This window comes from Rhizobium sp. S163, assembly GCF_030380805.1.
Lineage (GTDB): Bacteria > Pseudomonadota > Alphaproteobacteria > Rhizobiales > Rhizobiaceae > Rhizobium.
Genome location: NZ_JAUDSA010000003.1, coordinates 1,000,761 through 1,058,431, shown reverse-complemented (window position 1 = coordinate 1,058,431; position 57,671 = coordinate 1,000,761). Strand labels below are relative to the sequence as shown.

Annotated in this window: 46 protein-coding genes (2 of these 46 cut by a window edge); 29 read left to right on the top strand and 17 right to left on the bottom strand. The window is 59.5% G+C overall.

Annotation, left to right across the window (positions count from 1 at the left end; all coding sequences use genetic code 11):
- A protein-coding gene (locus QTL96_RS05430) for a zinc-dependent alcohol dehydrogenase family protein (RefSeq protein ID WP_289726974.1) crosses the window boundary here: on the bottom strand, positions 1-487 show its 5' portion. Its footprint begins 542 nt before the window's first position; 487 of the gene's 1,029 nt are visible here — the first part of the coding sequence; the start codon lies at positions 485-487; the stop codon falls past the left edge of the window.
- Positions 488-661: 174 nt separating this feature from the next.
- Between QTL96_RS05430 and QTL96_RS05425 the strand changes: the two genes are divergently transcribed.
- From QTL96_RS05425 to QTL96_RS05410, 4 genes are all read left to right on the top strand, one after another.
- Complete coding sequence (locus tag QTL96_RS05425) at positions 662-1,579, top strand: neutral zinc metallopeptidase (RefSeq protein WP_289726973.1); 918 nt, start codon at positions 662-664, stop codon at positions 1,577-1,579.
- A gap of 105 nt (positions 1,580-1,684) precedes the next feature.
- The gene (locus QTL96_RS05420; RefSeq protein ID WP_289726972.1) at positions 1,685-2,593 is read left to right on the top strand and encodes a LysR family transcriptional regulator; all 909 of its coding nucleotides are present in this window, start codon (positions 1,685-1,687) and stop codon (positions 2,591-2,593) included.
- A 156-nt stretch (positions 2,594-2,749) separates the two neighbouring features.
- Positions 2,750-3,997, top strand: coding sequence for a TCR/Tet family MFS transporter (locus QTL96_RS05415; protein ID WP_289726971.1), 1,248 nt, complete (start codon positions 2,750-2,752; stop codon positions 3,995-3,997).
- Positions 3,998-4,137: 140 nt separating this feature from the next.
- On the top strand, positions 4,138-5,526 hold the full coding sequence (locus QTL96_RS05410; RefSeq protein WP_289726970.1) for an MATE family efflux transporter: 1,389 nt from the start codon (positions 4,138-4,140) through the stop codon (positions 5,524-5,526).
- Between the two features lie 12 nt (positions 5,527-5,538).
- On the opposite strand, the gene QTL96_RS05405 is transcribed toward QTL96_RS05410, so the two are convergent.
- Positions 5,539-6,579 carry an acyltransferase gene (locus QTL96_RS05405; RefSeq protein ID WP_289726969.1) on the bottom strand — a complete coding sequence of 347 codons (1,041 nt, stop codon included), beginning with the start codon at positions 6,577-6,579 and terminating at the stop codon, positions 5,539-5,541.
- Positions 6,580-6,746: 167 nt separating this feature from the next.
- On the bottom strand, positions 6,747-7,952 hold the full coding sequence (gene carA / locus QTL96_RS05400) for a glutamine-hydrolyzing carbamoyl-phosphate synthase small subunit (protein WP_113010481.1): 1,206 nt from the start codon (positions 7,950-7,952) through the stop codon (positions 6,747-6,749).
- Between the two features lie 273 nt (positions 7,953-8,225).
- Between carA and QTL96_RS05395 the strand changes: the two genes are divergently transcribed.
- Positions 8,226-8,678, top strand: coding sequence for a GatB/YqeY domain-containing protein (locus QTL96_RS05395; protein ID WP_026282805.1), 453 nt, complete (start codon positions 8,226-8,228; stop codon positions 8,676-8,678).
- A gap of 4 nt (positions 8,679-8,682) precedes the next feature.
- On the opposite strand, the gene QTL96_RS05390 is transcribed toward QTL96_RS05395, so the two are convergent.
- Positions 8,683-9,561, bottom strand: coding sequence for a hypothetical protein (locus QTL96_RS05390; RefSeq protein WP_289726968.1), 879 nt, complete (start codon positions 9,559-9,561; stop codon positions 8,683-8,685).
- A gap of 652 nt (positions 9,562-10,213) precedes the next feature.
- Here QTL96_RS05390 and dnaG point away from each other — a divergent pair.
- Both dnaG and QTL96_RS05380 read left to right on the top strand, forming a co-directional pair.
- Complete coding sequence (gene dnaG, locus QTL96_RS05385; RefSeq protein ID WP_289726967.1) at positions 10,214-12,217, top strand: DNA primase; 2,004 nt, start codon at positions 10,214-10,216, stop codon at positions 12,215-12,217.
- The gene (locus QTL96_RS05380; protein WP_289726966.1) at positions 12,217-12,747 is read left to right on the top strand and encodes a DEAD/DEAH box helicase; all 531 of its coding nucleotides are present in this window, start codon (positions 12,217-12,219) and stop codon (positions 12,745-12,747) included. Before dnaG ends, QTL96_RS05380 begins: the two co-directional genes overlap by 1 nt.
- Positions 12,748-13,145: 398 nt before the next feature.
- Here QTL96_RS05380 and QTL96_RS05375 read toward each other — a convergent pair whose 3' ends face one another.
- Positions 13,146-13,511 carry a helix-turn-helix transcriptional regulator gene (locus QTL96_RS05375; protein ID WP_111562829.1) on the bottom strand — a complete coding sequence of 122 codons (366 nt, stop codon included), beginning with the start codon at positions 13,509-13,511 and terminating at the stop codon, positions 13,146-13,148.
- A 207-nt stretch (positions 13,512-13,718) separates the two neighbouring features.
- On the opposite strand from QTL96_RS05375, the gene QTL96_RS05370 reads away from it, so the two are divergent.
- From QTL96_RS05370 to QTL96_RS05355, 4 genes are all read left to right on the top strand, one after another.
- Complete coding sequence (locus QTL96_RS05370; protein WP_111562828.1) at positions 13,719-15,578, top strand: AAA family ATPase; 1,860 nt, start codon at positions 13,719-13,721, stop codon at positions 15,576-15,578.
- Between the two features lie 33 nt (positions 15,579-15,611).
- Positions 15,612-15,890 carry a hypothetical protein gene (locus QTL96_RS05365; RefSeq protein ID WP_289726965.1) on the top strand — a complete coding sequence of 93 codons (279 nt, stop codon included), beginning with the start codon at positions 15,612-15,614 and terminating at the stop codon, positions 15,888-15,890.
- Between the two features lie 563 nt (positions 15,891-16,453).
- On the top strand, positions 16,454-16,963 hold the full coding sequence (locus tag QTL96_RS05360; protein ID WP_111562826.1) for a hypothetical protein: 510 nt from the start codon (positions 16,454-16,456) through the stop codon (positions 16,961-16,963).
- 528 nt (positions 16,964-17,491) lie between these two features.
- The gene (locus QTL96_RS05355) at positions 17,492-17,800 is read left to right on the top strand and encodes a hypothetical protein (RefSeq protein WP_111563007.1); all 309 of its coding nucleotides are present in this window, start codon (positions 17,492-17,494) and stop codon (positions 17,798-17,800) included.
- A 181-nt stretch (positions 17,801-17,981) separates the two neighbouring features.
- On the opposite strand, the gene QTL96_RS05350 is transcribed toward QTL96_RS05355, so the two are convergent.
- From QTL96_RS05350 to QTL96_RS05330, 5 genes are all read right to left on the bottom strand, one after another.
- Entirely contained in the window at positions 17,982-18,137 is a 156-nt protein-coding gene (locus QTL96_RS05350; RefSeq protein ID WP_111562825.1) for an entericidin, read from the bottom strand.
- 184 nt (positions 18,138-18,321) lie between these two features.
- Positions 18,322-18,591, bottom strand: a complete 270-nt coding sequence (locus QTL96_RS05345) for a hypothetical protein (protein WP_289726964.1) — start codon at positions 18,589-18,591, stop codon at positions 18,322-18,324.
- 793 nt (positions 18,592-19,384) lie between these two features.
- Positions 19,385-20,482: a sialidase family protein gene (locus QTL96_RS05340; protein ID WP_289726963.1), complete on the bottom strand. Its 1,098-nt coding sequence runs from the start codon at positions 20,480-20,482 to the stop codon at positions 19,385-19,387.
- Positions 20,479-20,739 carry a SemiSWEET transporter gene (locus tag QTL96_RS05335; RefSeq protein WP_111562822.1) on the bottom strand — a complete coding sequence of 87 codons (261 nt, stop codon included), beginning with the start codon at positions 20,737-20,739 and terminating at the stop codon, positions 20,479-20,481. The genes QTL96_RS05340 and QTL96_RS05335 overlap by 4 nt, the downstream gene beginning before the upstream one ends.
- A gap of 182 nt (positions 20,740-20,921) precedes the next feature.
- Positions 20,922-21,359: a helix-turn-helix domain-containing protein gene (locus tag QTL96_RS05330; RefSeq protein ID WP_111562821.1), complete on the bottom strand. Its 438-nt coding sequence runs from the start codon at positions 21,357-21,359 to the stop codon at positions 20,922-20,924.
- A 289-nt stretch (positions 21,360-21,648) separates the two neighbouring features.
- On the opposite strand from QTL96_RS05330, the gene QTL96_RS05325 reads away from it, so the two are divergent.
- Complete coding sequence (locus QTL96_RS05325; RefSeq protein WP_111562820.1) at positions 21,649-21,906, top strand: GlsB/YeaQ/YmgE family stress response membrane protein; 258 nt, start codon at positions 21,649-21,651, stop codon at positions 21,904-21,906.
- Positions 21,907-22,078: 172 nt separating this feature from the next.
- On the opposite strand, the gene QTL96_RS05320 is transcribed toward QTL96_RS05325, so the two are convergent.
- Entirely contained in the window at positions 22,079-23,359 is a 1,281-nt protein-coding gene (locus QTL96_RS05320; RefSeq protein ID WP_354669116.1) for a cation:proton antiporter, read from the bottom strand.
- A gap of 396 nt (positions 23,360-23,755) precedes the next feature.
- Entirely contained in the window at positions 23,756-24,361 is a 606-nt protein-coding gene (locus QTL96_RS05315; protein WP_289726961.1) for an alpha/beta hydrolase, read from the bottom strand.
- A gap of 246 nt (positions 24,362-24,607) precedes the next feature.
- Between QTL96_RS05315 and QTL96_RS05310 the strand changes: the two genes are divergently transcribed.
- The 6 genes from QTL96_RS05310 (at position 24,608) to QTL96_RS05285 (ending at position 36,263) form a co-directional block, all read left to right on the top strand.
- Positions 24,608-25,483 carry an SDR family oxidoreductase gene (locus tag QTL96_RS05310; RefSeq protein ID WP_289726960.1) on the top strand — a complete coding sequence of 292 codons (876 nt, stop codon included), beginning with the start codon at positions 24,608-24,610 and terminating at the stop codon, positions 25,481-25,483.
- 40 nt (positions 25,484-25,523) lie between these two features.
- Entirely contained in the window at positions 25,524-26,687 is a 1,164-nt protein-coding gene (locus QTL96_RS05305; RefSeq protein WP_289726959.1) for a zinc-dependent alcohol dehydrogenase, read from the top strand.
- Positions 26,688-27,198: 511 nt separating this feature from the next.
- A complete protein-coding gene (locus tag QTL96_RS05300) occupies positions 27,199-31,182 on the top strand; it encodes a PAS domain S-box protein (protein ID WP_289726958.1) in 3,984 nt (1,327 codons plus the stop codon).
- Positions 31,183-31,348: 166 nt separating this feature from the next.
- The gene (locus QTL96_RS05295) at positions 31,349-31,819 is read left to right on the top strand and encodes an NUDIX hydrolase (RefSeq protein ID WP_111562816.1); all 471 of its coding nucleotides are present in this window, start codon (positions 31,349-31,351) and stop codon (positions 31,817-31,819) included.
- 2,026 nt (positions 31,820-33,845) lie between these two features.
- Positions 33,846-35,609, top strand: coding sequence for a molybdopterin-dependent oxidoreductase (locus QTL96_RS05290; RefSeq protein ID WP_289726957.1), 1,764 nt, complete (start codon positions 33,846-33,848; stop codon positions 35,607-35,609).
- A 429-nt stretch (positions 35,610-36,038) separates the two neighbouring features.
- A complete protein-coding gene (locus QTL96_RS05285) occupies positions 36,039-36,263 on the top strand; it encodes a hypothetical protein (RefSeq protein WP_111562814.1) in 225 nt (74 codons plus the stop codon).
- Between the two features lie 130 nt (positions 36,264-36,393).
- Here QTL96_RS05285 and QTL96_RS05280 read toward each other — a convergent pair whose 3' ends face one another.
- A complete protein-coding gene (locus QTL96_RS05280) occupies positions 36,394-37,860 on the bottom strand; it encodes an HWE histidine kinase domain-containing protein (protein ID WP_289726956.1) in 1,467 nt (488 codons plus the stop codon).
- A 602-nt stretch (positions 37,861-38,462) separates the two neighbouring features.
- Between QTL96_RS05280 and QTL96_RS05275 the strand changes: the two genes are divergently transcribed.
- From QTL96_RS05275 to QTL96_RS05230, 10 genes are all read left to right on the top strand, one after another.
- Entirely contained in the window at positions 38,463-38,969 is a 507-nt protein-coding gene (locus QTL96_RS05275; RefSeq protein ID WP_289726955.1) for a 2Fe-2S iron-sulfur cluster-binding protein, read from the top strand.
- A complete protein-coding gene (locus QTL96_RS05270; protein ID WP_289726954.1) occupies positions 38,966-39,952 on the top strand; it encodes a xanthine dehydrogenase family protein subunit M in 987 nt (328 codons plus the stop codon). The genes QTL96_RS05275 and QTL96_RS05270 overlap by 4 nt, the downstream gene beginning before the upstream one ends.
- Positions 39,953-40,002: 50 nt before the next feature.
- On the top strand, positions 40,003-42,282 hold the full coding sequence (locus QTL96_RS05265) for a xanthine dehydrogenase family protein molybdopterin-binding subunit (RefSeq protein WP_289727178.1): 2,280 nt from the start codon (positions 40,003-40,005) through the stop codon (positions 42,280-42,282).
- Positions 42,283-42,370: 88 nt separating this feature from the next.
- Positions 42,371-44,029: an alpha-glucosidase gene (locus QTL96_RS05260; RefSeq protein WP_289726953.1), complete on the top strand. Its 1,659-nt coding sequence runs from the start codon at positions 42,371-42,373 to the stop codon at positions 44,027-44,029.
- An 85-nt stretch (positions 44,030-44,114) separates the two neighbouring features.
- Positions 44,115-46,103 carry a malto-oligosyltrehalose trehalohydrolase gene (gene treZ, locus QTL96_RS05255; protein WP_289726952.1) on the top strand — a complete coding sequence of 663 codons (1,989 nt, stop codon included), beginning with the start codon at positions 44,115-44,117 and terminating at the stop codon, positions 46,101-46,103.
- 160 nt (positions 46,104-46,263) lie between these two features.
- On the top strand, positions 46,264-47,895 hold the full coding sequence (locus tag QTL96_RS05250) for an HWE histidine kinase domain-containing protein (RefSeq protein WP_289726951.1): 1,632 nt from the start codon (positions 46,264-46,266) through the stop codon (positions 47,893-47,895).
- Between the two features lie 46 nt (positions 47,896-47,941).
- Positions 47,942-48,298: a response regulator gene (locus QTL96_RS05245; protein WP_289726950.1), complete on the top strand. Its 357-nt coding sequence runs from the start codon at positions 47,942-47,944 to the stop codon at positions 48,296-48,298.
- A gap of 178 nt (positions 48,299-48,476) precedes the next feature.
- A complete protein-coding gene (locus QTL96_RS05240) occupies positions 48,477-48,881 on the top strand; it encodes a low affinity iron permease family protein (protein WP_289726949.1) in 405 nt (134 codons plus the stop codon).
- Positions 48,882-49,131: 250 nt separating this feature from the next.
- Positions 49,132-51,543, top strand: a complete 2,412-nt coding sequence (locus QTL96_RS05235) for a membrane-bound PQQ-dependent dehydrogenase, glucose/quinate/shikimate family (protein WP_289726948.1) — start codon at positions 49,132-49,134, stop codon at positions 51,541-51,543.
- Positions 51,544-51,805: 262 nt separating this feature from the next.
- On the top strand, positions 51,806-52,753 hold the full coding sequence (locus QTL96_RS05230; protein WP_289726947.1) for a glycosyl hydrolase 53 family protein: 948 nt from the start codon (positions 51,806-51,808) through the stop codon (positions 52,751-52,753).
- A 188-nt stretch (positions 52,754-52,941) separates the two neighbouring features.
- Here QTL96_RS05230 and glf read toward each other — a convergent pair whose 3' ends face one another.
- Positions 52,942-54,090, bottom strand: a complete 1,149-nt coding sequence (glf, locus tag QTL96_RS05225; protein ID WP_289726946.1) for a UDP-galactopyranose mutase — start codon at positions 54,088-54,090, stop codon at positions 52,942-52,944.
- Positions 54,091-54,896: 806 nt separating this feature from the next.
- Positions 54,897-55,651, bottom strand: a protein-coding gene (locus tag QTL96_RS05220) for an IS5 family transposase (protein ID WP_289726945.1) whose coding sequence is annotated in 2 segments (ribosomal slippage) — positions 54,897-55,318 and positions 55,318-55,651 — 756 coding nt in all. Because the reading frame shifts where the segments join, the coding sequence is not laid out codon by codon here.
- 121 nt (positions 55,652-55,772) lie between these two features.
- Between QTL96_RS05220 and QTL96_RS05215 the strand changes: the two genes are divergently transcribed.
- Complete coding sequence (locus QTL96_RS05215; protein ID WP_289726944.1) at positions 55,773-56,987, top strand: IS701 family transposase; 1,215 nt, start codon at positions 55,773-55,775, stop codon at positions 56,985-56,987.
- A 275-nt stretch (positions 56,988-57,262) separates the two neighbouring features.
- On the opposite strand, the gene QTL96_RS05210 is transcribed toward QTL96_RS05215, so the two are convergent.
- Together QTL96_RS05210 and QTL96_RS05205 are read right to left on the bottom strand one after the other, a co-directional pair.
- Positions 57,263-57,559, bottom strand: coding sequence for a hypothetical protein (locus tag QTL96_RS05210; RefSeq protein ID WP_289726943.1), 297 nt, complete (start codon positions 57,557-57,559; stop codon positions 57,263-57,265).
- Positions 57,556-57,671, bottom strand: partial view of an SOS response-associated peptidase gene (locus tag QTL96_RS05205; RefSeq protein ID WP_289726942.1) — the final stretch only. Its footprint extends 559 nt past the window's final position; the window shows 116 of its 675 coding nt (coding positions 560-675); the start codon falls outside the window, past its right edge — the gene reads right to left on this strand; its stop codon occupies positions 57,556-57,558. The genes QTL96_RS05210 and QTL96_RS05205 overlap by 4 nt, the downstream gene beginning before the upstream one ends.

Genomic DNA, 57,671 nt, shown 5'->3' with positions numbered 1-57,671 from the left:
CAGACGAGCCGGTCCTGATCTCGGCCAGATCGACGCCGTGCAGGCAGCAGGCGAGTGGTTCGCAGAAGGCGCCGTGGAGGGGATCGAGGTCATCGGGTAGCGCAAACGCCTGTTTTTGCGGGACGATCACATACTCCGCGAAGCCGCCGTCGCGGCTGATGCCGATTGCCTGGAGGTTGCGGCAAAGATTGACGCGGCCGCGCTGGCACTGCTCGCATTGGCCGCAAGAGATGTTCGGGTCGCCGGTGATGCGCATGCCCTTCCGAAAACCGCTGACGGCGGGGCCGATCTCCTCGATGATGCCGGTGAATTCGTGACCGAGCGTAACGGGTGGTCTGGATGGGAATTCGCCGTGAAGCAGGTGCCTTTCGGTACCGCATATGCCGCAGGCCTCGACGCGGACAAGCAGCTCGCCCGGACCGGGGCTGGGCTTTTCCACCTCAATGAACGAGAGTTTCCCGATTGCTTCCAGCCGCACTGCCTTCATGCCCAGTTCTCCTCCGATATCTCCCTCGTGCAGAAGGGGCGAAAGCAAGGCGCGCGTCAAGCGCCTGTCGTGGCCACGAAGGGCGGATAGGCGTGGTTGAAATCGGCTGGAATTTCCCATTCCCCCGGATATATAAGAGATGAGAGAGCAAGCAGTCTCTGCGGGGAGATCATCATGGAATGGAAAGGCCGGCGTCAGTCCGACAATATCGAGGATCGTCGCGGTGATCCTTCCATGGGTGGATTGGGACGAGGGGGCGGCTTCAGCTTTCCCTCCGGCGGCGGCATGGGCCGGCGCGGTGGCGGGCTCAGCATCGGCACCATCATCTTCCTCGTCGTGATCTATCTGATCTTCAAGGCCATGGGCATCGACCTCCTGCAGGTGATGGATGGCGGCATGTCCAGCGGCCCGGGCTATGAGCAGAGCCAGTCCGGCGGCAGCCAGACCCCCGCCAACGACGAGATGACCGCCTTCGTGCGCACAGTGCTCGCCGAGACCGAGGATACGTGGCAGGGCATCTTCCAATCGATGGGCCGTCAATACGAGGATCCAAAGCTGGTGCTGTTCTCTGGGCAGACGCAGTCGGGTTGCGGCTTTGCCTCGGCCGCGACGGGACCGTTCTACTGCCCGCAGGACCGGAAGGTCTATCTCGACACCGCATTCTTCAACGAGCTCAGCCGCAAGTTCGGTGCATCGGGCGATTTCGCCGAGGCCTATGTCGTCTCGCACGAAGTCGGCCATCATGTGCAGAACCTGCTCGGCATCCTGCCCAAGTTCAACGAAGCGCGTCAGCGCATGAGCGAGGCCGATGCCAACAAGATGTCGGTACGTGTCGAGCTGCAAGCTGATTGTTTCGCCGGCATCTGGGGCAAGTTTACCCAGCAGAAGGGTATTCTCGAAGCAGGCGACCTCGAGGAGGCGCTGAATGCCGCGCAACAGATCGGCGACGATACGCTGCAGAAGCGCAGCCAGGGCTATGTCGTGCCGGAGAGCTTCAACCACGGCACCTCGGCGCAGCGCGTGAAATGGTTCAAGCGCGGCTTCGACACCGGCCAGATGCAGGCCTGCGATACCTTCTCCGGCCCGGTCTGACGGTTGCAGGTCCCGACGCCGGGACTGCATTCACCAGCTTTCGTCTCGTGCGCCCCTGTGCGATAGTTCTGCTCAATTTGAGCCGATCGTGCGGGAAAATGCACAATGGATGATCTTCCACTTAGCGACCTCGATGCCTTCACGGCAATCGCCAGGGAGAGAAGCTTTCGCGCGGCGGCGCGCAAGCGGGGCGTTTCGGCCTCGTCACTCAGCGACTCCCTTAGAAGGTTGGAGGAGCGGCTGGGCGTTCGGCTTCTCAACCGGACGACGCGCAGCGTGACGCCGACGGAAGCCGGGCAGCGGCTTCTCGAACGACTGGCACCCGCGCTGGGGGAGGTCGCGTCGGCTCTCGGGCAACTCGACAGCTTCCGTGAGGGACCATCCGGAACGCTCAGGCTTAACGTGCCGACGATCGCGGCGCGCTCCTTCCTGTCCGATATCATCAACCGATTTCTGAAGGCCTATCCGAAGGTGCGCATCGAGGTGATCGGCGAGGACAGTTTCATAGATGTGCTCGGTGCCGGCTATGATGCGGGCATTCGCTATGACGAGCGGCTGGAGCGCGACATGATCGCCGTGCCGATCGGCCCGCGCCGGCAGCGCTATGTGACGGCCGCGTCGCCCGATTATCTCAAGCGTCGCGGCATGCCGAAGCATCCCCGCGATCTCATCGACCACGATTGCATCATCCACCGGTTCCTGAGCGGGACGAGCGCGACGCCGTGGGAATTCGACCGGGATGGTGAGACGCTGATGATCACGCCGACGGGGCAGGTGTCGGCCAATGCTATCGAGATCGAAGTGGGAGCCGCCGTTGCAGGCCTCGGCGTCATGCGCACCTTCGAAGAGGTGGTGATGCCCGAGGTCGAGGCAGGGCGACTGGAGCTCATTCTGGAGGAGTGGGTGACCGAATTCTCCGGACCCTTCCTCTATTACGCCAGCCGTCGCCATATGCCGGCGGCGCTACGCGCCTTCGTCGACTTCATCAAGACGGAACCACAAAAACAGCGCTAGGTGCGCGCTTTGTTCCGGTTCGCCATCAACGGAAGTCGTGAGCCTATCAAAACAATTGAAATGTTCACGTATTGTTTCGCTCTTTTGCCTGCGGTATGTAGAACGGGCGGCGATGAGATCGTCTTTCCAGAAAACAAACAGCTGTAGAGACCTCGCATGCTCGACCCAAAATTCGTCCGCCGCGGCCTTTTCCTCGTCTTCATGATCCTGTTTCTCGACGTGATCGGGATCGCGATCATCATGCCGGTGCTGCCCGTCTATCTTGAGCAGCTCACAGGCGGTTCGGTCAGCGATGCGGCGCTCGATGGCGGCTGGTTGCTCGTCGTCTATGCCGGCATGCAGTTCCTGTTCGCGCCGTTGCTCGGCAATCTGAGCGATCGCTTCGGGAGAAGGCCGGTGCTGTTGCTCTCGGTTTTGACCTTCGCCATCGACAATCTGATCTGCGCGGTGGCGACCAGTTTCTGGATGCTGTTCATCGGGCGCATGCTGGCGGGGTTGAGCGGCGGCAGCTTCGCGACTTGCTCGGCCTATATCGCCGACATCAGCAATGAAGAGAACCGCGCCAAGAATTTCGGCCTCATCGGCATCGCCTTCGGCGTCGGCTTTACTGTCGGCCCCGTCATCGGTGGATTTCTCGGCGAGTTCGGGCCGCGCGTGCCGTTTTATGGCGCGGCTGCGGTCTCGTTCCTCAATTTCGTCGCGGCCTGCTTCCTGCTGCCCGAGACGCTCGATGCGAAAAACCGGCGCCATTTCGAATGGAAGCGGGCCAACCCGCTGGGCGCGTTGAAGCAGATGCGAAACTATCCCGGCATCGGTTGGATCGCCGCCGTCATGTTCCTGTTCTGGCTGGCGCATGCGGTCTATCCGGCCGTCTGGTCGTTCGTCACCAGCTATCGCTACAATTGGAGCGAGGGCGAGATCGGGCTTTCGCTCGGTATTTACGGGATCGGGGCCGCCGTCGTCATGGCGCTGGTGCTGCCCAGGATCGTGCCCGTTCTCGGTGAATGGAAGACAGCGGTGGTCGGGCTCTGTTTCTCGGTGGTGGGCCTCACGGGCTATGCATTCGCCTGGGAGGGATGGGTGGTCTATGCGGTCATCGTGCTGACCGTGATGGAAAACATCGCCGATCCGCCGCTTCGCAGCATCGCGGCCGGCAAGGTGCCGCCCTCGGCGCAAGGCGAGCTGCAGGGGGCGTTAACGAGCCTTTCCAGCATCACGACGATCATTGGCCCGCTGATCTTCACGCAGATGTTCGGCTATTTCACCAAGCCGGATGCGCCGGTCACCTTCGCGGGCGCGCCGTTCTTGATGGCGGCGTTCTTCATCCTGATCGCCACGCTGGTGTTTCTCTTCAGGGTACGGGTCTCCAAGACCGGCAAGGCGCTCGGTCAGGCAGCCGAGTGATCGATCAGAATCGATGATGTGATGATGAATATTTCATCACCTGCATGTTTTTGGGTGTCGTTTCCTTGGGATTTCGGCTAGAGCCTTGGTCATATTGTCGCGCTTTGCGCCCATTTTGCATCAAGTCACAGGACACCGTCATGGATACGCCGATCGACGCGCGAAAGCTGGCGCCGACAACCGATAACCGTTGGAGCGCGCATATCCGCGCGACGCTGGCGCTCGGCGTGCCGCTGATCGGTGCGCAGCTGGCCCAACTCGGCATCAACACCACCGACGTGATGATCGTCGGGCGGCTGGGCGCCGAGCATCTGGCGGCCATGGTGCTGGCCGGCCAGTTCCTGTTCACGATCCTCGTCTTCGGCTCCGGTTTCTCGATCGCCGTCATTCCGATGGTGGCGCAGGCCTATGGCCGTGGCGACGTCGTCAGCGTGCGCCGGTCGCTGCGCATGGGCCTGTGGGTGGTTATCGCTTTCTGGGTGCTGATGCTGCCGGCCTTCTTCAAATCGGAGCAGATATTGCTCGCCGCTGGGCAAAAGCCCGAGGTGGCGGCGCTGGCGCATAGCTATATCGTCATCGGCCAGTTCGCGGTGCTGCCGGGGCTGCTCTACAACGTGCTGCGCTCGCTGGTGAGTGCTATCGGCAAGGCCGCCGTCATTCTCAACGTCACGATCGCCATGCTGGTGCTGAACGCGGTCTTTGCCTACGTGCTCGTGCTCGGCCATTTCGGCCTGCCGGCCATGGGGTTGCGCGGTGCGGCGATCGTGTCGGTGCTGGTGCAGACGGCGGGCTTCTTCTTCATTCTGGCTTACGTCCAGAGCCGGCCGGAAACCCGGCGTTACGAAATCCTGGTTCGCTTCTGGCGGCCGGACTGGAAGGCCTTCTTCGAGGTCGTGCGTCTGGGGTTGCCGATCAGCGTCACCATTCTTGCCGAAGTCAGCCTGTTCACCATGGCGTCGCTGTTGATGGGCCGGATCGGCACCATCGAGCTTGCAGCGCACGGCATCGCGCTGCAGTGGGCATCGATCGCCTTCATGATCCCGCTCGGCCTTTCGCAGGCGGCGACCGTCCGGGTCGGCGTCGCGCACGGGCAGGGAGATCGCGTGGCGCTGGTGCGCGCGGCCGTGTCCGTATCCGTGCTCGCCTGTGTCATTTCGGCTATCGGCGGGTTGCTGTTTGCGATCATGCCCGGTTTCTTCGCGGGCTGGTTCCTCGACACCCACTCGGCCGAGGCGCCGCAGGTGCTTGCCTATGCCGGACCGCTGATCGTGATCGCCGGGCTGTTCCAGCTGGTCGATGGTCTGCAGGCGATCGCCAACGGCCTGCTGCGCGGGCTGAAGGATGCACGCGTGCCGATGATCCTGGCGCTGATCGCCTATTGGCCGATCGGCTTCTTCCTGGCCTGGGCGCTGGCGTTTCCGCTGGGGCTCGGCGGCATCGGCATCTGGCTCGGCTTTCTGATCGGATTGTTCACGGCCGCGCTTATGCTGTGCGCGCGGTTCTACATCCTGATGCGGCGCGAGGTTTAAACCTGGCGTCGCTTAACTGCGGGTGTTCGGCTGCGGATTGGCGAAGACCTTCGACCCGCGTTGATGCCAGAGCGATACCAGCGCCCGGCGGGCCGGGGTCTCGATGCATTCGTAGCTGATCCAGGCGATCAGCAGGGCCGCGACGAGGGCCATTGGGACGACTACATAAAGCGGCATTGTTGACGACAGGGCGTTGCCCATCAGGAACATCACCGGCACGTGGAAGAGATAGAGCGAGAAGCTGATCTTGCCGAGAAAGCGCATCGGTGCGGCGGCGAAGACGGCTGCTGAAATCCGATGCTCCTGCGCCACCAATAGAACCGCGAGCGCGCCGGCGAAGGCGGGCGCCAGTCCCCAGGCGTTGTCAGCATTGGGAAACAGGTGGTTCGATATCAGGATGAAGAAGGGCAGCGTCAGCGCCAATATGCCCGTGGTGATGCCATCCAACCGATCTTTCAGCCGCGATTGGAGCCGGCCGACGGTGGCGCCGAGAAGGAAGAACGCGAGCTTCGAGACCAGCAGGATGCCGGGACCGGGGAAGCCGTCTAGCGCGTCGAGCGCCAAAAGGCCTGCAAGCAGGACGCCGATTGCCTGGTATCGCCTGGTGTCGCTGAAGAAAAGCCAGATCACCGGGAAGAGAAGGTAGAACTGGATTTCCGGCGGGACCGACCACAGGACGCCGGTTGAGCCCAGGAGCAGGACATGGCGCAGGATTTCCTTGCCGCCGTGGATCGGGTTGATGAAATCGAAGCCCGGAATGCTCGACAGAACCGCGACGACAAGCACTGCCACCAGATAGACCGGATAGATGCGCGAGAAGCGGCTGACCAGGAAGTCGGCTACTGCCTTGCGGCTGATCGGCCGGTCACCATAGAGATAGGCCATCAGGAAGCCGCTGAGAGCAAAGAAGATCGCCACCGCCCGGCCGCCGACACCTGTTATCATGAAGGGCGCGAGCGAGGGGAAGATCAGATCGAGGTGCGAGAAGACCACTGCCGCGGCGGCCATGCCGCGCAAGCCGTCGAGACTGGCTATGTGCTTCTTTTCCTGCATCGATGGCACCTTCGGCCGGCGTTGCGCGCGCCTGGGTGCGGATCATGAAATGCCGGCCTTAAATTGCTGTTAACAAATGACGGCAAGACCATGCCCAAAGCAGACATGAAAAGAGCGGCGCCGTGGTTTTCGGCGCCGCTCTCTTTAATTGATCTCTGTCTATTCGCTCAGCGTTCGGCCAGTGCCGCTTCGCCCTTCTTTTCGCGCACCATGTTGATGAAGCGGCGGAAGAGGTAGTGGCTGTCCTGCGGGCCGGGGGAGGCTTCCGGGTGGTGCTGGACGGAGAAGATCTGCTTGCCTGAAACGCGCAGGCCGCAGTTCGTGCCGTCGAAGAGCGAAACGTGAGTCTCCTCAACACCTTCGGGCAGCGACTTCGTGTCGACCGCGAAGCCGTGGTTCATCGAGACGATCTCGACCTTGCCCGTCGTGTGGTCCTTGACCGGATGGTTGGCGCCGTGGTGGCCTTGGTGCATCTTTTCGGTCTTGGCGCCGAGCGCCAGGCCCAGCATCTGGTGGCCGAGGCAGATGCCGAAGAGCGGAATATCCGTTTTGATCAGCGACTGGATGACCGGAACGGCGTATTCGCCGGTTGCGGCCGGATCGCCCGGGCCGTTTGACAGGAAGATGCCGTCGGGCTGCATGGCAAGCACTTCCTCGGCGCTCGTCGTTGCCGGCATCACGGTGACTTTGCAATCGAGGCCGGCAAACAGGCGCAGGATGTTGCGCTTGACGCCGTAGTCGAGGCAGACGACGTGGTACTTGGCGTCCTCGGCTTTCAGTTCGCCGTAGCCTTCGTTCCAGACCCACGGGGTCTGCGACCACTGCGAGGACTGGCCGGAGGAGGCGATCTTGGCGAGGTCGAGGCCTTCGAGGCCGCTCCAGGCCTTGGCTTCTGCCTTCAACGTGTCGATGTCGAAGACGCCGTTCGGATCGTGGGCGATGACGGCGTTCGGCGCGCCGTTTTCACGGATCCAGGCGGTGAGCGCGCGGGTATCGATGCCGCAAAGACCGATGACGCCACGGGCCTTCAGCCAGGCGTCGAGGTGCTTGGCGGCGCGGTAGTTGGACGGGTCGGTCATGTCGGCCTTGAAGATGACGCCGACCGCGCCGTGGCGTGCTGCTGGCGTCAGGTCTTCGATGTCTTCTTCATTGGTGCCGATGTTGCCGATATGCGGGAAGGTGAAGGTGACGATCTGGCCGAGGTAGGAGGGATCGGTCATGATCTCTTCGTAGCCTGTTAGCGCGGTGTTGAAGACCACTTCGGCCTGGACCTTGCCGGTCGCACCGATGCCCTTGCCTTCGATCACTGTGCCATCCGCCAGAACGAGCAGGGCGGTCGGCTTTTCGGTTGTCCAGGGTGCTGTCGCGGTCATCTTCATCCCGTTTCCGGCCGCCAGACGTCCTTGGGCAACGTTGGCCGGCCATTTTGGTTCGCAAGCGTGTACGCGCGGCAAGGCGCGCGCTCTCAGGCCTGATCACGAATTTTGGTGCAGGTGGCGGTAAATAGCCACGCTATTTCCTGAGGTCAATCTTTGTACCGCAGATTCTAAGGGTTTTCTGCCGCTTTATGTCGCGCGTTTCGCAATTTATTTGATCCCACGCATTCGTCTGGTTTATGAAGCGGCATTCAAACAGGAGTGTTTATGATGTTGCGCGATCAACTCGCCGCCGCCCTCAAGGATGCGATGAAATCCAAGAATGCCGAGCGTCTTTCGACCGTTCGCCTGATCCAGGCCGCGATCAAGGACCGTGATATCGCCAATCGCGGCGCCGGCAAGGAAGAGGCCAGCGACGACGAAATCCTGCAGATCCTGGCCAAGATGGTGAAGCAGCGCGACGAATCGGCGAAGATCTACGACGAGAACGCCCGCCCGGAGCTCGCCGCCAAGGAGCGCGCCGAAATCAAAGTCGTGCAGGACTTCATGCCGAAGCAGCTCTCCGATTCGGATGTGCGCGCCAACATCGCGGCGATCATCGCCGAGACGGGTGCTGCCGGTCCGAAGGACATGGGCAAGGTGATGGCGGTGCTCAAGGAGCGCTATGCCGGCCAGATGGATTTCTCCAAGGCGTCGGGTGCCGTCAAGGAACTCTTGAACTGATCGATCAAGCTAGGCGCGCGGTCTTCGGGACCGCGGGCCCCAGCACGCTTGCGGCTGCGGCGTCGATGACGGCGAATTTCGCGGCCTGATAGCCCCAATATTCCCGCACGAACTTCATAGACATCCAGGTCTCGCCCTTGAACGAGGCCTCCGACCAGCCGATGCTGCCCATCTCGGCTGCCTGCGACAGCAGTCGCTTCAGATGCGTGTTGGATATCATGAACTGGTCGCGGATCTCCTTCAGCGACAGCCTGCCGATCGCGACGCGCTCCATCGACGTGTCGAAAGAGGTTATCCGCGTCATGAGCAGATCCATGACGAGGCCGCCGGAATTCGCCCAGTTGAAGAGATTGTAGGTGGTGCCGGGATCGCGCACCGCGTCGCTGTCGATGATGCCCTTGGCGATCAACGGCTGCATGCGGGCAAACACCATCGGATCCTTCATCGCCGCCTCGAGACGATGGCCGCCATCGAGGTTGTCGAGGATCATCAGGTGGGCGGCGAGCCATTTGTGGAAGTGTTCCATCGCCGTTTCGGTCGGCTCCAGCAGGCGCGTGCGCTTGTCGGATGGGCTTTCGACCGGGCGCAGGAAGCGATAGGCGAGCATTTCCTGCATGAAGGCGGCCGCCGTGTTGCGGCTGGCGATCTTCTTTTCGATGGCGAATGAAATGAAACGGCCGGAGTAGAGGCCGCCCTTGGGATCGTCGGGGTAGCCGAAATAAAGCGCGAATCCGAGTTGCGCCATCAACCAGCGTTGCTGGGCGGCGAATATCGACGCGATGCGCGGGCTTTCGCGGTAGATCGCGAGCATTTCGCGCGCGAATTCCAGAACCAACGCGAAAAATGCGTCACTCTCTAAAAATTCTTCAACCTTATGTGGCATGCTTGGCAACCATCCGAAGTTGCCGCCTTCATTGGACTTGCGACCAACGACTGTCAATCAATTGCTGGTGGAATCTGCCTGTGATAGGCAGTCACAATCCACAATATGAAACGTTAGGTAGAAATTAAAGAAGGCAGGAACTGGGGGCGTTCCTGCCTTCTTGCTCTTTGCTCCGGCTGACGACGCAGGACCTGGGTCCTCATCAGCGGGTATTTGCAAAGGCACCCTTGCAAGGCGGCGCCGGGGGTAGGGATGGTGCCTTGCGAGGGGATCGCTTTGTTGAGACTGACGTTATTGCGATGCGGCATCGGATTCAAATTACAAAAAAATAATAATTGGCGGGAATCGCCGCCTTAAAGCGAACACCAGTTGGGGTGTCCAGCTCGCAATCGGATTCGAGTCTCGGCCGTAAGGTCCTGTTTTATCTACCCGGAGCGAGCGCGTCATATCGCGGTTGGTGTCGTTTACGATGTACGGCAAGCTCTTGGCGCTTCGTGAATGCCTTCGACAGTCACGCTTTGTTGAAAGTTTCAGATACCCGCGTTGCCGGGTGCAGGTCATTGAAGCAACCTGTGTATAGCGTGGCTATCGGCCAAAGTTCATGGCATGCGCCCGGGAACTTGCTTATATGGAGGATAGCCAAGAGGTAGAAATGCGCTTTTCAAACTCCTTTCTCGACGAGATACGCGACCGCGTCCTGATTTCGGACGTGATCGGTCGCCGTGTGAGCTGGGACAAGCGCAAGACCAACGTCTCGCGCGCCGATTATTGGGCGTGCTGCCCGTTCCACGGCGAGAAGTCGCCGAGCTTCCACTGCGAGGACCGCAAGGGCCGCTACCATTGCTTCGGCTGTGGCGTGACCGGTGACCATTTCCGCTTCCTCACCGAACTCGAGGGCTTGAGCTTTCCCGAGGCGGTGCAGACGATCGCCGATATGGCCGGCGTGGCGATGCCCGTCGCCGATCCCGCCATGGAGAAGCGCGAGAAGGAGCGGACCACGCTTCTCGACGTGATGGAGATGGCGACACAGTTCTTCCAGGACCAGCTGCAGACGGCGAACGGCGCCCGCGCGCGCGCCTATCTGCGCGACCGCGGACTGACGGGGCGCACGATCGAGACCTTCCGTCTCGGCTTTGCGCCCGATAGCCGCAATGCGCTGAAGGAGCATCTGGCGGGCAAGGGGGCGTCGAAAGAGCAGATCGAGGCCTGCGGGCTGGTCGTGCACGGGCCGGAGATCCCGGTGTCTTACGATCGCTTCCGCGACCGCATCATGTTTCCGATCCTGTCTTCGCGCGAGAAGGTGATCGCCTTCGGTGGCCGCGCCATGTCGCCGGACGCGCCGGCCAAGTATCTCAATTCCAACGAGACGGAGCTCTTCCACAAGGGCAACGTGCTCTACAATTTCGCCCGCGCGCGGCGCTCGACGCAGGGCGCCAATGGCGAAGGCACGATCATTGCCGTTGAAGGCTATATGGACGTGATCGCGCTCCATCAGGCGGGCGTCGAGAACGCGGTGGCGCCGCTCGGCACGGCGCTGACCGAAAACCAGCTGGAGCTCCTCTGGAAGATGACGCCGCAGCCGGTGCTCTGCTTCGACGGCGACGGCGCCGGTATCCGCGCCGCCAACCGCGCGGCCGATCTGGCGCTGCCGCACATCAAGCCCGGCCGCACCGTGCGCTTCGCGCTTCTGCCTGACGGCAAGGACCCCGACGATCTCGTGCGCAACGAGGGGCGAGCGCCGTTCGACAAGGTTATGAGCCAGGCCAAACCGCTGGCCGAAATGATTTGGGCCCGCGAGTTGAAGACCGGCTCGTTCGAGACTCCGGAGGCGAAGGCCGAGCTCGAGGCGCGGCTGAGGCAGCTGGTGGCCGTGATCGCCGATGAGGATGTGCGCCGGCACTACCAGCAGGACATGCGCGACCGGCTGAACGGCTTCTTCCGGCCGCAGTTCCAGAACCGCGACGGCGGCGAGCGTCGCAATTTCGATCGCGGCGGTTTTGAGCGTGGCGGTGGGCAGGGGCGGGGACGCGGAAACGACGGCCCGCGCGGCGCGCGTGTTTCCGGCGGCGGCATTTCGGATCGGCTGGCCCGCTCCGGGCTGGTGCGCGGCCACCAGGAAACGCCGGCGCTGCGCGAGAGCGTCTTGGCGCTCACCGTCGTCAACCACCCGGCGCTGATGCAGGACGAATATGACGAGATCGCCTCGATCGATTACGACAGCCGCGAGCTGCAGCGGCTCTGGTCGGGCATGCTCGGGGCTGCGGCGGCTGTCGCCGGTCCGCATCTGACGCGCGATTATCTGATCGAGCGCCTGGAAGAGCAGGGCTTCGGCGGGCTGATCCAGACGCTGGAGCAGCAGATCCGCAATGCGCGGCTATGGATCGCCACCGAGCAGGCGGCGATGGAGGATGCGCGCGAAGGCTATCGTCAGGCGCTTGCCTTCCACAAGCGGTCCAAGGCGCTGCGCTGGCAGAAGATCGAGCTGGAAAAAGAGATCGCCGAGGCCACCGAAAGCGGCAACGAAGAGGTGATCGACCAGCTGATGCGGGCGCTACAGGAGGTTCATTTCGAGGGACTGCGGCTTGAGAACCAGGAAGCGATCATCGATGGCTTCGGCGTGCTCTCCGGCCGCGTCAAAGGGGCTGCGAGCCATTGATGGACGCGGCGGATACACGGTTTTCGGCGGGTGACGCGCTGTTTGGCGCAGAGCGCACGCCGCTTGGCATTCTCAACCACGTCTACGGCTATCCGGCCTTTCGCGGCAAGCAGCAGGCGGTCGTGGAGCATGTGGTCGATGGCGGCGATGCGCTGGTGCTGTTTCCGACGGGTGCCGGCAAATCGCTTTGCTTCCAGATCCCCGCGCTCTGCCGCGATGGCGTCGGCATCGTCGTTTCGCCGCTGATCGCGCTGATGCGCGACCAAGTGGAGGCGATGAAGCAGCTCGGCATCCGCGCAGCCGCGCTCAACTCGTCGCTGACGCGCGAGGAATATGTCGAGGTTCGCCGGGCGATCTCGTCGGGCAATCTCGACCTGCTTTACGTGACGCCGGAACGCATCCTGATGGAGGGGTTCCGCGATATCATCGGCAATTCCAGGATCGCCTTGTTCGCTATTGATGAAGCGCACTGTTTTGACGGATCGCCACGTCGCGCCAAAAAACAAGAGCTATCGCAGGTAGCAAACTAACTCGATCTAGCAGCCCCACGGTCAGCAGTGATCGAGCACGATATCCCTTCCATCAAGGTGCTTAACCCTTCTGGAAATATCCTCGGGGGTTTGGGGGCAGACAGCCCCCATTCTGAAAAAGAAAAAAATGCGAAGGGATGGTCGGCCGTTGACGCGCGGCGGATGCGCGCTGTTCAACGTCAAATCAGGACACTAAACTTAACCCTTCACGGTCATCGGCATCCCTGCCTGCACCGTAATTTCATAGTATCAATAATTTCTCTTATGTCAATGATTTTATTTGGGATTTTACGTCTATCACCTATGTTGACCCAGCGGATTCCGGTCACGCTCTTGAAGCAGGGCGCATCCCTCTCGGTGACGTAGGCTGCTCTAATAGCGGTAGACGTGAGAGCGCATCACTGCTCTTCCAATTTCGAAGGGGGAACCGGATGTTGAGCGGCGGTCTTTTTGTCGGCTTCTGGCGCCTTAGGCTCGGCGATTGCCTTAGCGCGCCGGGTCACCTTGTTCAGTCTCAGGATTTTACCCGCCGTGTTATGGTTGAAGAGACCCCAACCCCTCTTGCCCGCAGGCGCCACGAACTCGATCCCGCTCTTCTCGTAGAAATGCTGAAGAAGGACAACATACTGGGGTAGGTCGCGAACCCCGCGCTCGACCCTCTGGATCGTCGCTCTCGAAATTCCGGCATGCTTCTCCACCTCTTCCTGACTAAAGCCTAGGAACTCTCTTGCGACCTTTAGGATTTCTGGCGGTGCGATCAGCATAAGGATTCAATGCCATGTATCCACAGGTGCCGCAAACCGACGGACAAATATGTTGACGCCGAGCCATCTTAGGCGTCCATTAGACGCCTAAAGCATCTAATGGAGTTGTAAGAATGCTGAATCCTTCGAGAGACGTCTCGGTCGTCGGCCGAAATTTGCGAATCAGTGCCGCGGGGACAGGGCGCGTAAAGGCTGGGGCAGTCTGACATGTACCATCGCCTGGATAGCAAGGTCTTTGCCGAAACCTGCAACAACGCGGCGCGGTTCCTGATGCTCTGCGCGCTCCGACAAGCGCTCCGTGGAACCGAGCAGTTCAAGAACGATGCGAAGGGCATCATCATCTGCATAGTGGACAAGGAGTGGATCTGGCATGCCAAGTCCGCGGCGACTCTCCTTATGACCGGAGGAAGGGAGCGTTCGTACTATGACGACTTCCGCCGTCCGGTGCACATCATCGGGGAGACGCAACGGCGTACGACGCATAAGGGCGCCGAAGACTCCGCGGTCTTCCGGCCGGAGCATCAGGCCATCTATCTTGCAACATCGCTTGATGGGGTCAGGGCTGCGCTTCAGCTAGCGGCCGACGTCATTGTCAACATTTCACCGCCAACTGCGAGACACATCGTCGCCGCACGCAAGGTGCTGGGCGTCGGCGATGTCGACCTCCAGCTTGCCACGGCTATCGCAGAGCAACCGGCGGAAATCGTCATCGGTCTAACAGCTCGTCATTCGCTGAAGGAACTCGACATCGCCTCCTTGGTCAAACCGACCACAGGGCCTGACCGCTTGCCGAAGCTTTCGACGCTACCCGGATACGGTCCGGCCCGCCACTGGGTCGATGCGATCAAGCAGGACGTGAACGATTGGCGAGAAGACAGGATTCCATGGTCGGATGTCGATAGGGGCATCCTTCTCATGGGGCCGCCGGGTACGGGCAAGACGCTCTTCGGCACGGCGCTGGCAAACGAGCTAGGATTCGACCTCGTCAAGACGTCGGTTGGCGAATGGCAAGGAACGAACAGAGGGTACCTCGGCGACATGCTCTCGGCGATGTCCCGATCGTTTGCAGACGCCACGTCGCGCCGGGGCGCCGTACTGCTAGTAGACGAACTCGATGCGATCGGCGATCGCTCCACGATGAGGGGCGATCAAGCCTACTACGAGGGCAACGTCATCGGCAGGTTTCTCGACCTGACCACCCACGCGCTGGAGCAGCCGGGAACCATCATTGTCGGAGCGACGAACTACGCGCACCTGATAGATGGTGCCGTGCTGCGTTCCGGCCGTCTCGAAAAGCACGTGTACCTTGAACTGCCCGAGGACGAAGAGCGTGCGGAGATCTTTGCCTACCACCTCAATCAGGCCGTCGCCCCGAAAGATCTTCGCGAAATCACCGACAAGCTGGCGCTTGCGACCCCTGCCGATCTTGAAAAGCTGGCAAGAGCCGCAAAACGGGCGGCAAGGATTCGAAAAGGCGACATCGCGATCTCGGACATCAAAGCCATCCTTCCCGCACAGGTACCGCTACCGGAAACCGTCGTCCATCGCATCTGCGTTCATGAGACCGGGCACGCTTTGATGGCGATGGCGTCCGGGGTTGCAGACGTGATCAGTATCAGGGTCGAATCCCACATGGTTGAGGGCCAGCCCATCCAGGATGGAGGCCGGCTGCATTACAAGATGCACAACGAGGCGCTCCCGACCGAAAAGGATCTGTTGGCGAGGATCAGGATCATGCTGGGCGGCACCGCGGCCGAAGAGGTCGTATTCGGCACCCGGTCGATCGGGGCAGGGGGCGCCATCGGTAGCGATCTCGATCAGGCCACCAGGCTGGCTTACCGCCTGGTCGGCAGCTATGGGCTAGGCAAATGGCTTCGATATCAAGTCGGTGCGAACCGAGTTGACGAATCCTTTGTGCCGTCGCCTGAACTCCGCGCCGAGGTCGACGGGATCCTGGCTCGCGAGTATCGAGCGGCCAAGGAACTGCTCACCAAGGAGAAAACCCGCCTGCTGCGGCTGTCGGCCGAACTTGTCGTCGATCGCCATCTTCGTATCGAGAAGCGCTAACGCGACAATAAAGGATTCGAGCCGGGTGGCGACATGGAATTTACCGTCTATGGGCACGAGATCATTTCCGGCTCCGACATCGGTATGCATTTCTCCGCGACGCTCGAGGAGGCGAGGATCGCGGTCGCGGGATATCGAGAGGCAATGACGCAGATCGATCCGACGGGCGAATCCCTCGGCCGGCTGGGTATTCACGAACTGGTTGTCAGGACGCCAGACGTTGAAACGATGATCGTCCTCCTCAACTCCCCCTATTCGCTCCTTTCTTCCTGCCTGACCAGCAGGAGGCTCGTGGAGACTTTCGGGTGTTGAGGCGGGAGCTGTTGTGGCCACCGAGCCGTCACTGGCTACGAGGTTGGTCGATCTGCGTTATGTTTTGCAGAGACATAGCTGCTTCGGGGCTCTCCGCGGCCTAGCTGCCGGCGTCAACCAGTGCTGCGCGCGGCGATCAATTCTTATGGATTCGACGCCGACACGGTTATCAACTGAGCAGCAACCTCCCATAGGGATTCGTCGCGAGGAGAACTGCGGTGGATACCGACAAGCGATGGCACTCACCCGAAGAGACGCAAAGGATCTTGAACGCGTTTCACCGCGGCAAAAAGCCGGTCCGCAGCATGTTGTCGACCGGTCACGGTCGATGGCTATACTCAGAAAGAAAGTGCTCGGGACTCCCTGATGCTTGGCGGTACGGACGAAGGCTGAGGCAAGCGTGCTCATGCCTTTGTAAGCGTGAATTCTTAGGGTCATCAGATAAGAGGCTTATTATCCATCGCTGACCGACGTCGCGCGCATGACCTAAGATTTCAAAATCTGTTTGACGACTGAGCGGATCGACGCCAGCCTTTTCTTAGCGATGGGCAAAAGGTTAGGTGATGAAGCACAAGGAATTTCAGGAAAGTGTGATCCGGAACTATCTAGGAAGGTTGCTCGACGCAGGAAGTGGCCAGCGTTTCAACGCCGAAAATGCCTTGATGACCCATGGCGTCTTGATGGACATTGTTGGCGAGAGACCGGCTTCGATCGTCCTTGGTGAGCGACGGCACTGTTACTCCAACTCCGTCCGCGCCCTCGTTTGCCAGGGGCCGGATTCGGCCGACGAACTCTTCTACTGCGAAGGGTACGCGATGGAAAAAGGCGGGGTCTGGCTCCCGATCCAGCATGCCTGGTTGGTCGACGGCGCGGGTAGAGTGATCGATCCGACTTGGCATGATGCAAGCGAACATGTGTATTTCGGTGTAAGTTTCAGAACGTCTTTCGTGCTCGAAATGCTCGAACTAGCGGGCATGGAGCCTGGGCTGCTGAATTCGCCTGTTTTGATGCGACGTCACTTTGGCACGCCTCAGCTCTTCGCGGCCGCTCTGGGCGAAAGCCTGGCATCTTGAAGATTTCACTCGAGCCCCACCTCGTAGAACGGTCGTGACGCTTGAAGCAAGTAGCCGCAGACGCCTGCGAACCCTTGCATGTTGATAAGGATGCTGTCCCTAGCCTTCAGCTCGCACTAGGTTGAACTTGGCGGCATCGCGACCCAATGCCGAGTTTTTGCTGGCCGTTATCCAAAGGGACTGCACGCAGCGATGACACACCGAACTTTGGCCGACGCGCTTCGACGACGCCACTCGACGGAGTTGCCGGTTGGCCGCAGAGTCGGAAGACCACGGTCCACGCCATGCTTGTATCCGGTCAAGCGACGATGCTGGCTTGTAGACCTGGAAATTCTATTTCTTGCAATGATGGATACGCGCCCATGAATGGCGGCTGGCATCCGGCGGGGTTCGCCCAATCTTTCCGAGGGCAAAAACTACATCGGGGAGTTCATGTCTTTTCTTTCTTGTGATGCGTCGTGCTCCGGGAACAAGGAGCGCAGTCTTTGGTTAATCGAGAGCCGCACCAAATGCACAAAGGAGAAGACAATGCGCTTAAAACTCTTCGCTACTGCGATTATGGCAGTCGGCCTCGCTGGTTCTGCTTTTGCCCAGTCCAATCCAGCTCCGGCAGGGTCGACGATCGACAAGAACCAATCTGACACAGGCGGTGGCGCGAACGCTGACATGAAGAAGCCCATGGCTACACATTCTGCCAAGGCTGGAAGCAAGATGAAAACGGACAAGTCCAAGTGTTCGGATCCTGCAAGCAGCGCAGGCAACGGCAAGCTTCAGACCCAAGGTGGGAAGAGCAATGCCACGCCCGAGGACGAGGCTTGCGCGGCGCACAATAACTAGCCCGTAAGGTATTGATCGATCCCATCGCGCCGATTCTACTGCGATGGGATCGTCCTCAAAGTCTCTCAACTGACGGTGCCCGTTCGAAGATAACTTCAACCTACATAGCGGGGGCTTTGGACCTCGGCCTGAAGCTCGCCCGTTCGGCTTTCGCCTGATCAGACGGAGATAACCCAAGGCATCAGTTTGAGGCGGCCCGGTTGACGCGATGACCGGCACTTTGAGTAGCGTCTACCGTATTTGCGGTGTCCTTGCCCATCCCCCGGATAGTGTTGCCGCATGCCGTAAGCGAGAGCGTCAATATGGTCGCGGCAAGAATTGTAGAAATGGCTTTCATGGGAACCTCCGGTTTCGTTACGAATGCCGACTAAACGCCGGCGAACCTCTTAAGTTCCGAGCTGACTGGCAGCCATATCCCGTCACTCGAAGGCGGCTTCCGGGCTGGTAACGATCTGCCGAACGAGACGAAGCTACGGCTGCTGGAGCTCAGAAAATTACTCGTCACCGAACGCGCGCGATTCCTACAATGACGACGACGGAACGACGCCCAAGGTCGGCATCAAGGATCCGTCATGGGACGGTTCTACTTCCTCGTTCGCGAGTGCCGCGCGAACTTCATCCTCTTCCCAACCAGCGTCTATTGCGGAAGACACGAGTTCCTGCTGTCTTTCCGTATCGGAAGCTCGGGAGGTCTCGTTCAGGTGTTTACGAGCGGTTTCAAGACACTGCTTGAGGTCTTCAGTTCGGGCGGCATCGCCGATCGAATGGCTTGGGGAAGCAACATATGTCATATTGGGCTCTCCGGTTTTGCAGTTTAATCTAACTGTAAGCATTAAGTTCCAGACCAGTATTGCCACCATCCTCATCCAGGCTTGACCACGTCAAGAATGGCAATACAGCCAGCCGGTTGGTGCCCGGCTTGGAACCGTCAAACAAAGGTACAAGCTCCTACCGCGCGGGCAGATGTGGTGTACTTCCGCACTGAAGTGGGAAAAGGATCTGAGGATTTGCCACGCTATGATGGCGACTGATGAGTACGCTCGTCACATGACATGGGGATGAGTGTCCGGTATGTATGAAAGCCCGCCATGAGCGTCACTGCTCACGGCGGGCAATTGCCGGACCGGCGTTCATGTCAACGCCACGAAAACGAGAAGCCGATCCAGCACCGGCCACGCTACTGCGCGAAGTGCAGAGACCGCCTACACCTTTCGCACAGGGTCCGCTTCTGTTCGGAAGATGTTCGTGTCCTGTCTCACACACCCATTTGGAAGTGACGGGTGCTTGTGGACAAGCGGCGCGCCGGGGAAGGATCGGTGACACGCATGCGCAAGTGGTCAACCCGTCGGCACTCGGATTGCTCTGAGAGACGGAGTGATCGGTCGGGATCGACGGCAAGCGATTATCTTTGCAGTTCTTCAACAGGAGGGAGCTCGGAGGGTTCCTGCGACCAGCACTCATCTTTCCTTCCTATCTCCCTCCAGAGTAGGAAGCTACGGGAGATCGCGCCGTTCTGAGGCAGTTCGTCGTCTGTCAAGGGCCAGGCCAATCTCCCGACGGAGCTGACGATTTGCCCCGGTTTTGCTAAGCCACGCTGATAATCGACGCCGCGATGAACCGCTCCCGCCCGAAGTTGTAGTAGTACACGGCGAGGAGACGCCCGTCGCGTAGGACTACAGAGCGGGGATAGCCGATATCAGGGAGTTTGGCATCTCGTCGGATGTCGATGCTCTCCGACCAGTCCCTCCCTCCGTTCGAGCTTGTAACCATCCGTATGCCGGGGCTGTCGCCGCGATAGCCGTAGACGATGGCAAGGCGCTTCCCTTCAAGGAGTGCAAGGCTGCCTGGATTGCCCCCAATCCCCGTATCTGCGACGGGGATGCCCGCCGCCTGCCACGTGGCGCCTTCGTTTTCGGATCGAAAGGCCTCTAGCCAACCTGGTCGATCAACGCCTTTCCCCCGGCGTACGACGCTGAGGATGCTTCCGTCAGGAAGACGAACGCTCGACGGCATGATGGCGTAGCCATCGCCATCGAAGGGGAGGACGCTCTTTCGGCGGAACGACAACCCGCCGTCTGTGGTTTCGGCGCATAGGCAACAGCCTTCGGTTCCGTCTTCCTTTGACGCAGTCATCATGAACAGCGCATGGCGTCCGGACAGCGGGACGACATCGGTTCGTGACGCGAGACCTTCGACGTCCAGTCCGGTGAAGTTGAATGGTCCTTCCCATCCACGGCCTCGATTCCTCGTCACGTAGAACCAGCTTCGGGCTCTTCCGTCGAGACCGGTTCGGGCCACCATGACCGCGACCTCGGGATCTTTGAAATCGATCGGCATCGAAAGCGGCTCAATCTCGCCGTCCGAAATCTGCCCGCCTGATCGGAGCTCCATGGCTACATGCTCGTCGGCGGAGAGACTTCCGCCTCCCGGAATGAAACCGGCGAAAGGCTCTACCGACCAAGTCTGGCCGCCGTCCGCGCTCCTTGCCTGAAGCGGTCGGAAATGATGGCCCTTGTCGCGGGCGTGAAGCGCGCCTTGTTCACCAAGCCTTCCGTCTGCAAACACTACAACAACCTCGTCTTCCCAGACCCACAGACCATAGTTGGCCGGCCACGCAGAGAAATGACCAGGACGTCGGAAAACTTCCTGATGACCCGCTACGTGCGTAGCGAGCCCGGTCATTTGCTAAGTCCTCTCAGCTTGGCACCGAGGATGAAGGCTGACAGGAAAAAGCATATGATGTTTGCTAGTATGATCGGAAGCTCGCCCCTCATGATCCCGAAGGCGGTCCACAACGCAAAACCCGTGACAGTCAAAACGTACATCCGGGTGGATATAGCTTCGGTGTCTTTGGTGCGGATCACCTTCAAAGCCTGGGGAAGGAAGCTCACGACGGAGCAGATGGAGGCGCAGTAGCCAATGAGTGAAACGAAATCCATGGGTCTCCTCGAGATCTCTCCATGAACTTCGATTTCAGCACGATGTTCCAGCAGAGACCGACGGCGACGCTAGGATCTGCCAACGACGGGTCTGCCAGTCGAGGGACCCGCAGGCGCATTTGTCACTCGGTCGAGTCGATAATACATCGCGGTGGCCGACCTTCGAATCCATTGCCGCAGCGCTAGTCGTTTTCCTTCGATTCAATATCCAGAATAGCCGCGAAAGCGTTCTGAACACGCTTCGGTGCTCTGGCCAGTTGCTCGACCAGATGCAGACCCTGCTTGGAAGATAAAAAGAGCAGCACTTCGGCGGATAACGGCGCGGCTTGGGGAACAGGTTCGCCGATGAATTCGTAGTCCAGGCCTTCAAAGAAGTAAGAGGACGGAAGGTTCAGGAAGTTCATGACGGCGAACATGGAAGAGGCGCTGACCCGGTTGGTGCCTCGCTCATATTTCTGAACCTGCTGAAACGTCACGCCCAGCGCGTCGCCTAATTGGGATTGCGAAAGGCCTTTGAGCTTTCGCGCAAGGGCGAGGCGCTTTCCCACGTGAATATCCACTGGGTGTGGCTGCCCTGGCGACTTGCTGAGTCGCGACTGGTCTCCATTTTTTTCTACCATGCTTAAAACTTCTGGTTAGGAATTCGGTTTCGCACAATGCGAAGATGCGTCATATATGATAACCTGCATATGCTGTTCAGCATGATTAGGCAATCCTCTCCCGCGAAGACCCGTTACGAACGGCAGTCCTCCTCCTGAATGGGCCGTACGTTCGCCCGAAGAATGCAGCGTCCTCATTTCATCGCGAGTGCCCGGTTTGTGGAAGGAACCATTCGTCGCCGCGAGTGTTTCGCCGCTGACTGTCCGTCGTTTCGTTCAGGCAGCAATCAACTCAGCTAAGGGGACTAACATGGAAAATGCAGGCATCGGCTGGATCGCAGCCATAATCATCGGTGGGATCGCCGGCTGGCTCGCCGAGATGTTCATGAAGTCAAACATGGGCGTCTTGATGAACATCATCCTTGGTATTGTAGGTGCGATCGTTGCAAACTTCCTTCTCTCGCTTTTCGGCGTCGTCCTGGGAGGCTGGCTGGGTTATCTGATCGCCGGCTTCATCGGAGCCTGCGTACTGATAGCGCTCGCGCGCATGATACGCCGGACCGCTTGAACCAATGACGACGGCGCTCCGGCGCGCCGTCGTCCTCCCTCGGCGTCAGTCTGATCGAGTTAAATAGTCCCACCGTTCCTGAAGTGTTCGGTTAACGTTGACCCCGCTGCCCGCGGCGTTTGTCCTCAGAGCCTATTACTCGCTCCCGCCCACGCACCTACAATGCCAAGATTCATAGGTTCGGTTGGTCCTTCATCGACCTCATGCTGTCAACGCCGCGCCGGCGGTCGATCCATCTCATCACCGGCGTCACTGCGATCCCGTGTAGGATGACCGACGCCAAAATGATCACCAGTACGGTAGCCCATACCGTCTGCATGCCGTCGAACTGGGCTTTCGATGAGGCGTAGGCGAGGTAGTAGATCGAACCCAACCCCCGTATTCCGAAGACCGACACGATCGCCCTTTCTGCCGCAGGGCGCCGGCAGCCCAGCAAACTGATCCACGCTGCCAATGGCCGGGCAAGTCCCAGCGTTGCGACTGTCACAATTGCGACACGCCAGTCGACGTGCTGAACAAGCGAGCCTTCGGCGACGATCGAGCCGAAGCAGACGAGGAGCACCATCATCAGCATCCGCTCGATCTGCTCGCCGAAGTCGTGCAGCTCACCGTGGAAGCTGCTCCGTCGTTCGACGCTGCGGAGCGTCAACGCAGTGACGAAAACCGCCACGAAGCCGTATCCATGGGCCAGTTCGGTGAGCCCGTAGGACACGCATGTGAATCCCAGCGCCGCCAATCCGTCGCCCGTCTTCGCGATAGATCCGCCTTTTGGAATTTTAAAGGTCAGATATCCAAGCGCCCGGCCGACGAGCCAGCCTACGCCGACGCCCGCCACAAGCTTCCACCCGACGTCGAAAAGCAGCCAGGAACCCAGCCAGTCCGTCGTTTGGCCCCCGCTGCCCGCGATGGCAATTGCCGCCATTACGAAGGGAAAGCTCAACCCGTCGTTAAGCCCGGCTTCGGACGTCAGCGCGAATCGGATGTCATCCTCCTCACCGGTCTGTGGTGGTCCGACCTGCACGTCGGCCGCCAGGACGGGATCGGTGGGCGCAAGCGCGGCGCCGAGGAGAAGGGCGGATCCCGCGCCGAGACCGAGGACGCTCCACCCGAGGAGGGCGATCGCCGCAATCGTAAGAGGCATGGCGATCCCGAGTAGTCTCCAGGTGATCATCCATCTCGACCAGCCGAGTGGCCGGTCGATCTTCAGGCCCGCGCCCATCAGAGCGACGATGATTACGAACTCCGTCAGGTGTTCGGCCCACTTCATGTTCTCGAGGGGATTGAACTGAGGCAGCGGCGTGAATGGAGACCAGGCGAGCGCCATCCCGATGGCTATGCAGCATATCGGCAACGAGAGGGGAACTCGTTTGAGCGCCATGGGGAGCCACGCCGTCAAGAGCACGATGGCACCGAAGATCAGGAGCGTGACGACGTAGGTGTTCAACTCGTTCACTTCTCCCTCAACTGCTCTCCGGTCCGATCGCACCGGACCTGCGGGGCCTTCGCTTTTGTGAATGCGGCTTCGTGAAGCCTCCGACGGCCGCAGGAAAACGTCCGTTTTCCGTTGCTGTTCCGTTATGGAGATGACGCGAGGAAAACGGCAAGCTCCCGTGCGACGGTTTCCGGATCCTCGCGTTGCGGAAAATGACCCACGTTCTGAAGAACGATCCTGTCGAAGGGACCCGTAAATTTCTTGTAGAGGTCTTCTGAGAGCTCGGGCGGATTGACGCCGTCGTCCATGCCCTGGAAATAGACCGTTGGTAGAGAAAGCGAGTGCGTCTCTTTGATGCGATCTTCGAGCCAGACGCTATCCGGATCAGGCTCGGCTTCGGCCCACCGGACCCGGTAGCTATGCAGGGCGACCGCTACCCAGTCCGGATTGTCGAAAGACTTCGCGACAGCGTTGAATGTCGCCTCGTCGAACCAGCCGTCTGGGCTCCAGTTCTCCCACTGGATGCGAGCAAAACCATGCGGATCTTTCGCGATTGCTTCCGCGCCGCGTTTGGTAGCCATGAACCAATGGTACCAGTAGCGGCGCCTGCCTGAAGGGCGGCGTCTTGAGGCCGCCCATGCGGGGCAGCGAAGCAAGCAGCGCCATCCGATCGACCCGGCTCGGCCATCCCATGGCGAGCGCCTCGGCGATGTTCGATCCCCAGTCGTGGCCGACGACGGAAAATCGATCTATGCCGAGACCGTCCATGAGGGATATCGCGTCCATCGCGAGGACGGCGCCGTTCGCCGTGCGTAAAGCCTTCTCGTTCCTGAATACCGTCGGGCCGAAGCCACGCAGGTAGGGCGCGATCAGGCGAAGGTTTCGATCCTGGAGCCGGGACGATACCGCGTTCCATGTCGTCGCGTCGTCCGGCCAGCCATGCAAAAGGAGAACGGGATGGCCGTGTTGCGCGCCGGTCTCGTCGAAGGTGATGTGCAGGTCGGGCGTGTCGAGATGCGGCATGGGAAAAATCCTTGTTCGACGCTGGAAACACGGTCCGCTCTCCCCTCCGTTAACGGAACAACGAGCTGCCAGCGAAGTTGGTGATCTGGGCAACATCGCCCCAGATTCCAAGGGGGCTTCATGATTGTTCGCTCACCATTCCCGATTAGCCGACGAGCCGTCTTAGCGGCGGCGAGCGCGACGCTTGCAAGCTCCGTTTTCCCGGCCGCCGCCTGGCCGGCTTCGAACAAGCAGGAGAATACGAAGATGGACAATCCGACGACGAAGTACCCGAAGCCGCCGTTCCAGAAGCAGAGCCAGCCCTTTCCTGGCCTTGCCGGCAGGATGGACCCAAAGCCTGATCACGGTGAGATCTCCTACAAGGGCTCTGGTCGCCTTGCGGGGCGCAAGGCTCTGATCACCGGGGGCGATTCCGGAATGGGCCGCGCAGCAGCGATCGCCTACGCGCGCGAAGGCGCAGACGTCGCTATCAACTATTTGCCCGACGAAGAGCCGGACGCGAAGGAAGTCATCGCACTCATTGAGAAGGAAGGACGCAAGGGCGTCGCGCTTCCCGGCGACCTTCGCGACGCAGCCTTCTGCGAGAAGCTCGTTGACGACGCCGCGAAGTTGCTCGGTGGCCTCGACATCCTCGTCAACAATGCCGGACGGCAGCAACAGGCACAGTCGATCGACGACATCACCTACGAAGCGTTCGACGCGACGATGAAGACAAACATCTACGCGACTTTCCTGCTGACCAAGGCGGCCCTCAAGCATATGCAGCCCGGTTCCGTCATTATCCAGACGACTTCGGTGCAGGCCTACGATCCCTCCGAAAACCTCGTCGACTACGCCATGACAAAGGCGGCGGTGATGAGCTTCACCAAGTCAATGGCAAAGCAGCTCGGGCCGAAGGGCATTCGCGTCAATGGCGTCGCGCCGGGTCCGATCTGGACGCCGCTTCAGGTCAGCGGCGGCGCGACCATGGAGAAGCTCGAGAAGTTTGGTGGCGACACGCCATTGGGGCGTCCCGGTCAGCCGGCGGAACTGGCTTCGATCTACGTGCAGCTTGCAGATCCGCAGGCCAGCTATTCGACAGGACAGGTCTACGGGGCCGCAGGCGGCGGCGGCCAGCCGTAAGCGTCGATCTCTTCATCACAAACCGTTAAGGAGACACAAAATGAAAGCTCTGACCTGGCATGGAAGCGGCGACATCCGCTGCGAAGAGGTCGACGACCCGATCATTCAGCACGAACGCGACGCGATCATCAAGGTGACGAGCTGTGCGATCTGCGGCTCCGACCTCCATCTCTATGGCGGATTCGTGCCGGGGATGCATGCGGGCGACGTCATGGGCCACGAGACCATGGGCGAGGTCGTCGAACTCGGCCGCGGCAACTCGAAGCTCAAAGTCGGCGACCGCGTTGTCGTCCCATTCACGATTTCCTGCGGCGAATGCCGCCAGTGCAAGTGGGGGCAGTTTTCGCTCTGCGAGCGTTCAAACCCCAATGGCGCGGAACAGGCCAAGCAGGTCGGCTACCCGACTGCCGGTCTATTCGGGTACTCCGAACTTTATGGACGCTTTCCGGGCGGCCAGGCGCAATATCTGCGCGTGCCCTATGCCGACGTCGGCCCGATCAAGGTCCCGGACGGACTTTCGGACGAGCAGGTGCTCTTCCTGTCGGACATCTTCCCCACGGGCTACATGGCGGCGGAGAACTGCGACATCAAGCAGGGCCAGACGGTCGCCGTCTTTGGCTGCGGCCCGGTCGGCCTCTTCGCCATCAAGTCCGCCTTCCTGCTCGGTGCCGAACGCGTCATCGCAATCGACACGGTTCCTGAACGCCTTGCGCTGGCGCGGGGGGCGGGCGCCGAGACGCTGGATTACACCGACGAGGATCTCCAGCAGCGAATCCTCGAAATGACGGGCGGGCAGGGTCCCGACGCTGTGATCGAAGCCGTGGGCATGGAAAGCCACGGGGCCGGCGGCGTCATGGAGACGGTGCAGACGAAGCTCACTTCGACCGAACGTCCATACGCCCTCAGCCAGGCGATCATGGCGTGCCGTCCGGGCGGCGTGGTATCGCTGCCAGGCGTGTTCATCGGACCGGCCGTCCCTGCGCCGCTGGGCGCGTTCGTCGGCAAGGGCCTCACGCTGAAAACCGGGCAGACCCACGTTCAGCGTTACCTGAAGCCCCTCATGGACCTTATTGAGGAGGGCGCCATAGACCCGTCCTTCCTGATCACCCACCGGATCGGCCTGGAAGAAGGACCGGAAGCGTACAAAACATTCCGGGACAAGCAGGACGGCTGCGTGAAAGTGGTCATCCGTCCGAACGGCTAAAACCTTCGGCACATCGTCGGAAGTCACTCCGCCGATGTGCCACGACGCGCTGACTACAAAATTGGAGTTTGTTGCTCCCGACCCGCCGACCGCCGGCGTTCGCCGAGGGAGGTGCCTGGTCGGTGTCGACACCCGCCATCGTCGACCGATCCGGATACTCCCCGGTACGGCCATCCTTCGGAGCCAGCCTCACAAAAAGATCAATCTGTCGGCTTTGAACATGTCGATGGTGCGCGGCGTGGGGCCGTGGTCGAATCCCTGGAATGGGCCTCTCAATCCCTCTAAAGCAAACGAAAGGAGGTCGAGATAGTTTGCACCCGGCAACTCCGGGGATTCGCCGGTACACGGGAAGAATGCAAAAGAAGCCAGACACGGGTCCAAAATGGATCGACGCTTTGCCTCCGTTGTGCGATTGAACGTGCGAGAATAAATTTAACTCGCAGCATCACGCCACTTTCCTGACTGACGCTGCCTCCTACATAGGCTGCGAAACCAACCGCAGCGGCCCGAAATGACATCCGACATACTCGACATTTTCTCAGATGGTGGGACACTTGCCACTCTGATCCGTAATTTCGACTGGAGCGCGACACCGCTTGGTCACCCTTCTGAGTGGCCAGAGGCCGTTAACGTGACAACGACCACGATCCTCCGGTCGGCGGTCCCGATCGTCACCTTGTGGGGCGAGGACGGCGTCATGATCTACAACGACGCATACTCGGCGTTCGCCGGCGGCCGCCACCCGTCGCTGCTTGGTTCCAAGGTTCGAGAGGGCTGGCCCGAGGTTGCGGACTTCCACGACCACGTCATGAAGGTCTGTCTCGCCGGCGGATCGTTGTCGTATAAGGATCAGGAGCTTACGCTTCATAGGGACGGTCGCCCCGAGCAGGTCTTCATGAACCTGGACTACTCGCCAGTGACAGGCGCGGACGGCCTTCCATGCGGCGTGATGGCGATCGTCGTGGAGACGACTGAGAAGGTGAGAGCGGAGCGCTGGCTGCAGGGAGAGCAGGAACGGCTGCGATCGATGTTCGAGCAGGCGCCTGGGTTCGTTGCAATGCTCAGCGGGCCGGACCACGTCTTCGAACTCACCAACGCTGCTTACCGACAGTTGATCGGGCATCGAGACGTCGTCGGACTACCGGTACGCGACGCGTTGCCGGACTTGCGCGGGCAAGGGTTTTTCGAACTTTTGGACGAGGTTTACCGCACGGGCAAGCCCTTCGAAGGAAAGGCGCTCCCAGTCGATTTTCAGCTTTCTCCCGATGCTTCGGCCGAGCGCAAGCATGTCGATCTCGTCTATCAGCCGATCAGCAACGAGCAAGGCAACGTAATCGGCATCTTCGCGCAGGGAAGCGACGTCACGGACCGCGTACAGGCTGAAGCCGCCCTTCGAGCGAGCGAACTGCAAAGCCGCCAGATCCTCGACGGCGCCGTCGATTACGCGATCCTGGCGCTGGATCTGAACGGTCGAATCTTACGATGGAATGCGGGCGCCCGGAATATCTTCGGATGGACGGAAGCGGAAATGATCGGCGTGCACTGGGAGATGTTGTTTACGCCGGAGGACAGGGCGTCTGACAAGGCTTGTGACGCCATGCGAGCAGCCCTTGAGCACGGCAACGCGCACCACGAGAGATGGCATCTCCGCAAGAGCGGCGATCGCTTCTGGGCCGAGGGCGAGATCGGCGCGATCATCGGTGAAAATGGAGAGCCGGTTGGATTGGTCAAGGTCCTGCGGGACAAGACCCCGGAACACGTCGCCGCAGAGGCTGTCACTGAAGCGGAGGCCCGGCTACGGCGGGCGCAGGAGGCGGGAGGCGTCGGCGTCTTTTCCCTAGACCTCGAAACGAACATTCTGACCCCGACACCTGAGTTCCGGAAGATTTACGGACTGTCGGATGCGGGCGACGTGCCGATCGCCCTTATAGAGGAGCTCGTGTTCGAAGAGGACCGGGACATCGGTTCAAACGAACGGACCAGAGCGAACGGAGAATCGCCGCTGAACGTCGAGTATCGCATCCGCCGGGCCGACGACGGCCGAAAGCGTGTAGTCGCACGCAAGGGTGAGTTCGAGTATGACGCACAAGGCAGGCCGATCCGCTTCGTCGGTGTCGTCCAGGACGTGACCGAGAGGCGCCGCGCCCAGCGCGAGCTACGCGAGAGCGAGGCGCGCTTCCGCGCGCTCGCCCAGGCTATTCCAAATCAGGTCTGGACAGCCAGACCTAATGGTATGCTCGATTGGTTCAACGAGCGGGTCTACGAGTATTCTGGGCGAAAGGCGGGCGAACTCGACGGTGAAGGCTGGGTCGCGATCGTCCACCCCGACGACGTCGCTTCGGCCGCACAGCAATGGAGGGAAGCGCTTCAGGCGGGACAGCCGTACGAGAAAGAGTTCCGGCTACGTCGGGCCGACGGACGTCATCGATGGCACCTCGCTCGAGCGGTGCCCATTGCTGACGACGAGGGCGGTGTAGTTCGGTGGATCGGCACGAATACCGATATCGAGGAGCAACGCGAAACTCGCGCCAAGCTCGAAGCGCTCAACCTTACGCTTGAGGAGCGCGTAGCAGAACGCACCGCGGATCGCGACCGAATGTGGCGACTATCGACCGACATCATGTTGGTTGCCGACTTCGACGCGAGGGTGACTGCGGTGAATCCCGCATGGCGAAAAGTGTTCCAATGGGAGGAGAATGAACTTCTCGGCCGGTCGTTCATCGATCTGGTCCATCCGGACGACAAGGACTCGACCCTGGCCGAGGTGGGTAAGCTGGCTGAAGGCGCGACCACCTTTTTCTTCGAGAACCGCTACAGAGCAAAAGATGGCAGCTACAGGACCATTTCCTGGACCGCCGTTCCCGACGACGGATTCATTCACGCGGTCGGTCGCGACGTCACCGAAGAACGCGCGGCGGCAGCCGCGCTGCGCAGGACCGAGATCGCCCTCCAACAAGCCCAAAAGATGGAAGCCATCGGCAACCTGACGGGAGGCGTAGCTCATGACTTCAACAACCTGCTGCAGGTCGTTGGCGGAAACCTTCAGCTCTTGTCGAAAGACGTCGCGGGCAATGAGAAAGCCGAGAGACGGATTGCAAACGCGCTGTCTGGTGTCGACCGCGGTTCGAAGCTCGCATCGCAACTTCTCGCATTCGGCCGACGGCAAGCGCTCGATCCTCGCGTGGTCAACGTCGGCCGGCTGATCCGGGGCATGGACGAGATGATCCGGCGCACGATTGGCGAGGGCGTAGAAGTAGAGACGGTCGTGTCCGGCGGCCTGTGGAACACCCTCGTCGATCCGATGCAGATCGAAAACGCGGTTCTCAACCTCGCCATCAACGCCCGTGACGCGATGGAAGGTTTTGGAAAACTTACGATTGAGGCCGGAAACACCTATATCGACGACGCCTACGCGCGTCAGCACGACGAGGTCGAGCCAGGTCAGTACGTTGCACTCTCGGTATCGGACACCGGAAGCGGTATGCCGCCCGAAGTAATCTCCAAGGTCTTCGAGCCATTCTTTTCAACCAAGCCGGAAGGCAAAGGAACCGGCCTTGGTCTGTCGATGGTCTACGGGTTTGTCAAGCAGACTGGTGGGCACGTTAAGATCTACAGCGAGGTCGGTCACGGCACCACAGTGAAGATGTATCTGCCGCGATCAGTGCAGCAGGAGGATATCGAGATCGGCCAGACGGATGTGGAAATTGAAGGTGGGCGGGAGACCATTCTTGTCGCCGAGGACGATGAGGCCGTCCGCACCACCGTCGTCGAACTGCTGCAGGAACTCGGATACCGCGTGCTCAAGGCACCCGACGCGTCGGCGGCACTCGCAATCATCGAAAGCGGCGTCCACATCGATATGCTGTTCACGGACGTTGTCATGCCAGGCCCGTTGAAAAGCAGTGAGATGGCGCGCCAGGCAAGGGAGAGGTTGCCGTCGCTGGCTGTCCTCTTCACGTCGGGATACACGCAGAACTCGATTGTTCACGGCGGACGCCTGGATCCAGGCGTCCAGCTTCTATCGAAACCCTATTCCCGCGAGGCGCTAGCACTCAAGGTTCGCCACGTGCTTAACAACGTGGCGCAAAAGAGACTTGCCACGGAGCGAACGCACACAGAGACGCCTGCGAGTCCGACGACCGCAGAAAGAGGGAACCGGGTACTCCTTGTCGAAGACGAGATGCTCATACGAATGTCGGAAGCCGACATGCTTGAAGATCTTGGATACGAAGTAGTGGAAGCCGGTTCCGCTGAGGACGCGCTACCCATTCTCGAGCAGCGGCAGGTCGATATAGTTATTTCCGACCTTGGGCTTCCTGGCATGAGCGGCGAGGACTTCTGTCGCGAAGTGCGACGACGTTGGCCGGCTATAGCAATCATCTTCGCCACGGGTATGGACCGGGGCCCCGTGTTGGAAGGCCCCGCCAAGACTGCCTTGTTGAGGAAGCCGCATGGAGTAGCGGAGCTGAAGCGTGCGCTGGAGGCGGTCGTCTGAGATTGGAAGGCGGCGCGAATGCCGCCGATTTTCGCTTCAGCAGCGCGGCGCAGGAGAAGCAACTCTCTGCAAAATCAGATCTGAGAGGGGCCTTCATCGGGCACAAACTCTTGAGCAAACGCAGCAGCCTACTTGCCACGACTTTTCCTCGCCACATCTACCGTTGATGTCAGAGACTGATAAACGCGATCGTTCGAGGCTCAGAGACGGGGATTATCCCAAACCCGCTCCTGTGGAACAGTTCGGTGCGCTCTGCCTCCGTAGCGGCGCCGGCGGTACCGAAATCCTGCTTATCACTACCCGACAGACCAAGCGTTGGACCATTCCAAAGGGATGGCCAATCAGGGGCATGAAGCCGCATAGGGTAGCGGAATGCGAAGCATGGGAAGAAGCCGGCGTCGAAGGCCGCGCGAGACGGAGATCTGTTGGCAGCTTTACGTACATGAAGACGCTCGACGACGGCGTCCGGGTGCCCGCGACGGTCGACGTTCACCTACTCGACGTAAGGCGTTGCAATCGAATTTTCCCGGAACGCAAGGAGCGAACCCTCGCTTGGTTGGCGCCGGGCAAAGCCGCCCGTCTGGTCGCAGAACCTGAATTGCAGAAAATTCTGCGGAAGCTCGACTTGGCTCGCTAGGAAACCAACCTGTCTCCCAGCCCCGCTCCGAAAGCTGCTTCGACGGTGAGGAAACGACGTTCGACGTGGTTGGCCATATGTTCAACGATTGCAATCGCTTCAGAACGTCCGTCTGCCACAACGCCGCGACGGTTTATTCGCTGAGGGCGTCGCAACCGAATGCTCTTGAAAGGTGGCGCGCGAATGGCTTCAAATGCGCGTGACGAGGCGAGATAGCCGAAAGACCCCCCACCATGAAAGTGGCCCCGCCGGAGCGGGGCCCAAGTGGTGCTGCATCCTGGTAAAGGAGGCTGCACTACTCTGTAGCATCTATCAGGTCGCGTGTTTAGTGGAGGTTTCAATTCTGCCATGGTGGAGTCTCCGACGTGTTCCTGCTCTTCAACCGCGTAGGCCGATTGGTCGAGCAATCTTGCGGAGCCTACTTGGACCGGACATTCGGCTGGATCTGTGATAATTGTGTCTGGCACGCGACGGCTTCTATGTGGAGGACATGATGTTCCAGGCATTTTGGGAGACAGAGCAACCGCTCGGTCCGGATGAGGTCATAATGATAAACCGTATCGTTAATGATTTCTGTCACGACCGAAAATTGGAACGCGACTCCGAGGAGGCTCGTCGGGCAGCCGGGGAGCTGCTTAAGTGGTTTCGGACAGGCGTAACTGAGAGCACAAGGCTCCGCGAGTTGCTGTATTCGAGGGATTGACGACCCTTCAGCGTCGCGTTCGATGCATCGCCTGTCGATGTCCGTGACGCCCGAGAAGGAAGTTCGGGGTCTTGACGACTGAGTATCACAGCGTCGCTAATGCGCTCGCCATTCCGATACGGAACTAATTGATTCAAACGGTGTTTTCCCCTCGTAGTTACGGAATGCAGATGGAAACGTCGGCGAAACACGATCGCGACGCAGTATCGGGCAGCAGACCTAGATGCTACAGGCAACCCGATGGCCGCTCGATGGCGACATGACTGTCGCCGGGCGTCCGGGAGAAGGGCGCTGCGCCATGACGGTTTGAGCGCCCCTGTTTTTCCGCTTCTCAAAAGACCTGCGGCGACATCCGATCGCGCAGGAGATAGCGGGAAGAAAGAATATGAATATTGATGGCGCTCTCACTGCGGGTCGGGTTACCTAAGACACAAGATAACTTAGAACGCCGTAGACGGTCGCTTTTTTTGCTCCATCTGCGGCCGGGGAACTTCAGGATGCAGAGCGAGAGGACATCCGGCTTACACAATCAGCGGCGGGTCATTGTTCTCGGGGAGTAGCGGAGTCTTCCAAGCTCTCATGGACTCAAGACTTCCGTTCGCTCCGCGATACGCGATCGAGAGTGGGCGGCGGAGGGTGGGTAGCATGGAGAGCGGGACCCTCCGCCTAGCGCTATGGTAAACTCAAACTGAATCCACAACGATGCCTCTCAACAAGGATCCGCGACGATTGTTCCACCGATGCGGCCGACATGTCTTATCGACGGCAATACGGCCGCTGAGCTGTCGAGGGCCGCGCTTGGGGCGCCTGCATTCGAGGACTAATTCATCCTCGAACTCTTGTTCCCAATGGATATGGCTTTTGCACGGGGCCACCAGCAGATCGATGCGGAGAGAAAGATTCGAACCCCTCGTCTTGATCGAATGAAGCGGAGGCTGCCTACGGCAGACAAAATCACCGACGAATCCCTCGCCCAGGCGCATCGTCGAAGGTCGCAGCAGCCCGAGGCCAGAGACGCCGCTGCCCCGTCGAATTAGCGTCATAGTGGGGGAAAGAAGGGGGCCCCTCGACAGGATCGATGTGCGAAAGCAAGTGCCGCAGCAATTCGGGCGCACATGGACAGCCCTGGCGCCGGTGCGCCTGTCTGATCCCACGTCGGTAGGCGCGCTTCAGCACGTAACCGTCATGTCGCTGAAGTCTCATAAGCAGTGAGGATCTCGCTCGCGGTAGCTTCCACGAGGCCCCTGAACCCTCTGGTCGGAAAAGCGAAGGTTGTACGACCTTTATCGCTGCGCTAGGGTTTCGATTTACGGATTAACGCTGGTGGATGCTGCCGAAAAGGGTGGGGCCAACATGGACGAACCTACAGAGCACCGTTCTGTCGATGGGTTTCGCGCCGATCTCCGATCCGCAGATGATCGCGTCCGGCTCAACCATTGGCTACCCCCACGAAAGGGCGTCCTTCCGCATATCCGAATTGGCGCGCGCTGGTTCAACGTCATGTGGTTCCTGCCAATCGCCGCGATCGTCCTCATCGTAACGGTAGCCGGATCTCAGGCGCTTCGTGAACTACCATCTGTTCATGCCTTCATCGAACTTCATCCAGGGATTGCCCAGTCGGCCCCCTCTGTTGAGAGTGGGTTTCCTTGGTGGCTGCGGCTCCAGCACTTCACGAACATGTTCTTCATGATGTTTATTATCCGGGCGGGCATCCAAATTCTTGCTGACCATCCCCGTCTCTATTGGCATCGGGACTGTACGCCCGGCACCGAATGGTTCCGTTTCCAGAAAGATGTGCCGACCGACCGGATCTGGACGGCCAAGGACGACGCGGTTACGCTCCCCGGCTGGCTCGGCATTCCGGGCCTGCGCCATACGCTCGGCCTGTCACGGTGGTGGCACTTTTCGGTCAATCTGCTTTGGACGATCAATGGAGCACTGTTCTACCTCTTGCTTTTCGCAACGGACCAATGGCAGCGCATCATACCGCTAACTTGGGAAGTGTTTCCGGCCGCCCTATCGACGAGCATACAATATGCGTCGCTCAACTTTCCTGTCGATGAAGGTTGGACCCGCTACAACGGTCTTCAACAGCTCACCTACTTCATGACCGTGTTCGTTGCGGCACCGGTCTCGATTATCACCGGCTTCATGCAGGGACCGGCGATTTCGAACCGGCTCGGCTGGTTCGGCCGCGTACTCGACAGGCAGAAGGCCCGTTCCATCCACTTCATCTCGTTCCTGTGGTTCGTGTTCTTCATCGTCGCTCATGGCGTGATGGTGTTCGTGACTGGCCTTCGGCAGAACACCAATCACATGTTCGCCGGGGTTGATGACGAAAGCTGGTCTGGATTTCCGTTCTTTCTCTTGGCTATGGGTGTCGTCGCGGCCGCCTGGCTGTGGGTCTCGCCCTTCACCTTGCGCAACGCCCGGCTGGTTCAAAAGACGGGGCAGTTCACGGTCGGCTGGATCAAGGGGCTGATCGAATGGTTCGATCCACGCTATCAACTGACCGAGAAGGACATCTCGCCCTACCTCTGGCCAAACGGGACGATGCCCAACTCCGCCGAATTCGAAAAATTGGTCGTCGGAAACTTCGAAGACTATCGTCTCATGGTTGGTGGTCTCGTTGAACAGGCGCAGGACTTTTCATTAGAAGATCTCAAGGCGCTGCCGCAGCAGGAGCAGATCACCACGCATTTCTGCATCCAAGGCTGGTCTGGTGTCGCCAAATGGACGGGCGTGCCGATGCGCGAGATCATCGAGATCGTCAAGCCCAAGCCGGAAGTTCGATACGCGGTATTTTATTCCATAGCCGAGGGCGGTGACGGGGGGCGCTATTACGATGTCCATAAAATCAGCAACATGTACCATGAACTGACAATCCTGGCTTATGACATGAACAACGCGCCCCTGAGCGTAGTGCACGGCGCGCCATTACGGCTTCGCTGCGAGAACGAGCTAGGCTTCAAAATGGTGAAATGGATCGCCGCGATCGAGTTCGTAGAGGACTTCAAACATCTGGGTGCTGGCCAGGGTGGGTACAACGAAGACCATGAATTCTACGGCTATAGGATGCCGATTTGACCGAGGCTTGAGGACGAAGTTGTTCTCATCCTTCTATTCCTACAAGGTGGTTGGCATTGGGCCTACTGCAGACTTTATCTGTTTGCGGACTTCGAACGCGCCACTGCCGCCCCATGCGGTTTGCGAAAAGCGGGACGTGGCAATGACAGCGGAATGCATGACGCACCAGGAACTCCAGCGGTCAATTGTCAGCGACTTGCAGTATCGATCGAAATCTTCCTGAAGGATTCGTTGCGGTTGCTGCACGTCCAACCCCCGCTTCCCATCGCACTTCTTCTTTCTATCGAGCCATGGCGGCTTGTCTCCAGTGTGCTCGTCTGCGGACTTGTCCATCGGACGTCTCGAGCTTGCAACCATCGATGCTCTGGAAGGTTGGGGATTCGAAAACGCTGCCATCGGGTATCGGCGGAATTAGCTTAAGGCGTATGCATGCGAATCCTTATTGTCGAGGACGAGTTTTTCATCGCAATAAACGTCGAGGACGTCGTTGCTACACTGGGCCATGAGGTACTCGGTCCAGTGGGCACATCGGAGGAGGCGAGGGAAGTTGCTGCGGAGGCTGATATAGCGATAGTGGACCTTCAGCTCGCCGACGGTTTCACGGGATCGGCGTTGGCGGACAATCTAGGAAGGCGGAAGCCCCGCTGGGACTGACGCTACTGCCGATACTCTAAGACACGTTAGCGAGCCCGATGCGGCCGTTCTTGAATTGACCTCTCGGCGGTCGTCAGAAAGACGCCGTTTCCGGCGACAAGTGCTCTGCTTACCGCAAGACTGCAAACAGCTACGTCGACAGGGTCGCGGCAGGCGCACGAAAGCTTGCTGTCAGTCCGCCACTCCCAAAGTCAAGCGCGACGTCGCGCGCCCCGTTGATTCCCATCGCGATCAGTTTCGACCCGAAGCCTTTGCGCAAAGGCGCCGCCGCAGACGGGCCGCCGATCTCCCGCCACGTTAACTGTAGGCCATCATCTTCAAGCGTCCATCTGATTTCGACCTTTCCGTCGATCACGGACAGAGCGCCGTACTTCAACGCATTGGTGGCCATCTCGTGCAGCAGAAGCGAGAGGGACATGGAGGTCTTGGATCCGACTACGATATCGGGGCCGTCGATTTCGAACCGTCCAGGGAACGTGTCGGTCAGGAGCACGCCGTCGAGCAGCGCGCGAAGGTGGGTCGATTGCCAGTTCGTCTGGAGCAAGAGGTCGTGCGCTCGACCGAGCGCGATGATCCGGTCTTGAAAGGTCGACGCGATCGCGGGATCGATCTCGCGAAGCGACTGCGACGCGACCGCCTGAACCACGGCGAAACTGTTCTTGACACGGTGCGCCATCTCTTCGAGGAGGAGCTGCTTCCGCTGTTCCTGAAGTCGCTCGACCGTCTGGTCGCGAAGGATTTTTACGTAGCCCTGCAAGGCGCCTTCGTCGGCCGTTAGAGGCATGAGCTCTCCATTCGCCCAGAAGCGTTCCCCGCTCTTGCGCAGGTGCCAGCGCTCGTCGATGCCGCGGCCCTGGGTGCGTGCCGACCGCATCTCCAGATCAGGTACTCCTGCCTCCCGGTCCTCCGGAGTGAAGACGAATGAGACGTCGCGCCCGGTGGCCTCCGATCGCTCCCAGCCCAGAACGCGCGTCGCGCCGTCGTTCCAGTCTGTGATCAGCCCAGAACGATCCATGACGATTATCGCATAGTCGATCGCACTATTGAATACCGCCTTGTACCGGGCCTTCTCCTCCGACTCCGCTCGTCGCGCGTCAGCTTCGGAGGCCGCGACACGGCGCAGTTCGAGTTGAGCCATCACCTGCGAAGCCAGCACCCGTAGCGTCCGCTGCTGGAGTTCGTTCAGTTCTCTTGGTTCGTAGTCCAACACGCAGACCGTACCGAGTGGCAGTCCCTCCGAATTCTTTAGGATCGCGCCTGCATAGAAACGAAGATGCGGCTCGCCAGTGACCAGAGGGTTGCAGTCGAAGCGCTTGTCCTTCGTGGCGTCCGGCACCATCAGGAAGTCGTTTTCAAGTATCGCCTTTGCGCAGAACGAACTTTCGAACGGCGTCTCCCGGACGCCCAGACCGACCTCGGCCTTGAAGAACTGACGACGGTCGCCGATCAGGTTCACGACCGCGATCGGCGTCCCACAGATGTCGGAAGCCAACCGGGCGACATCGTCGAAGTCTTTTTCATTCGGGGTGTCGAGGATTGCATATTCGTCGAGAGCTTGAAGGCGGCGGAGCTCACGTGCGTTTTCGTGTGTGTTCATGAAGCGTGGCCTATTGACCCGAGGGCCCATTCACTATTGTCGGGACCATATCACTCAACTTAGTTTCTAGGCAACCGCCTCGCGCCGCTTGCCCTCTGTGCCCTGCGCAGTAGTGTTGTGTCGGCCGTGGCCGGGACCCGACGTCGGACCTGGGCGGTGGCGCTAGGTCGATTGCGATATATCCGGCTTAGGGCAGCTTCATTCCTTTATTGAATACCCGAGGCCCGTGTCGGCGAAGATAAGCTAAAACGACGCCTTTCAGTGCAAGCCGGGCGCAGGCGGCCGCATTGCCGCGTTCAACGGCATGACGGGTATTCCCCTGCAAAAAAACCGCCGCCTTGCAGTTGGTCCCCGTATGCTTTTCACTGCTGGCGTGGCCGCTTCACCCAGGGGTTCGTGGAAGGTACCTTTCGACTTCATCACACGTTCCGGGGGCGAGGAGGTACCCGCGCGTGTCAGCTCCGTACGTGAACGCTGGTAGCTGCTACCTAACTCCGCAAATGTCGTGTTAAAGCGATTTGCCAGCATATCGAACCTTCTGCTGCTACCCGCGTTTAGTCATCTTCGATGTTTTCGATCGACTTCAGCCATGGGAGGCTTGCTTGAGCATTTCCGTCAATGGGCAGGCGGTGCAGGCGCCTGAAGATCCGAGAGTATCCCTTCTCGATCTGTTGCGCGAACATATGCAACTCAGCGGCACGAAAAAGGGGTGCAATCAAGGTGCGTGCGGAGCTTGTACCGTGATCGTCGACGGGCAACGCGTTCTATCATGCCTTGCTCTTGCCGTACAATTCGAAGGCCGATCGATCACCACGATTGAGGGGCTTGGTGAGCCGAGCTCGCTGCACCCGTTGCAGCGGGCATTTGTCGAGCACGACGGTTTCCAATGCGGTTATTGCACGCCCGGACAAATTTGCTCGGCTGTGGCTATGATTGAAGAGATCAGGCGAGGCGTTCCAAGTCACGTCACCTCAGACTTGTTGTCCTCATCGATAAGTTTCAGCCACGAGGAATTGCGAGAGCGGATGAGCGGCAACCTCTGTCGGTGCGGAGCCTATAATGGCATCATCGATGCCATTGCTGAGACATGGAAGGAGGCGGCAGAATGATCCCCTTCACGTATTCCCGCGCGACGGACGCCCAAGACGCGATCCAGCAGGGCATGATCAGCGGCACCAAGTTTCTCGGCGGCGGGACCAATCTCGTCGACCTGATGCGTGAGACGATAGAACGCCCGACCGGCCTTATCGACGTCACCGGCCTTTCGAGCGACATCACGGAAACAGCCGATGGAGGGCTGTTGATCGGTGCCGCCGTACGCAACACTGCTTTGGCGGAGAATATTATCGTTCGCCAACGGTTTCCAGCTCTCACCCGCGCGATCGTCTCCGGCGCCTCCGCGCAGATCCGTAACATGGCGACCGTAGGCGGCAACCTCCTTCAGCGTACGCGGTGCGCCTATTTCTACGACGACGATGGTTCGAACTGTAACAAACGCGAGCTCGGGAGCGGATGCGACGCGATCGGCGGTTTCAATCGCAATCACGCGATCCTCGGCGCCTCTGAAGCCTGCGTCGCCGTCCACCCGTCGGACATGTGTGTGGCGCTGGCCGCGCTTGATGCCGTTGTCCATCTTGACGGAGCCACCGGCGCTCGGACGGTCCCACTGAAGGAATTTCATCGTCTGCCTGGCGATCGGCCCGATATCGAGACCGTGCTGCAGCCCGGTGAACTTATTACCGCGATAGAGCTGCCGCAGACGGAGTTCTCAACCCGTTCGTCTTACCGCAAGGTGCGCGATCGAGCGAGCTACGCCTTTGCCTTGGTTTCCGTAGCTGCCGCTCTGGATATCCGGGACGGCCGAGTCCGTGACCTACGGATTGCTCTAGGAGGCGTCGCGCACAAGCCTTGGCGGGCGGAAAAAGCCGAGAATGCGCTTCGCGGGCGCGCAGCAAGCGAAGCGGCATTCATAGAAGCGGCGGAGGCGGAACTGGCCGGCGCTCACCCGCTTGATGGCAATGCATTCAAAGTCGAGCTCGCAACGCGCGTGGTCGTCTCGGTTTTGAGGGAACTGACGGGAGATGCAGCATGAGCCTCTACGAAGATGCGAAGCAGACCGCTCAGGGCCTGATCCAGGCGGGCATGGCAAAGGCTGTTGCGATAGCCCCCGATAGCTGGATTCCGGGAGGTGAGCCCGACCCGCTTATTCGTGAGCGCCACGGCCATGTGGGGAAACCCGTCTCGCGCCTCGACGGGCCGCTGAAGGTTTCGGGAAGAGCGCCTTTTGCTGCCGAGTTCCCCCTCGATGGCATGGCCTATGCATCGCTCGCTTATAGCACGATAGCCAAAGGACGAATGTCGGTGATTGAGACTGCCGACGCCAAGGCGGCGCCTGGCGTTGTCTTGGTGATGACGTATGAGAACGCCCCGCGGCTCCGGCCGCCTCCGCTGTTCCTATCTGGAGAAAAAGCGGCCGGTGGCGACAATCTCCCCGCCATGCAAGACGATCGAATCCATTGGAACGGCCAGCCGATCGCCTTGGTCCTGGCCGAGACACAAGAGCAGGCGGACTATGCGAAATCGTTGATCCGGGTCCGATACGATATCGACGACGCGATGGTGTCGTTCTCGAAGGCCCGCGAGGTGGGGACGGACACGGCCCAGTTCATGGGCCAGCCTCTGCACGATGAGGTCGGCGACGCGGTGGAGGCCCTCAAGAGCGCCGAATACAAGGTGGACGCCACCTACACGACCCCTCGCCACAACCACAATCCCATTGAACTCCACGGCCTGACCGTCGCCTGGGAGGGCGACACCCTGCGAATGCATGATGCTCAGCAGCTTGTTGCCCATACGGCTTGGTCCATGGCTCAAGTTTTCGGCATCAACGAGAAGCAGGTTGTTGTGACGTCGCCATTCGTCGGCGGCGGCTTCGGAAGCAAATCGATGTGGCAGCATCATATCCTTGCGGCGGCCGCGTCAAGACTGGCGGACAGACCGGTGCGTTTGGTGCTTTCGCGCGAAGGCGTGTTTCGGATCGTCGGTGGCAGGTCGCCGACCGAACAGCGCGTCGCACTTGGTGCGGGTTCCGATGGGAAACTGACGGCGATCATCCATCGAGGTGTGACTGTCAAGACGCCGCACAACGCCATGCCCGAGCCTTTCATTCTGCCGACGCGCAGCGCCTACGCTGCGGAGAACATCCTGTTGGACGTCCAGAAGGTCGAACTCGACATGGTTGGCAACACGTTCATGCGTGCGCCGGGCGAGGCGGTCGGCACTTTCGCGCTGGAATGCGCGATGGATGAGCTGGCGGAGAAGCTTGGTATCGATCCAATCGAGCTCAGGGCGCGCAACGAGCCGGCGAAGGACCCGATTTCTGGATTGCCGTTTTCATCTCGCCATATCGTCGAGGCCTACCGAACCGGTGCGGAGCGGTTTGGATGGGAACGCCGAAATCCTATCCCCGCCGTGACCGTCGATGGAGAATGGCTCGTTGGCATGGGCTGCGCAACCGCCACCTACCCTTATTACAGGATGCCCGGCGGTGCGGCACGTATCACGTTGACGCGCAATGGACGGGCAATCATCGACATCGCCGTCCACGAGATGGGGATGGGCACCGCTACGGTCCAGACCCAGGTTGCCGCCGACCGCCTCGGTCTGCCGATGGAACACATCACGTTCAACTACGGAGATTCCACCTTGCCTGGCGTCATCATGGCCGGCGGCTCGCAACAAACGGCTGCCATCGGCGCATCGGTAATCGCCGCGCATAACAAATTGATCGACGAGCTCCTGCGACTTGCGGGCAATGATTCTCCACTCGCAGGTCTAAAGGCCAAAGAGGTCGGCAGCCGCAACGGCGGCCTCTGCAAACTCGATGATCCGAGCCGTCACGAAACCTACGAATCCTTGCTGACGCGCGCGCAGCAAGAGTCTATTTCCGTCGAGGCAAAGCCGCCTCAGCCTCTGGAGACGATGCACTGGTCCATGCACAGCCACGGCGCCATGTTCTGCGAGGTCCGAGTCAACAGAGTAACAGGGGAGCCGCGCGTAGCACGTTTCCTCGGATCCTTTGATTGCGGCCGCATCCTAAACCCGAAGACCGCGACCAGTCAGTTTCGCGGAGGCATTATCATGGGCCTAGGACTGGCGTTGATGGAGGACGCGCAGTTCGACGAGCGGAAAGGGCGCATCATGAACCCGAGCCTCGCCGAATATCATGTTCCGGTCCACATGGACGTGCCCGAAATCGACGTCATCTGGACCGACATCCCCGATCCCCATGCCCCGATGGGGGCTCACGGCATTGGCGAGATCGGCATTACCGGTACGGGCGCAGCCGTTGCCAACGCGATTTACAATGCGACTGGGAGGCGCGTTCGCGACCTTCCTCTAACGCTGGACAAACTGCTGTAACCGCAGCCTCATCGCGATGGTGTTGCTCGTAGGGCGACCATCTGCTGCTCTACGTTCCATCCGCCGCCGGCAAGACAGGATCAAGTCCATGACGCCCGAAACCATGCAGCCCCGCGAATGGTGGCACCGATCAACCATCTACCAGATCTATCCGCGCAGTTTTGCAGACAGCAACGGTGACGGGGTCGGTGACATTACGGGCATCATCTCCAAGCTCGAATATTTAAAGACCCTTGGCATCGAAATCATTTGGCTCTCGCCGGTCTTTGCGTCACCTATGGACGACAACGGTTATGATATTTCCGACTATCAGGATATCGCGCCAGAATTCGGCACGCTCGCCGACTTCGATCGCCTTGTCGCTGAGGCGAAGCGTCGTGGCATCGGCATTATTTTAGACTTGGTCGTCAACCATTCGTCGGACGAGCACCCCTGGTTCGTTGAAGCACGTAAGTCGTTAGACAATCCCTATCGCGACTTTTACGTTTGGCGCAAACCCGGCGAGGGCGGAGGTCTTCCCAACGCTCTGACATCGTCTTTTGGCGGACCGGCTTGGACCTTGGATCCTCAGACAAACGAATATTATCTGCATCTGTTCTCCCGCCGGCAGCCCGACCTGAATTGGGAAAATCCAAAGGTGCGGTCAGAAATCTACAGAATGATGAACTGGTGGTTGGAGCGGGGCATCGCCGGTTTTCGGATGGATGTCATCGACTACATTGGCAAGGAGGTCGACCAATCGATCGTTACCGACGGCCCGCACCTGCACGACTACTTGCAGGAGATGCACCGCGAAACCTTCGGCAAGCGGGATGTGCTGACAGTCGGCGAGACCTGGAGCGCGACGCCCGGCTCGGCGCTGCTCTACTCCGGCCGGGACCGTCACGAATTATCGATGGTCTTTCAATTCGAGCACGTGACTCAACAGTGGGACGAGATCTACGGCAAGTGGCGTTCTCGGCCTTTCGACCTGATCAAGCTGAAGGCGGTTCTCAGCAAGTGGCAGTACGCGCTCTCTGACGATGGTTGGAATTCGCTCTTCTGGGGCAATCACGACCTGCCGCGCGCCGTGTCCAAGTACGGAGACGCGAAAGGATTTCCAATCGAGTCCGCCAAGATGCTTGCGACGGTCCTCCATCTGCTAAAAGGCACACCGTTCGTCTATCAGGGGGAGGAAATTGGCATGACCAATGTGCCCTTCAGCAAGATCGAGCAGTACAGGGATATCGAGACCCTCAACATGCATCGTCTCCATCTCGACTCCGGTCTTTCCCCGGAAGATTTCATCAAGGGTGCCAATGAGAACGGCCGTGACAACGCCAGAACACCCATGCAATGGACGTCGCAGGCAAACGCGGGCTTTACTTCCGGCATCCCTTGGATCGAGGTCAATGAGAATTACACGCTGATAAATGCTGAGCGTGCCGTGTCCGACGAGCACTCGATCTGGAACCACTATCGCACGCTGATCGCGCTCAGAAAGGAGCACCCGATCATTGTCTATGGTCGGTATCAGTCCTACCTCGATCAGCATCCGGACGTCTTCACATACACACGCTCGCTGGGCAGTCAGCGCCTTGTCGTCGTGGCGAACTTTTCGGCAAGAGCAATTCCCTTGAACTTGCCAAACGAGCTCCAAGTGGCGGGGCGTTGCCTCATCAGCAATTACAGCGCCATCGAAAGATTGAAGGCTAGCCTCGACCTGAGACCATACGAAGCATTCGCTATTTTAGCCGAAGGTGATTGAGACGGAACAAATGTTCCGAGTAGATGTTTTTGCGAATGAAACTTCAACGTTCCCGATGCTTGTGGAACCCAGATTAGGATGAACCATGAGCATCGAAAGTGCTGGCACTGATCAACCCTCCCTCAATATCGCTCGCCGTTATCCGATCGGCGCGGAAATCGTCGGTGACGCGGTATCGTTTCGTGTCTGGGCTCCATCTCAGCAGCGCGTAGCAGTTCTGCTGGGTGACGGTAGCGAACACTGTATGACGCCAGAGGACGGAGGCTACTTCCGCGTTGATGTTCCAACTTTGGGCGCTGGCGCTCTGTACCGGTTCCGGCTTGGCAGCATCCCCGATACTTTCGCAGACCCGGCGTCTCGTTCCCAGCCAGAAGGGCCGGCGGGCTATTCGGCCGTAGTCGATCCACACAGCTATCAGTGGCGCGACCACGACTGGCAAGGCGTCACGCCTGCTGGCCAAGTTCTTTACGAGATGCACATCGGTACATTCACGCCAGAGGGGACCTACGCCGCCGCGGCCGAGAAGCTTCACTTGCTGAAGGAGATCGGCATCACATGCCTTAAAGTCATGCCACTCAACGAGTTCTGTGGGGAGTTCGGCTGGGGATATGATGGAGTGCTGCCGTTTGCGCCAACACGGTTATACGGCGGTCCCGATGATTTGCGATCGTTCATAGACACCGCACACCAGCTCGGTATCGGCGTCATTCTTGATGTGGTCTACAACCATTTCGGCGTTGGCGATCGCTTCAGAGATTTTGCGCCCGACTATTTCACCGACAAGTACTGGAACGAATGGGGCAGCTCAATCAACTTTGACGGCGATAACTGCGGAGGTGTCCGCGAGTTCTTCGCCAAGAATGCCGCCTACTGGATTGATGAGTACCATTTCGACGGGCTACGTCTCGACGCCACACAAGCGCTCAACGACAGCAGCGACGAGCATATCATGGCGCTGATAAATCGCGAGGCTCGTGCCGCAGCCGGCGATCGAACGATATATCTGGTGGCGGAGAACGAACCTCAGGACACACGTCTCGTTCGGGGCTCCGGGAAGAACGGTTACGGCCTTGACGCGCTCTGGAACGATGACTTCCACCATTCGGCGATGGTCGCGTTGACCGGCAGGAACGAAGCATACTACCATGATCATCTCGGTCGCGCCCAGGAGTTCATCTCCTCCGCGAAGTACGGTTACCTCTTCCAGGGACAGCGATACGACTGGCAGGACGCTCCTCGCGGCCAACCGGGATTTGACCTTGCGCCAAGCAACTTCGTTCATTTCCTTCAGAACCATGACCAGGTTGCCAATTCTGGAACCGGCATGCGGATGAACACACTCGCTTCGCCTGCACGAGTTCGGGCATTGACAGCGTTGTTGCTGCTGGGGCCACAAACACCCATGCTGTTCCAGGGCCAGGAGTTCGGGGCTTCCAGTCCATTTTATTATTTTGCCGACCACTCGGGGGATTTGCTGGAGATTGTCCGCAATGGGCGGATCGATTCTCTCAAGCAGTTTCCAAGTCTCAAGGATCCTGCATTTGCGCAACGGATGCCCGTGCCTGCCGAGCGCTCCACCTTTGAGCATTCAAAGCTCGATTGGGCCGAGCGTGATGCAAACAGACATATAATAGCTCTACATCGGGATCTTCTTGCGCTTCGCCAGCAGAGCAGAGCAATTTCGGGCTATAGCGGAGCGGCGCCGCAGATTTCGCAGGGGCAAGGCTTGGACGGAAGTGTGATCGCTCAGCGGGCGTTTCTGCTCCGATTTTTCGCCGATGCACCAGAGGAAGAAAGACTGCTCATAGTGAACCTCGGCGAAGATGTCGTTGTCACAAGCCTTGCGGAACCGTTGTTGGCGCCTCCCGCGCGGTGTGAATGGTCGCTCGCGTGGTCGAGCGAAGATTTCTTCTACGGCGGTGGTGGCAAGAGGCCAGTTGACCTCCAGAGACGGTGGACGCTGAGCGCCGACAGCGCGATCCTCCTTGCTCCCAAGCCGGCCGCGCGTCGCCCGATACCCGACCGCGACGATCTTTTCCGTTGGCAGGACGTCATCTCAAACATCGGCGGATGAGATCGCATGTGTGCCTCATCGATGCTCGGAAGGACAAAGGTACGTTCGCCTGCTAGCAAGCCTTGTTTAGCTGCTGGTTCATCGTCCAAGTCCCTTGCTCGGTCCCCGATGGTCAGATGTCCGAACCCATGTTATCCCTCTGGCAACAGAGGGGATTTCCATGAGACTAAAGCTCGTGGCGGTTGCGGTTGCTGCGCTGGCTCCCGTGCTCGCGATGTCAGGCTACAACGAGTACGCTATTCGCCAGCAGCGTGGCGATGAAGTGCGTGCGAACGCCGCCCAGGCGGCACGTCAGGCGTCGTCGGAAGTCGAACGTATCGTCGAGGGTCTCCGCTCGCTGCTGGTGGCGGTTTCTTCCATGCCTTCCGTACGGCATCTCGATGCGCCGGTCTGCAACGAAGCCTTGCAGTCGCTTGCGTCCCGCGTCCCGAACATCAAAACTCTTTTCGTTTTAAGACCGGATGGAATTCCTGTCTGCGGAAGCGCGGAGATGCCTGTCGGGGTCAGCTTCAACGATCGCGACTACTTCAATGAAGCCATTTCCACCAGGGACTTCGTGGTGGGCCGCTTCACGAACAGCCGAATTTCCGGAAGCCCGGTGCTGCCGCTTGCAATGCCGCTAATCGAAGACGGAAAGGTGACCGCGGTCGTAGTCAGTGGCATCCGCTTGGACTGGCTTCAGACCCGGATTACAGAGCGCGGCGTCGCTCCCGGCAATGCGGTGACCTTGGCGGACCGCGACGGTACCATCTTGGCGCGTGTGCCCTTGCCGGAAAAGTTCGTCGGCACTGTCATTCCAGGCGAATACCAGAAGCTCGTCCACGCTGATGCACCCGGCGTCGTCGAAGTGCGGAGCCAGGATGGCACCGCACGCGTGCTCGGCTATCGGCCCATATCATTACCCGCGAATCCGCTTTACGTCAGCGCGGGATTCTCGACTACCGAAGCCTTCGCTCCGATCGACCGGGCTACGTTGGCAAACCTCGTCGGTATCGCAACTGGCGCGCTGATCTCTCTCCTTCTCGCGATGTTTATTGGCCGCCATTTTCTCCTTGCCCCGATCTCGCGTATCTCATCCGTTCTGCAAAACTGGCGGGAGGGCAGGACGAAGTCTCGCACCATGATGAAACCGACGGATGAGCTTCACGCGGTCGGGGCGTCCCTCGATAGCCTGCTTGACGAGCTTGATTGCCGGCGTGTGCAGAACGAGAAAGCCGAGGCAGATAGAATATTGTTGGTTAGTGAACTGGCCCACCGGGTGAAGAACGGATTTGCCCTCGTGCAAGCGATTGCCAGGCAGAGCTTCGCAAGGTCCGATAGAGGTCAATACGAGTCTTTCTCGGAGCGGCTTCTGGCTCTCTCCAGTACTTACGACCTCATCTTGTCGAAGGAGGGTTCGGCGTCGCCAATTCGCGGAGTACTGGAGGCGGCGCTGCGCGCTCATTCGTCGTCAGCGGACCGAATTTCGCTCGAGGGCCCCGATCTGGTGCTGCCGGCTGACTTGACCATGCCCCTGTCGCTGGTCATCCATGAACTCGCTACCAATGCGACGAAGTACGGTAGTCTGATTTCTGAAGGCGGAACCGTGTCGATCCGATGGACCTCCGGTAGCCGCGTGCATCTCGAGTGGATCGAGCTAGGAGGGCCGGCGGTCGCCGTGCCTACACGCAAGGGGTTCGGCTCTGTGCTCATCGAGCGCGCGTTCCCAGTCGGGGCGAAGGCCAAAATTCGAAAGGAATTCGCAGAGTCCGGGTTGCGCTTCGAAATTGCCTTCGATGTAACGGAACCGTGATCGATGTCGGAAGTTGGTCTCGATCGGGGGACACCTGGAAACTCACATGACTACGAAGATATTGATCGTTGAAGATGAATCCCTGCTCCGAATGCTCGCTGTAGATCTGGTGGAGGACGCGGGATTTGTCGCCTTGGAGGCCGCGGACGCCGATGAGGCCATCGCGCTACTACAGACAAATTCCGATATTCGGATCGTCATGACGGATATAGATATGCCGGGGAGCATGGACGGATTAATGCTGGCTGCCGCAGTCCGTGACCGCTGGCCGCCTATTTCGATTATCGTCGTGTCCGGCAAACATAGGCCGACGAGCGAGGAGCTCCCGGAGGGCGGCGTCTTTTTTTCGAAGCCGTATGATTTACGCAAGATGACTGAGCAGCTTCAAGAGATGGCGGCTTGATCGCCGCAGTCGTTGGAAAGAGATCCAGCGTGCTTGGGCGCATGCACTTGCCGAGCTTAAGTTTTGCTCGCGTCAACCTTGGCCTGGGCGTTGGTACTCCAGCGTACGCCGACGTTGCTCGCGGAACTAAGGGCCGGAGGACGCGTTAATATTCGCCGGGGGGCAACGCGAGGCACTCATGAGCGAACATACCGCTTCCAACTTCTTTTCAACATTCGCTACCGCCATTGCCGATCTTTCGGGAAAGCCCGCGACTTTCGTGCTTGCGGTAGTACTCGTGGCCGTGTGGGCGGGATCTGGTCCGTTCTTCGGCTACTCAGAGACTTGGCAGCTCGTAATAAACACTTCGACCACCATTATTACTTTCCTGATGGTGTTTGTCCTGCAAAACAGCCAGAACCGGGACGGCAAGGCTCTGCAGGCGAAGCTCGACGAACTTATTTTGTCATCGCAGGCGCAGAACAAGTTCGTCGGCATCGAGAAACTGAACGAGCAGCAGCTACGCGAGATGAGCAAAACGCTGGCCGAAAAAGCCGAATGCGTCGAAGACGTCGCCGAAGAGAAGGCCGCTGAAGGTCGTTGAATCCCATCGTCGCTCTTCCGTGTCCAACCTCCAATCCTTCGGCTTAGCGATAGGTCGAAGGGCCCGCATGCCGTCGATGACTCCTGGTCAATAAGGATCGCATTCGTTGCCGGCTATCGGCGGGTGCGTTTGCCCCAGCGGCTGTGGAGCTCCCTTGGAACGGGTAATTGACCGGTCCCTTCTTAGCTATCGACCAAGCCTGGACACGTCGAAAGCCCGCTCTACCTCCCAGTATGATCAGGAGCCATAAATGCGCATTCTATCGTTGCCCGGCCTAACCGCCGTCGTCGTCATTCTGTTAGGCCTTTGCATCGGTGGACTGGGAGGATGGCTCGTGTTCCTTGGAGGGAGCACCTACTACTTAATCGTAGGAATCGCGCTCATTGGTTGCGGTGTTCTCTTAATGCGACGGAGCATAGCCGGACCGTGGCTTTATAGTCTTGTTCTGGTCGGGACTCTGGCTTGGTCGTTTTTTGAGGTTGGGCTCGACGGCTGGGCGCTCATTCCCCGACTTGTTGGTCCTGCCATTCTCGGCCTCTGGGTATGGTCGCCTTGGATAGCCGGCAGGCTTCGTGGAAGCCGCAAAGATGCGGGATTCGGCTTCATTGCCTCGAATCTTGCCTTGTCCCTCGTCATCCTTCTCTTTGTGTTCGCGTCCGGCTATTTGATCACCAGTTCGCGAACAATGACGTTCGCTGAGCCGACGGGCTGGGATGCGCGGGCAACCGCTACCACCGAGGATGTCTCACCTGAGGCGTGGCAGTTTTACGGGCGCACACCTTCCGGCGACCGCTATTCGCCGCTTGATCAAATCAATCCGTCGAATGCCAAAAACCTGAAGCAGGTCTGGTCCTTTTCGACAGGGGACCTTCCTCGCGATGGCGAGAACTCCAAGGGGAGGGAGTTCAGCTTCGAAGCGACGCCGATCAAGGTAGGGGACAGTCTCTACTTCTGCACCCCGCATCGCGAGGTGGTCGCTCTCGACGCGACCACGGGCAAGCTCAGATGGCGGTACGATCCCGCCGGCGACATGTCCCACAACGTCTATCAGGCGTGCCGCGGCGTCTCCTACTTCGAGGGCTCCGGCGTTCAGGATGCACAGTCGGAGTGCCATACCCGCATAGTCTCGACGGCTTCCGATCTGCCTCGTCTGTTCGAACTGGATGCCGAGACCGGAAAGCCCTGCGAAGGATTCGGCCAGCATGGGATGGTTGATCTTCGCGAGCACATGGGACCCGTTCCACCGGGCTTCCATTTCATCTCGTCGCCGCCGCTAGTCATGAACGGCAAGATCGTTCTCGGAGGGTGGGTGTATGACAACCAGTCTGTTGGCGAACCGTCAGGCGTCATTCGAGCCTTCGATGCGAACACCGGGGCGCTTGCCTGGTCTTGGGACTTGGGCAAGACGCCCGCCAACAAGAAGCTCGCCCCGGACGAGGTCTATACCCGCGGAACGCCCAACGGGTGGGGAGTGTATACGGCCGACGCCAAGCTCAATCTCGTCTTCGTCCCGTTGGGCAACGCCACGCCGGACTACTTCGGCGGCGAGCGCCGGCCTTTCGACGACGGGTATTCGAGCGCGCTGGTCGCTCTCGACCTGACGACAGGTGAGGAGCGCTGGCACTACCAGACCGTCCATCACGACCTCTGGGATTTCGACCTACCAGCAGGACCGTCGCTCGTGGATCTTCCTGACGACAAGGGCGGCACGATCCCGGCGCTCGTCCAGACAAGCAAGCAAGGACAGCTATTTCTGCTCGACCGCCGGAATGGTCGTCCCATCGCGGACGTCGAAGAGCGGCCCGTGCCGAAAGGAGACATGCCCGGTGAGCGATATTCTCCCACACAGCCTTTCTCGACAGGCATGCCGCAGATGCTCGCGCCGAAGCTGCAGGAGAAGGACACCTGGGGCGCGACGCCAGTCGACCAGCTTCTTTGCCGAATCGCATTCCACCGCATGCGCGACGACGGGCTGTTCACGCCGCCCGGCGAGATTCCGACCATTGGGTGGCCCGCCTTCGACGGAACGTCCGACTGGTACGGGGCGACCATCGATCCGGTGCGCAAGCTTCTCTACATCAACACGACGTTCATGCCCTTCCAGCTTCAGATGCTCCCGTACAAAGCCGCGCTCGACAAGGGACTGTTCCAGCCGTGGGGTGGATGGAGCGAGCCTTACCCGCAGCCAGACTTCTCGAACAACCCCGAGCATGGCACGCCTTACTCCATCGTGGTGAAGCCATGGTTGAACGCCGTGGGCATTCCTTGCGTGCGCCCGCCGTGGGGGCAGATGCAGGCCGTGGATCTCCTGACGAAGAAGGTCGTTTGGCAGCGTCCAATCGGCACCACTCGAGATATGGGACCATCTGGCCTCAGGGCGCCGTTTGGACTGCCGACGGGTATCTTTAGCATGGGTGGCAGCGTGGCGACGAAGAGTGGCCTTGTGTTCATGGCCGCGACGACTGACCAATATCTTCGGGCATTCGATGGGAAGACCGGCCGGACTTTGTGGGAGTTTCATCTCCCAGCCGGCGGGAATGCGACGCCACTGACCTATGTGGGCTCGGATGGAAGGCAGTACGTGGCCATTGCCGCCGGCGGTCACGGTGGCATCCAATCAAGGAACGGAGACCAGGTCATCGCCTTCGCCATTCCCAAATAGATACGCAGCGATTTCGCAGCGTCCGTCCGTCTTTCACCCCAGAGAAGCTCGCCCATGAAGCTCCGCGTTCCTCCTAGGCGAAGCTCCAGTCCTCCCCGAGCTTCCGGCGGAGGTCGCTTTCCAGCAAAACCGATCTCGGCCTCGTGTTTCCCAGAACCAGCAGCTTTGCTTGGCCGCCGTTGCTCCGAAGACCACGCCTTCGTCGTTTCCGGCACGAGGATCGTCTTGAATCCGGTGGGGCGAATCTCGTAAAGCTCACCTCATGAATTTCCACCAGCAGCAACTCAGCTTCGGTGCGAAGAGGCCCTTGTTTCAAAGCGAGATGATCGCCGGCTTCGAATGCGGTCTTGTGCATGCTGGCCGCCACGATCTGCTTCTAACGACGCGACACACGCCTGCGGATCGTATGCACGCTCATTTCAGGATTGCCGCCGAGCATGGGATGGCGACCGTGAGGGACGGTCTGGTTCCCGGTCACCACGTGATCGAACGGCTGAAGGTCGCCCACGCTGCGGGAGTTCAAGCCATTTGGGACCTATCGCATTATCACCGCAACCTCGACCCAGTTCGCTGTGCGCGAATTGTGGCCGAGGCGTCCCTGACCATTTCGGGACGAGAGCGGCTATGGCTTTGTCCCGTCAACGAGCCATCTTTGTATCCGCTTCTCGCTGGCATGCCTCGCCAGGAGGCAATCGACATGGCAGTCACGATGGCTCGCGCAGCAAGAGACAATCATCCTGACGTCGGTATTCTCACCAACGATCCAATCACCGGTGTGGGTGATCGACAGTTCGAAGCGACCGACGCCATCGTGTCCGCGGTGGGCGTCGACGTCGTCGGCGTGAACTACTATCCGCATACGGCGCGCACCATCCTGTCGAAGGTGCTCGTCAAGACTTGGCGTCGATACAGGAAGCCGATCATGGTGTCGGAGACAAGTTGGCACGACGGGCATCCAGTTCATCACCGCCGGTATCCGGGTTTCCATAAAGGAGGATGGCTTCGGCATGTCCTCGATCAGGTCGACGTCGCTCGTATGCACGGCGCCGAGATCGCGGGCGTATGCTGGTACCCGATCGTGGATTGCCCACCGTGGCATTCACCTCGCTCCCGAAGTCGCTGGAGCCATGGCTTGATCCGCAGCGACCTGTCGGTCGATCCGGCGCTGTCCGCCGAACTGGCACGACTGCGAACGGCGCAAGCTGCGTGAGCCGGCCAAGCCCCGATCAAGCGCCGCTAATCCGATCGCGTGCGGTGGCCGCGAAACTCCTCGATCTGTTAGGGCTCACATGAGGCACGTTGCGACCGGAGCAACAATTTGGCTTTGCTGCGAGCTCCGTCTTGCCGCGCCGTGCGGCATCGTCAAAAGAAATGAAATCAGGGTGACGCGTAGGCGGCCTAGAGGGGTGGATGAAGAAAAGCAGGCATATCGGTGTCGCCGGGCGCGCGAGCCAGATAGAACCTGGCAGCATCTAGCGCTTCTCGGATCGTTACATCCATGTCCAAATACCGATAAGTCCCAAGGCGCCCGACGAATGTCACGCCGCTCGTCGCCTCTGCGCGAGTCACGTAATCTGAGAGTAGCTGTCGGTCCGCAACAAGGCGAACCGGGTAATACGGGATGTCGTGCGGGCCGCAGTCGCGTGAAAACTCGCGGTAACAGACAGAGCCTGCGTGTTGCTCCCAAGGGGAGAAGTGCTTGTGCTCCGTGATCCTTGTGAATGGAACCGACGCGTCCCCATAGTTCATGACCGCGCAGCCTTGGTAGTCGCCATCGTAGATGAAGCGTTCGAAATCAAGTGTGCGATAAGCAAGCCTGCCAAGCTCGAAGTCGAAATAGCCGTCAAGCGGGCCGGAGTAAAAAGTGTGGCCCGAGACGGCGCCATTCCGATGGAACCGTGTCGATAATCTTACCGAGATGTTGGGGTGGTCTAGGATCCGCGAGACCATGTCGGTATAGCCGGTTTCGGGCATCCCCTGGTATTTGTGGGAGAAATAGTTGTCGTCGTAGTTGAAGCGTACCGGGAGGCGTTTCAGGATCGAGGCCGGGAGTTCCTTTGGGGGGCAGCCCCATTGTTTCTCGGTGTATCCCCGGAAGAAAGCATCATACAGCTCCTTGCCGACGAAGCGGAGCGCCTGCTCCTCGAAGGTCCGAGGCTGGTTGATCGACTTGTCGCTTTTCTCCTTGATGAAGGCGCGAGCTTCATCAGGCCTAAAGGTCTTCCCAAAAAACTGGTTGATCGTGTGCAAATTGACGGGGAGCGAGTAAACCTGCTTGCCGCTAGTAGTCTTCACGCGGTTCTTAAAAGGGACAAAGGTCTGGAACTGATTGACGTAGTTCCATACCTCTTCGTCGTCAGTGTGAAAAATGTGAGGGCCGTAGACGTGGACCATGACCCCCGTTTCGGCGTCGCGCTGCGTATGGCAATTTCCCGCGATGTGGTCACGTTCGTCGACGATCTCGACCCTATGTCCGGATAGAGCAAGCTCCCGTCCTATAACAGCGCCGGAAAGCCCCGCGCCGACAATTAATATACTTCCGCCCATGTTTCAGGGCCTTTCTACTTAAAAGATGGTGTGACACTTACGGCTCAAAGCAGCTATCTAACTTCTAATCTGGTAGCCTGCATCTTCCTTAGACGTCGCAAGGCCAGACAGCGAAAGGGTGTTCGAAGTAGGATTACCAGGCGTCCTGCTGCGGACTTCGCCGTGGAGGCTGGATGAAGCTGAATTTCGTTTGCGGTCGTGTTTGTGGCTCCTCCGCCCGTCATCTCCAAGACACGCCGCCTCGACAATAAATCGAGGCGGCGCTTACGTCATTTGCAGGCGTTGGCTGCGTCAGGTTTGTTCGACTGGTCGCCCGAAGTTGGAGACGGGTTCGAAGTGTCTCCAGCGTGCTGGCGTTGGCAGTCATTAGCGTCGCCGCCTGAGGCGCCGGCGTTTTGGCCGTTTTGGTTCGGATTGCTCGCGGCGCCTGTGTCTCCAGATCCGGATCCGGTTGCTCCGGACCCGTTGCCAGAGCCGCTGTTCGACCCCGTGCCTGCGTCACCACTGCCGCCGCTCTGGCTGGTGCCGCTGCCCGAGCCGGAGCCTTGGCCTGCACTGCCGGCCGTCTGCGCAAGAGTTGAAGTCGCCATGCCAAGCGACAACAGGGATACGGCTGCGATTTTTAAAAACATCACTTTCCTCCTTGGTTGCCAGTGACAACCTAGGCGGAGCGGATCGGTTCCGCTCGGTGCCGCACGACTTGAATTCTGAGCGAACTCAGGAGTTCTGCGCGCACCATGAGCCCGCCGTGAACGCCAAGACAGTCCCGGCATCGGCGAACCGATCTAGGCTCAGGACTCGTTAAATCAAATCCAGAAGATGACAATGGCTGCGATGCATATTGTTGAGAAGAAGGTGTGTGCGCAGCGATCGTATCTGGTGTGAATTCTGCGCCAGTCCTTGAGCCTTCCGAACATGTTTTCGATTTTGTGGCGCTTTTTGTAGAGCGCCCGATCGTGCGGTATTGGCACCTTGCGATTTGCCCGCGATGGGATGCAGGCCTCTATTTTGCGTTGTGCCAACGCGTCACGAAACCAGTCAGCGTCATATCCCTTGTCGGCCAGAAGCGTCTTTGCATTGGGGAAAGCATGTAGCATTTGCGCAGCACCTTTGTAGTCGCTTGTCTGTCCTTCGCTCAAAAGGAGGATCAGAGGCCGGCCGTTACCATCGCAGACAGCATGCAGCTTGGAGTTCAACCCGCCTTTGGTGCGTCCGATACGTCGGGGAACATCCCCTTTTTTAGCAGACTGGCTGCGGTGCGGTGGGCTTTCAAATGGGTGGCATCGATCATCAATTGCTCAGGTTCACCGCGCTTTGCCGTCAGTTCGGCCAGAATGCGATTGAACACGCCGAGCCTGCTCCAGCGGATGAAGCGGTTATAGATCGTCTTGTGCGGCCCATATTCCTTGGGAGCGTCGCGCCATCGCAAACCATTCCGCAAGACGAAGATGATGCCGCTCAAGACAAGCCTGTCATCAACGCGCGGAACGCCATGCGATAGCGGAAAATAAGGCTCGATACGGCGCATTTGCGCCTCTGACAACAACATCAAATCACACATGACGGTCCCTCCGTTCGATCCAAGTGAATCAAAACCGAGGAAACATAACAAGTAATTTAATAGGTCCTGAGCCTAGCATTACAGTTGCATAATTATCTGTAGTCTGAATCTATAGGTCTCCATGATTCGGAGGTCATGGATGGCAGGTGCAGCAATCGAGACGACGCTTGAGCTATGGGCATCATCGTTGCGTGACGTGAAGGCTCGTATGCGCGGACTGTTTACGCAGGAGCGTGTCGCATTATCTGCGAACCTTTTCCTGGACGGCTTGCTTGGTGACGAGCGGCGTAAGACAGGTTGGATGCGTGCTGAGGCAGCCGGTGATCCCGGCCCGTGGCGGCAACAAGCCATTCTAGGGCGCGGGCGCTGGGACGCCGACGCACTTCGCGACATCGTGCGGCAGTATGTCGTGGATAACCTCGCCACGGATGATGCAGTCCTAGTCATCGACGAAACAGGCTTCCTCAAGCAGGGCAAGACGTCGTGCGGTGTTGCACGTCAATATACAGGATCGGCTGGCAAGATAACGAACTGCCAGATCGGTGTGTTCGCCACCTATGTGTCCGTTCGCGGTCATGCCTTTATCGATCGAGCCCTTTACTTGCCCAAGATCTGGGCTGCGGATCCGGCAAGGCTTTCGGCAACTCATGTTCCTCAGGGTACAGCCTTTGCTACCAAGCCAGGTCTGGCTGTCGATATGATACGGCGAGCATTGGCAGCCGATGTGCCGTTTTCATGGGTGGCTGCAGATGCGGTTTATGGCGTTGGTGACATCGAGGGAGCCCTGCGCCGAGCCTGCAAAGGGTACGTTCTTGGCGTCAAATCGGACCACCATTTCGGCTCTTGGTCCGGAAAGCCTCCGGTCGCCGGCACAGCGCAGGAGATCGCCCGTGATCTCGATCCAAGCGCATGGCGACGTCTTTCCGCTGGTGAGGGCACCAAAGGCGCACGGCTTCATGACTGGGCCTACTGCGAACTCGCCGATCTCCATGCCGACGAATATAACGAGACGAAGTCAGGTCTTTGGACCCGTGGCCTACTGATCCGGCGCAATATCAGCGATGGTGATCTCGCATTCTTCACGACATGGTGCCCTGCCGGGACGGACATCCAGACGCTCATTTCCGTTGAAGGCCATCGCTGGGCGATCGAAGACAGCTTCGAGACCGCAAAGAACGAGCTCGGACTCGACCACAACGAAACCCGCTCATGGCATGGCTGGCATCGCCACGTTTCCCTCGTCATGCTGGCCTTCGCAATGATGGCGGTGATCCGGTATCGCGCCAATGACGCGACGCCCCCAAAAAGACCGCGGATGCCGACCATCAGGATTTGATCCGCTGGTCTATCCAGGAAGTCCGGCGCATCGCCATCAGACTCGCTCAGCGTCGCATAAGCCCTGCCTATATCATCGCATGGTCATGCTGGAGGCGCGCCCATCAGGCGACTGCACGACGAGCTCATCTTAAGACTAAATTGCAACTGTAATGCTAGGCTGGTGAACGAGATGTTCAAGTCATGGCGTTTGGCGCGAGCGTACATTAGGCCATTGATACCGGCAGGCGCGGCCTTGAATTTCATTCCAGGCAAGGAGTAGGCAATCGCCTCCGTTCACGCCGGCTCCCGGTTCAATATCCGCAACGTGCGGATCTGGCTCGCCAACGCCAGCAGAGCCTTCGCGACAGTCTCGTCCGACATCTCCTCGATGTGTTGCACGATGTCGTCCACGACCCGCTCGGTCGCCTCGTCGAACGGCGCGATCTTCCCCGTCTTCAAAAGGAGACCTCGCAGCGCCCCGGAAGCAGTCACGCCGCGCTCGAGAAGACGACGCCGTTCCACCAGGGCCAGCCGTTGAACGGAGTTTGCCGCCCGGACGAACTCCGAGATCATGTCCGTCGTCACGGTCATAGCGAGTTCACCTCCGGCAGAGGCTTACCTTCGAACTTCGACGAGTTCACGTCCCGCGAAACCCGGTGGAATTCGAGCCGGCCATCTAGGTTCTCCTGCAACAGAGCCTTCG

Coding starts and splice junctions, on each gene's coding strand:
- QTL96_RS05425 (WP_289726973.1), top strand. CDS start 662: ATGGAATGGAAAGGCCGGCGTCAGTCCGACAATATCGAGGATCGTCGC.
- QTL96_RS05420 (WP_289726972.1), top strand. CDS start 1,685: ATGGATGATCTTCCACTTAGCGACCTCGATGCCTTCACGGCAATCGCC.
- QTL96_RS05415 (WP_289726971.1), top strand. CDS start 2,750: ATGCTCGACCCAAAATTCGTCCGCCGCGGCCTTTTCCTCGTCTTCATG.
- QTL96_RS05410 (WP_289726970.1), top strand. CDS start 4,138: ATGGATACGCCGATCGACGCGCGAAAGCTGGCGCCGACAACCGATAAC.
- QTL96_RS05405 (WP_289726969.1), bottom strand. CDS start 6,579: ATGCAGGAAAAGAAGCACATAGCCAGTCTCGACGGCTTGCGCGGCATG.
- carA (WP_113010481.1), bottom strand. CDS start 7,952: ATGACCGCGACAGCACCCTGGACAACCGAAAAGCCGACCGCCCTGCTC.
- QTL96_RS05395 (WP_026282805.1), top strand. CDS start 8,226: ATGTTGCGCGATCAACTCGCCGCCGCCCTCAAGGATGCGATGAAATCC.
- QTL96_RS05390 (WP_289726968.1), bottom strand. CDS start 9,561: ATGCCACATAAGGTTGAAGAATTTTTAGAGAGTGACGCATTTTTCGCG.
- dnaG (WP_289726967.1), top strand. CDS start 10,214: ATGCGCTTTTCAAACTCCTTTCTCGACGAGATACGCGACCGCGTCCTG.
- QTL96_RS05380 (WP_289726966.1), top strand. CDS start 12,217: ATGGACGCGGCGGATACACGGTTTTCGGCGGGTGACGCGCTGTTTGGC.
- QTL96_RS05375 (WP_111562829.1), bottom strand. CDS start 13,511: ATGCTGATCGCACCGCCAGAAATCCTAAAGGTCGCAAGAGAGTTCCTA.
- QTL96_RS05370 (WP_111562828.1), top strand. CDS start 13,719: ATGTACCATCGCCTGGATAGCAAGGTCTTTGCCGAAACCTGCAACAAC.
- QTL96_RS05365 (WP_289726965.1), top strand. CDS start 15,612: ATGGAATTTACCGTCTATGGGCACGAGATCATTTCCGGCTCCGACATC.
- QTL96_RS05360 (WP_111562826.1), top strand. CDS start 16,454: ATGAAGCACAAGGAATTTCAGGAAAGTGTGATCCGGAACTATCTAGGA.
- QTL96_RS05355 (WP_111563007.1), top strand. CDS start 17,492: ATGCGCTTAAAACTCTTCGCTACTGCGATTATGGCAGTCGGCCTCGCT.
- QTL96_RS05350 (WP_111562825.1), bottom strand. CDS start 18,137: ATGAAAGCCATTTCTACAATTCTTGCCGCGACCATATTGACGCTCTCG.
- QTL96_RS05345 (WP_289726964.1), bottom strand. CDS start 18,591: ATGACATATGTTGCTTCCCCAAGCCATTCGATCGGCGATGCCGCCCGA.
- QTL96_RS05340 (WP_289726963.1), bottom strand. CDS start 20,482: ATGACCGGGCTCGCTACGCACGTAGCGGGTCATCAGGAAGTTTTCCGA.
- QTL96_RS05335 (WP_111562822.1), bottom strand. CDS start 20,739: ATGGATTTCGTTTCACTCATTGGCTACTGCGCCTCCATCTGCTCCGTC.
- QTL96_RS05330 (WP_111562821.1), bottom strand. CDS start 21,359: ATGGTAGAAAAAAATGGAGACCAGTCGCGACTCAGCAAGTCGCCAGGG.
- QTL96_RS05325 (WP_111562820.1), top strand. CDS start 21,649: ATGGAAAATGCAGGCATCGGCTGGATCGCAGCCATAATCATCGGTGGG.
- QTL96_RS05315 (WP_289726961.1), bottom strand. CDS start 24,361: ATGCCGCATCTCGACACGCCCGACCTGCACATCACCTTCGACGAGACC.
- QTL96_RS05310 (WP_289726960.1), top strand. CDS start 24,608: ATGGACAATCCGACGACGAAGTACCCGAAGCCGCCGTTCCAGAAGCAG.
- QTL96_RS05305 (WP_289726959.1), top strand. CDS start 25,524: ATGAAAGCTCTGACCTGGCATGGAAGCGGCGACATCCGCTGCGAAGAG.
- QTL96_RS05300 (WP_289726958.1), top strand. CDS start 27,199: ATGACATCCGACATACTCGACATTTTCTCAGATGGTGGGACACTTGCC.
- QTL96_RS05295 (WP_111562816.1), top strand. CDS start 31,349: ATGTCAGAGACTGATAAACGCGATCGTTCGAGGCTCAGAGACGGGGAT.
- QTL96_RS05285 (WP_111562814.1), top strand. CDS start 36,039: ATGCGAATCCTTATTGTCGAGGACGAGTTTTTCATCGCAATAAACGTC.
- QTL96_RS05280 (WP_289726956.1), bottom strand. CDS start 37,860: ATGAACACACACGAAAACGCACGTGAGCTCCGCCGCCTTCAAGCTCTC.
- QTL96_RS05270 (WP_289726954.1), top strand. CDS start 38,966: ATGATCCCCTTCACGTATTCCCGCGCGACGGACGCCCAAGACGCGATC.
- QTL96_RS05265 (WP_289727178.1), top strand. CDS start 40,003: ATGGCAAAGGCTGTTGCGATAGCCCCCGATAGCTGGATTCCGGGAGGT.
- QTL96_RS05260 (WP_289726953.1), top strand. CDS start 42,371: ATGACGCCCGAAACCATGCAGCCCCGCGAATGGTGGCACCGATCAACC.
- treZ (WP_289726952.1), top strand. CDS start 44,115: ATGAGCATCGAAAGTGCTGGCACTGATCAACCCTCCCTCAATATCGCT.
- QTL96_RS05250 (WP_289726951.1), top strand. CDS start 46,264: ATGAGACTAAAGCTCGTGGCGGTTGCGGTTGCTGCGCTGGCTCCCGTG.
- QTL96_RS05245 (WP_289726950.1), top strand. CDS start 47,942: ATGACTACGAAGATATTGATCGTTGAAGATGAATCCCTGCTCCGAATG.
- QTL96_RS05240 (WP_289726949.1), top strand. CDS start 48,477: ATGAGCGAACATACCGCTTCCAACTTCTTTTCAACATTCGCTACCGCC.
- QTL96_RS05235 (WP_289726948.1), top strand. CDS start 49,132: ATGCGCATTCTATCGTTGCCCGGCCTAACCGCCGTCGTCGTCATTCTG.
- QTL96_RS05230 (WP_289726947.1), top strand. CDS start 51,806: ATGAATTTCCACCAGCAGCAACTCAGCTTCGGTGCGAAGAGGCCCTTG.
- glf (WP_289726946.1), bottom strand. CDS start 54,090: ATGGGCGGAAGTATATTAATTGTCGGCGCGGGGCTTTCCGGCGCTGTT.
- QTL96_RS05215 (WP_289726944.1), top strand. CDS start 55,773: ATGATTCGGAGGTCATGGATGGCAGGTGCAGCAATCGAGACGACGCTT.
- QTL96_RS05210 (WP_289726943.1), bottom strand. CDS start 57,559: ATGACCGTGACGACGGACATGATCTCGGAGTTCGTCCGGGCGGCAAAC.